This window comes from Sphingomonas sp. GW821-FHT10F09 (assembly GCF_058809195.1).
Map to the genome: position 1 here is coordinate 56,690 of NZ_JBXASI010000001.1, position 57,671 is coordinate 114,360.

Consider the following 57,671-nt stretch of genomic DNA (forward strand, 5'->3'; position numbering starts at 1 on the left):
ACACACATGAAAGAGGCTGCGGCATGGGCAAGAAGACCAAGACGAAGAAGGCGAAGCTCCCCAAGGAGGTGATGGGCGTGAAGTTGCCCAAGGAGGTGCGCGAGATCGGTGGCGCGCTGCTGGAAAAGGCGCAGAGCCCGCAGGGGCGCGAGATGCTGGCAGCAGGGCTGACGATGGCGGCCGCGGCGGCGACCGCCGCGGTGGCGAAGGGCCGGGCGAAGCGCGACGCGGCGGCTGCGCCGGAGGCACCGCGGGCGCCCGAACCGCCGCGCGCGCCGGAGGCGCCGACGCTGCCCACGCCGCCGCAGGGCACGCAGACGCAACCCGACCCGCAGGCGATCGCGGAGGCGGTGGGCAAGGCGGCGGAAGCGATGCTCGGCCGATTGTTCGGGGGGAAGAAGGGCTGAGCCTGCCTCCATTCCGGATGTAAGCGGATGTGTCTTCAATAGCTTGCGGTCGCCGATCCGCGCCACCCTGTCGCCCTTGCGGGGTGGGGAGCGGGGCGGATGGACGAGGCGATCGAGCGGTTCGTCGAGCGGTGGCGACGTAACGAGGGCGGGGCGGAGCGGGCGAACTTTCCGCTGTTCCTGACCGAATTGTGTGCGCTGCTCGAGCTGCCGCCGCCCGACCCGGCCGACGCGACGCATGCGCGCAACGATTATGTGTTCGAGCGCGGGGTGACCTTTCCCGATGCGGAGGGGAGCGGGCGGCACGGGCGGATCGACCTGTATCGCCGCGGCAGCTTCGTGCTGGAGGCCAAGCAGAGCCGCGAGCGGGGCGGCGCCAAGGAGGTGGCGCTGGGCGATGCGCAGGCGACGCTGCCGGGGATCGAGGTGCCGCGCGGGCGGCGCAGCGCGCATCGCGGCTGGGACGTGCTGATGCGCAACGCGCGCGAACAGGCGGAGCAATATGCCCGCGCGCTGCCCGAGAGCCATGGCTGGCCGCCGTTCATCCTGGTGGTGGACGTGGGCCATGCGATCGAGGTGTTCGCCGACTTTTCCGGGCAGGGAAAGAATTACCGGCAGTTCCCGGACCGGAGCGGATTTCGCATCTATCTGGACGACCTGCGCGATCCGGCGGTGCGCGACCGGCTGCGCGCGATCTGGCTGGAGCCGCAGTCGCTCGATCCGTCGAAACATGCCGCCAAGGTCACCAAGGATATCGCCGGGCGGCTCGCCAACGTCAGCAAGCGGCTGGAGGATCGCGGCCATGCCGCCGAGCCGGTCGCGCATTTCCTGATGCGCTGCCTGTTCACGATGTTCGCCGAGGATACCGGCCTGCTGGAGCGCGGCAGCTTCAGCCAGGTGCTGACCGACGCGCTGGAGCATCCCGACGCGTTCGCGCCGATGCTGGAGGACCTGTGGCGGACGATGGACACCGGCGGCTTTTCAGCGCTGCTGCGCCGCGACGTGCGCCAGTTCAACGGCGGGCTGTTCGCCGACTGCCACGCGATCCCGCTGGCGCGCGAGGAGATCGGCGAATTGTGCGCGGCGGCGCGGCACGACTGGCGCGACGTGGAGCCGGCGATCTTCGGCACGATGCTGGAACAGGCGCTCGACCGGGTCGAGCGGCGGCGGCTGGGCGCGCATTACACGCCGCGCGCCTATGTCGAGCGGCTGGTGATCGCGACGATCATCGCGCCGTTGCAGCGCGAATGGGAGGAGACGGTGCTCGGCACGGTCGAGCGCGAGCGGACGCAGGACGTGCGCGCCGCGATCCGCGCGGTGCACGAGTTCCACGAGCGGCTGGCGGCGACGCGGGTGCTCGACCCGGCGTGCGGGACGGGCAATTTCCTGTACGTCGCGCTAGAACTGATGAAGCGGCTGGAGGGCGACGTGCTTGAGGTGCTCGCCGATCTGGGCGGGCAGGAGGCGCTGGCGCTGGAAACGGCGACGGTCCACCCGCAGCAGTTTCTGGGGCTGGAGCTCAATCCGCGCGCGGCGGCGATCGCGGAGCTGGTGCTGTGGCTGGGCTATCTGCAATGGCAATTGCGCAACAGGGGCGCGGTGGCCGATCCGGTGCTGGAGCGGCTGGAGAATATCGTCGTGCAGGATGCGGTGCTCGCCGGGCCGGTGGAGCATCCGCGGCGGCCGGACTGGCCGGAGGCGGATTATATCGTCGGCAACCCGCCCTTCATCGGCGGCAAGGATTTGCGCGGGCGGTTGGGGGATGCCTATGCGACGGCGCTGTGGACGGCGCATCCGAAGATCAACCGCTCCGCCGATTTCGTGATGTACTGGTGGGACCGGGCGGCGGAGCGGCTGACCGAGCGCGGCACGCGGCTGAAGCGGTTCGGGTTCGTCACGACCAATTCGATCACGCAGGAGTTCAGCCGGCGGGTGATGGCCCGGCGGATGGCGGCGGCGAAACCGGTCAGTCTGGTGATGGCGGTGCCCGATCATCCCTGGACGAAGGCGAGCCGCGATGCCGCGGCGGTGCGGATCGCGATGACGGTGGTGGAGGCGGGGACGTCCGACGGGACGTTGCTGACGGTGGCGGGCGAGCGGGGGTTGCGTACCGATGCGCCGGTGGTGGAATTACGCGCCGAGTCCGGACGGATCAACGCTGACCTGAGCATCGGAGCCTCGGCCAGCGCCGCCCGTCCGTTGACGGCCAACAGCTTCCTGAGCGTGCGTGGCGTCGAATTCCACGGCGAGGGCTATGTCGTCGCGTCGGCTTCGCGCCGGACCTTGTTTCCCGCCCGAACGGTGCCGGGCTATTGCAAACGTTTCATGACCGCGAGTGACCTTAAAAGCGGGCGGGTGCGGCCCGTGCATGTGCTGGACCTGCACGACCTCGACCAGCAGACGCTGCGGCGGGTGTACCCGGCGGTATACCAGCATCTGTTGACCACGGCGAAGCCGAGCCGCGCGAACAATCCGGTACGGCGGCGGCGCGAGGAATGGTGGAAGCTGGCGCTGCCCCATAGCGAGCTGCGCGACGGGATCGAGGGGCTTACGCGCTACATCGGCACGATCGTCACCGCGAAATACCGGTTGTTCGCGTTCATCGATGGCGATGTGATGCCCGATCAGGGGATCATGGCGATCGCCTGCGACAATGCGGCGCTGCTGGCGGTGCTCAATTCGCGGGTGCACGTCGCCTGGGCACTGGCGTCCGGCGGGACGCTGGAGGACCGACCTCGCTACAACAACACGCTCGCGTTCGATCCCTTCCCCTTCCCCGAACTGGACGAGGCGCAGGCGGTGGCGATCGGCGAGCTGGCCGAGGAGCTGGATGCGATGCGCAAGGCGGTGCTGGCGGAGCATGACGACCTGACGCTGACCGGGCTGTACAATATCCGCGACATGATCCGGTCGGGCGTGGCGCTGAAGAAGACCGACGAGGACCGGCGGCGGCGTGGGCGGGTGGATATCCTGATCGAACTGCATGACCGGATCGATGCGGCGGTGATGCATGCTTATGGCTGGGCGGCAGAGCTGTCCGATGCGGCGATCGTCGCACGGCTGGTCGCGCTGAATTCGCAGCGCCGGACCGAGGAGCGGGCGGGGCGGGTACGCTGGCTGCGGCCGGACTATCAGATCGCCCGTGCGGGCCTGACCGCGCTGCCGACGGGGAAGCGCGGGCCCGAGCAGATCGAAGCGCTGTTGCCCGCCGCTGCAGCGAAGAAGCCGAGCTTTCCGCGCGAGGCGATCGGTCAGACGGCGGCGGTGCTCGCGGCGCTGCGGGGCGGTGTGCCGGCGACCGCCGAGGCGATCGCACGCCGTTTCGCGCAGGGGCGCAAGGTGGAGCGGCGGGTGCTGGCGACGCTGGAGGCGCTGGAGCGGCTGGGGCATGTCGCGCATACGGGGGGAGGATTCGTGCTGCGCCGCGCGGCGTGAGGCGGGCGGGAATGCTTGCCAGACGTTTCGTCGTGCGTGCAGATGGATACCGAACGGACGAAGGATGATCGGCGTGGCGAACAGGGCGGGATTGTGGCTGGCGGGCGGACTGGCGCTTATGGCGGGCCATGCGCAGGCGCGGACGCCGGCGGCGGGTGTCGTCCCGACCGCCGCGCAGGCGGTGGCGGCGCAGCAGGCGCTCGATCCGGGCGATGCGGCGGCGGTGGCGTACGACGTGTCCTTTCCCAATGCGGTGCATCATGAGGCGCAGGTGACGGCGACGTTCCGGGCGGTGCCGGCGGGGCCGCTGCGGGTGCAGATGGCGCGCTCCTCGCCGGGGCGCTATGCGATCCATGAATTCGCCAAGAACGTCTATCGCGTCTCGGCGAAGGACGGCGCCGGGCGTGCGCTCGTGGTGACGCGCAGCGATCCCTATGGCTGGAGCGTCGCCGGGCACGACGGCACGGTGGTCGTCACCTACACGCTGTACGGCGACTGGGGCGACGGCACCTATGCGCAGATCGACGCGACGCATGCGCATCTCAACATGCCGGCGACCTTCCTGTGGGCGCCGGGCTATGAGGCAAAGCCGATCCGGGTGCGGTTCCGGCCGTTCGATCCCACATGGAAGGTCGCGACGCAATTGCCGGCGGCGAAGGGGCCGGACACCTTCTGGGCGCCGAACTTCCAGTATTTCATGGACAGCCCGACCGAGCTCAGCGACTTCGCCTTGCGCGAATGGCCGATGACCGATGCGAAGGGGCGGACGCAGCTGGTGCGGCTGGCGGTGCACCATGCCGGGACCGAGGCCGACCTCGACGCCTATGCCGCCCGGGTGAAGCGGGTGATCGCGCAGCATTATGCGCTATTCGGACAGGCGCCGCGCTACGATTACGGCACCTATACCTTCATCGCCGATTACCTGCCGCAGATCGCCGGCGACGGCATGGAGCATCGCAACTCGACGATCATCACCGACCAGCGGTCGCTGCGCGAGGCGAAGTTCGCGCAGATCAACACGCTGAGCCACGAATTCGTCCATAGCTGGAACGTCGAGCGGTTGCGTCCGGCGGAGCTGGAGCCCTTCGACTTCACCCGTGCCAATCCGACGCCGAGCCTGTGGTTCGCGGAAGGGTTCACGCAATATTACGGGCCGCTGATGATCCGCCGCGCGGGCGAGATGAGCGTCGACGATTTCCTCGCGCAGCTGGGCGGGACGCTGGCCGCGGTCGTCGCCCGGCCGGCGCGGCTGTACGGCGGGCCGGAGGAGATGAGCCTGCGCGCGCCGTTCGTCGATGCGGCCAAGGCGATCGATCAGGTCAATCCCAACATCTACGTGTCCTATTATCCCTATGGCGCGATGATCGCGCTGGCGCTCGACCTGCAACTGCGCCAGCGCGGGCTGACGCTGGACGCCTATATGCGCCACCTGTGGACGACGCTGGGCGATCCCGAGCGCGCCTATACGCCCGCCGATCTGGAACGCGCGCTGGGCGAGGTGACGCGAGACCCGGCATTTGCCAAGGCGTTCTTCGACGGCAGCGTGCATGCGGGCGGCCTGCCGGACTATGCGCCGCTGCTCCGGCAGGCGGGGCTGGTGCTGCGGCCCGTGGACGCGACGCATGGCTGGGCGGGGCTGACCGTGGTGGCGGGCGAGGACGGCGGCGTGATCGTCGGCGAGGCGCCGTGGCCGACGGCGCCCGCTTACGCCGCGGGGCTGGAGCGGGGCGACACGATCCTGCGCCTCGACGGCATGGTGGCGAGCGATCCGGCGGCGGTGAAGGCGCTGCTCGCCACGCACCGGCCCGGCGACCGGATCGCGGTCCGCTATCGCCAGCGGGGGGTGGAGCGGGCGGCGACGATGCAGCTGGCGGCGAACCCGATGGTCGAGCTGGTCCGCGGCGAGGCGGCGGGCGTGGCGGTGACGCCCGCGCAGATGGCGTTCCGCACCGCCTGGCTGGGGCGCTGATCCCGACCGCGGGCAGGGGCGGGGACGGAAAAAGCAACCATCACGGGCTATTGTAACGGAACATTGCTGCGGCGCAGCAGTAGTGTCGGGAACGAACCCGGAGCTGCCGTATGAAGACTGCCCGCCATCCCGCCCGATGGCCCCATATCCTCGCCGTCGTGATCGGCGTAATCGGTCTGCTCAATCTGGCCGGGGGCGTGTGGCTGGCGACGTTGGGCGGCAGCCTGTTCTATGCGGTGGCAGGGCTGGCGATGCTCGCGACCGCGGCGCTGTTGTGGCGACGGCGGGTGGCGGCGCTGCACGTGTTCGCGGCGCTGGTGCTGGGGACGGTGGTCTGGGCGTGGTTCGAGATCGGCGCGGACTGGTGGCCGCTGGTGCCGCGCGGCGACCTGATCTTCATCTTCGGCGCCCTGCTGGCGCTGCCGTGGACGGTGCGGCGGCTGGTGCCGGGGACGACGTGGCGGCGGGCGGCGGGGCCGCTGGCGGGCGCGCTGGCCTTGGCGGCGGTGTTCGGCGTGGTGTCTCTGACGCGCGACGTCCACAATCTGGACGGGACGCTGCCGGGGCCGCGCGAGGCGTTGGTGGCGAACGCCGGCGGGGTGCCGGACGACGACTGGTCGGCCTATGCGCGGAGCTGGCGGGGCGACAAATTCTCGCCGCTGACGCAGCTGACGCCGGCCAATGTCGGGCAGCTGAAGGTCGCGTGGCAATTGCAGACCGGCGACGTCAAGCGCGCGGGCGATCCGGGCGAGACGACCTATGAGATGACGCCGATCAAGGTCGGCGACACGGTGTATCTGTGCACCCCGCACAATTGGGTGATCGCGGTCGATGCGGAGACGGGCAGGGAGCGCTGGCGCTTCGACCCGAAGATTGCGACCTCGGCGAAGAATATGCAGCATCTGACCTGCCGCGGCGTATCCTATTGGGATGGCGCGAAGGCGGGGGCGAATGTCGGCGATTGCCCGCAGCGGATCTTTCTCGCGACCAACGACAGCCGGCTGATCGCGCTCGACCCGCGGACCGGTGCCCTGTGCCGCAGCTTCGGGCAGGGCGGCACGGTCAGCCTGTTGCCGGGGCAGCCGCATTATAACCAGGGCTGGTATCAGGTGACGTCGGCGCCGCTGGTCGCGCGGGGGCTGGTCGTCACCGGCGGGGCGGTGTTCGACAATATCTCGACGCGCGTGCCGTCGGGGGTGATCCGCGGCTATGACGCCGCCACCGGTCGGCTGGTGTGGAATTTCGATCCGGGCAACCCCGACGACACCGCGCCGCTGGGTGCGGGCAAGCGCTATACGCCGTCGTCGCCGAACAGCTGGAGCACGCCCGCCGCCGACGAGGCGCTGGGGCTGGTCTATTTGCCGATGGGGATGGGCGCGGTCGATCAATGGGGCGGCAACCGGCCCGCGACGACCGAGCGCTTCGCGACGTCGGTGCTGGCGCTGGAGATCGCGACCGGGCGGCCGCGCTGGGTGTATCAGACGGTGCATCACGATCTGTGGGACATGGACGTGCCGGCGCAGCCCGCGCTGGTCGACCTCAACCTGCCGGGGCGCGGACGCGTGCCGGCGCTGGTCCAGTCGACCAAGACGGGTAATCTGTTCGTGCTCGACCGGCGGACCGGGTGGCCGGTGTTCCCGGCGCCCGAGAAGCCGGTACCGGCCGGTGCCGCGCCGGGCGACCGGACGTCGCCGACGCAGCCGTTCAGCGCGATCTCGCTGATGCCGGCGCCGGCGCGCGAGACAGACATGTGGGGCGCGACGATGCTCGACCAATTGTGGTGCCGCATCCGTTTCCGGTCGCTCGACTATAAGGGCGCGTTCACGCCGCCGTCGCTGAAGGGATCATTGGTGTTCCCGGGCAATTTCGGGGTGATGGACTGGGGCGGCATCTCGATCGATCCGGTGCGGCAGGTCTTGTTCGCCCATCCCAACTATGTCGCGTTCGTCGACCGGCTGGTGCCGCGGGCGAACGACGCGGGCGGGGCGGGCGAGCGCGGGCCGGCGGGCGGTTCGGATCGCAAGGGATCGCAGGAGGCCGGGTATAATCCCAACACCGGCGCGCCGTTCGCGGTCGACATGAACCCGTTCCTGTCGTTCGCCGGGCTGCCGTGCCAGTCGCCGCCCTGGGGCTATGTCGCCGGCATCGACCTGACGACCGGCACAAAGGTGTGGGAGCACAAGAACGGCACGATCCGGGACGAGACGATCCTGCCGATGCCGTTCAAGCTGGGCGTGCCCTCGCTGGGCGGGCCGATCACGACCGCGGGCGGGGTCGCGTTCATGGCGGCGGCGATCGACAATTACGTGCGCGCCTATGACACGCGCACCGGCAAGGTGCTGTGGCGCGCGCGCCTGCCCGCCGGGGGGCAGGCAACGCCGATGTCCTATCGCTCCGCCGCGAGCGGGCGGCAGTTCGTAGTCGTGGTCGCCGGCGGGCATGGCTCGCTGGGAACGAAGCTGGGCGATTCGGTGATCGCCTATGCCCTGCCCAGGTGACCTGACCGGGTTACCTAATGCGCCGACGCGCCCTCCGCGCCGATGCCGGTTTCGGCGCGGATGCGCTGCGCGGCGTAACCGGCGTGGTCGACCGCGGCGCGCGGTGAGCGGTCGAGGATCGAGACGAGCCAGATCGTCAGGAACGCCAGGGGCATCGAGACGATCGCCGGCGACGAATAGGGGAAAATCGCGGCCGGGTGGCCGAGGATCGTCACCCACACCGCCGGCGACAGGATGGTAAGGACGACCGCCAGCACGAGGCCCAGCGTTCCGCCGGCCACCACCCCGCGCGTCGTGCACCCCTTCCACAGCAGCGACAGGATCAGCACCGGGAAATTCCCCGACGCGGCGATCGCGAAGGCGAGGCTGACCATGAAGGCGACATTCTGTTTCTCAAACACGATGCCGAGCAGGATCGCCGCCGCGGCGAGCACCAGTACGGTGCGCCGCGACACGCGCAGTTCGGCGGCGCTGTCCGCCTGCCCCCTGCGGAAGACGGTGGCGTAGAGATCGTGGCTGACCGCCGAGGCGCCCGACAGCGTCAGCCCGGCAACGACGGCGAGGATGGTGGCGAAGGCGACCGCGGAGATGAAGCCGAGGAACAGGTTGCCGCCGACCGCATGGGCGAGATGGATCGCCGCCATGTTGCCGCCGCCGATCAGGCCGCCGGCGCCGTCGGCATAGCCGGGATCGGTCGCGACCAGCACGATCGCGCCGAAGCCGATGATGAAGGTGAGCAGGTAGAAATAGCCGATCCACCCGGTCGCCCAGAGGACCGAGGTGCGCGCCGCCTTCGCATCGGGCACGGTGAAGAAGCGCATCAGGATGTGCGGCAGGCCGGCGGTGCCGAACATCAGCGCCATGCCGAAGGAGATCGCCGAGACGGGATCCTTGATGAAATTGCCCGGCCCCATGATCGACGCGCCGCGGACCGCAGCGTCGGACGGCGACAGGCCGGTGGCGGCGGCGAGGCCGGTCTTCACCTGCACCGCGCGAGCGAACAGCGCCTCGGGCGAGAAGCCGAATTGCGCGAGCACCATCAGTGCCATGAAGGTGGCGCTGCCGAGCAGCAGCACCGCCTTGATGATCTGGACCCAGGTCGTAGCGGTCATCCCGCCGAACAGGACGTAGAGCGTCATCAGCACGCCGACGATGCCGACGGCATATTCGTAGCGCAGGCCGAACAGCAGTTTGATGAGCTGCCCTGCGCCGACCATCTGCGCGATCAGGTAGAAGAGGACGACGACGAGCGTGCTGGTCGCGGCGAAGCTGCGCACCGGCGTCTGCGCGAAGCGGAACGAGGCGACGTCGGCGAAGGTGAACTTGCCGAGGTTGCGCAGCCGCTCGGCCATCAGGAAGAGGATGATCGGCCAGCCGACGAGGAAGCCGATCGAATAGATCAGCCCGTCATAGCCGTCGTTGAAGATCTGCGCGGAGATGCCGAGGAAGCTGGCGGCGGACATATAGTCGCCGGCGATGGCGAGGCCGTTCTGGAAACCGGTGATGCCGCCACCCGCGGTGTAGAAGTCCGACACGGTGCGGGTGCGCCGCGCCGCCCAGCGGGTGATGCCGAGCGTCAGCAATGCGAAGGCCGCGAACATCGCGATCGCGGTCCAGTTGGTCGGCTGCTGCTGCATCTGGCCTGCCACCGCATCGGCGCAGGCGGGGGTGGCGAGCAGCGCGAACGGCAAAGCGAGCGTCAGGGCGAGGAGCCGGCGCCTCATGGCGTGTGATCCGCGACGAGGGCGGCGAGCGCGGCGTCGTAATCGCGGTTGGCGCGCGCGACGTAGAGGCCGGTGAGCAGGATCGCGAGCAGGATCAGCGCGAAGCCGATGAGGATGCCGAGCGACGTGACGCCGCCCGCCGCGATCGGCTGCGCGAGGAAGGGTTTGTCGAAGGCGACGAGCAGGACGAAGCCGAAATAGGCGGCGAGCATGATGCCCGACAGCAGCCAGCCGAACCGGCCGCGCGCGCGGATGAGCTGGCGGTATCTCGGATCGTCGGCGATCCGCGTGAGCTGCGCGTCGGTCATTCACCCTCCCCGGTGCGACCCTGCGATCGGGGTCGATAGCGGTATCATGCCGCAAGCGGCGCGCGGCGCAACCGCGAATGCCCCGCGCAGAGCCAGGCGTGCGCGGCGGGTGAAGAAAAGTTCATGTCGCCGCCATGCCCGGGACAGCGGCGCGGGCGCATGGCGGCGGGATGGGCCTGAATGCACCCGGGATATGGCGCCGCCGGCGCGCGTGGATCGGCGCGATCGTTTCGATCGGGCTGGCCGCACTGGTCGGCGTGGCGACGATCGCGGGGTTTTTCGATCGCGATCCCGTGCGGCTGTTCGCCGCGCAGGGCGCGAAGCGGCCGGTCGGCGTGCTGTATGTGTCGGGTGACATGGGGCTGCGCTTCGGCCCCGCCCCCTCTACGACGCAGGCGCTGGCGGCGCACGGCATCACCGTGATCGGGATCAACGCGCCGACCGCGTTTCGCACCCGCCGGACGCGAGCGGAGATCGATGCGATCGTCGCGGACGGGGTGCGGCGTGCGCTGGCGGCGTCGCAGGCGGACCGGCTGGTGCTGATCGGGCAGAGCTATGGCGCCGATATCGTGCAGACCGGGCTGGCGGCATTGCCCGCCGATCTGCGTGCGCACGTCGCCGGGGTGGTGCTGGTGGTGCCGGGGACGTCGGTATTCTTCCGCGCCGACCCGACCGGCCTCGCCTATCGCGGGACGCCGGACAGCCGCGGCGCCGCGACGCTGGCGCGGCTGACCTGGACGCCGGTGACGTGCATCTACGGCGTCGCGGAGCGGGACAGCGTGTGTCCGCACGTGCGCCTGCGCAATCTGTACGCGATCGCCATGCCGGGCGGCCATTTCCTAAACGAGGATCATGCGGGCCTGTTCGGCCATATCCTGGCGGCGATGCGGCGGGCCGAACCGGCGGCGTTCGCGGCGCGATAGGACATGGGTCGGACATTGGGGAGAGGGTGATGCTAAGGACGATGGTCGCGATCGGCGCGGCGACGGTGATGGCGCTGGCGTTGGCGGCGGGCACGCCCGCGGGGGCGGCGCAGCGGCCGGATGCGGTGATCGGCCGGTGGAGCAATCCCAAGGGGACGCTGGCGGTGCAGACCGGCCCGTGCGCCGACGGATCACTGTGCGGGCAGATCGTCTGGGCGAGCGCGCAGGCGCAGGCGGATGCGCGCGACGCCGGGGTTGCCGCGCTGGTGGGCACGCAATTGCTGCAGGGCTATCGTCCCGAGGGGCGCGGCAGCTGGGCGGGGCGCGTCTATGTCCCCGACCTGGGGCGCAGCTTTTCCTCGCGCATCCGCCAGACATCGGCGGGGACGCTGAGCATCTCGGGCTGTCTGGTCGGCGGCTTCCTGTGCAAATCGCAGGTCTGGCACCGGGTGGCGTGACGACGATGCGCCTGGATGCGGTGATCGCGCTGGCGACCCGGCACCGCCGCAGCCTGACGGTCGCGGCGGTGCTGGTCGTCGCGGCAATCGGGTTCGAAGCGTTGCGGCTGGTGCTGCGCGCGGTGCATCTGAGCGACGTGCGCACCGCGCTGCATGCGGTGGCGGATGTGCGGATCGCCGCGGCGCTGGCGCTGACCGCGGTCAGTTACCTGTTGCTGACCGGGCTCGACTGGGTCGCGCTGCGCAGCGTCGGGCGGCCGTTGCCGTGGCGGATCGCGGCGGCGGGATCGTTCATCAGTTACACGTTGAGCCACAATCTGGGCCTGTCGCTGATTACCGGCGGGTCGGCACGGTTGCGGCTGTACGGCGCGGCGGGACTCGCGTTCGGCGAGATCGCGCAGGTCGCGGCGATCTGCGCGCTGGCATTCTGGGCGGGCGTGGCGGGTGCGGGCGGGATCGGCCTGATCGTGAGCGACGGCATCGTGCTGGGGCCGGTGACGTTGGGCGCGACCGGCGCGCGGGCGCTGGGGGCGGTGCTGGTCGCGGCGCTGGCGGTGCTGCCGATCGTGCGGGCGAGCGGGCGCGACACGCTGGGGTGGGGGCGGTTGCGCATCGCCCTGCCGCGCCTCGGGCAGATGGCGGCGCTGGGCGGGCTGTCGCTCGCCGACCTGACCGTGGCGTCGGCGGCGCTGTTCGTGCTGACCCCGCACGCGGCGGTCGCGGCGTTTCCGGCGTTCGTCGTCGCTTATGCGGTGGCGGTGGTGGTCGCGCTGCTGCTGCACGTGCCGGGCGGCCTCGGCGTGTTCGAGACGATGGTGCTGGCGACGGTGCCGGGCGACCGGCCCGCGCTGTTCGCGGGACTGCTGCTGTACCGGCTGATCTATTATCTGCTGCCGCTGCTGGTCGCGGCGATCGGGATCGCGGCGGCGGAGGGATGGCGGCTGCGCCATCCGATCCGGCGCGGCCTGTCCTATGTCGACCGCGCCGGGCAGTTGCTGGCGCCGAGCGCGGTCACCGTGCTGGTGTTCGTCGCCGGCTTCGTACTGCTGGTGTCCGGCGCGTTGCCGGGGGTGAAGGGGCGGCTCGCCGACCTGCAGGACCTCGTGCCGCTGCCGTTCATCGAGGGATCGCACATGGCGGGCAGCCTGATCGGCACCGCGATGCTGCTGGTCGCGCCGGCGCTGACCGCGCGGCTGCGATCGGGCTGGGCGGCGGCGCGGATCCTGCTGATCGGCGGGGCGATCTTCTCGCTGACCAAGGGGCTGGATTACGAAGAGGCGGCGTTGCAGCTGATCGTCGCGGGCGTGCTGCAATATTGCCGGGCGAGCTTCTATCGCGAGGGCGGCATCCTGACCGACCGGCCGCATTGGCCATGGCTGGTCGCGTCGGCGGCGGCGCTGGGACTGAGCATCTGGGCGGGATTCTTCGCCTATAAGCGCACGCCCTATAGCGACGAATTGTGGTGGCGGTTCGCGTTCGACGCCAATGCGCCGCGATTCCTGCGCGCGAGCTTCGCTGCCGGGGTGCTGCTGACCGCGGCGTCGGCGTGGCAGTTGCTGACCGCGAGCGCGACGCGGTCACTGCCCGATGCGCTGCCGCCCGAGGCGGTGATCGCGGCGGCGCGGGCGCATGCCCCGCGCAGCGACGCCGCACTGGCGTGGACCGGGGACAAGAGCTTCGTCGTGTCGGCGGCGGGCGATGCGTTCCTGATGTACCGGGTGCAGGGGCGCAGCTGGGTGGTAATGGGCGATCCGGTCGGCCCGGCCGCGGCGTGGAGCGAACTGGTGTGGAGCATCCGCCGCGCCTGCGATGCGCGTTCGGGGCGGTTGTGCTTCTATCAGGCAAGCGAGCGGATGCTGCCGCTGTTCGTCGAGATGGGGTTGCACGCGATCAAATATGGTGAGGAGGCGCATGTCGCGACCGCGACCTTCTCGATGGCGGGGCCGCGCGGCAAGTCGCTGCGCCATGCGGTGCGGCGGACCGAGGCGGCGGGAGCGGTCTTCTCGGTCGAGCCGGCGGGCGTGGTGCCGGGGCTGATCCCCGAACTGGCCGCGGTGTCGGCGGCGTGGCTGGCGGACAAGGCGGGGCGCGAGAAACGGTTCAGCCTGGGGGCGTTCGATCCGGACTATCTGGCGCGCTCGCCGATCGCGCTGGTGCGGGTGGAGGGGCGGATCGTCGCCTTCGCCAACATCTGGGTGTCGGGCGATGGCGAGGAGGCGTCGGTCGACCTGATGCGCCACCGCCCCGATGCACCCTATGGCACGATGGAGATGATGATGGTGCGGCTGATCGAATGGGCGCGCGAGGGCGGCTACGACCGGTTCAACCTGGGGATGGCGCCGCTGTCGGGGATGCCGAGCGGGCGGCTGGCGCCGCTGTGGGCGCGGCTGGGCCATGCGATGTACGCCAATGGCGAACGATTGTACGGCTTTGCCGGGCTGCGCGCGTTCAAGGCGAAATACGGGCCGGACTGGGTGTCGCGCTATATCGCGACGTCGCCGGGCGCGGCGATGCCGCGGACGCTGATCGATCTCGCCCGGCTGGTGAGCGCCTGATAGGACGGGCGCATGACCCAGCAGATCCTCCGCCGCCGCAGCGTGCTGTTCATGCCCGCCTCCAACCCGCGCGCGATGGCCAAGGCGCGGGACCTGCCGTGCGATGCGGTGATCCTCGACCTCGAGGATGCGGTCGCGCCCGAGGCGAAGGACGCCGCGCGGGCGGCGGCGCTGGCGGCGGCGGCCGAGGGATTCGGGGCGCGGGCCTGTGCGGTGCGGATCAACGCGCTCGATACGTCATGGGGCGCGGCGGATGCGGCGGCGGTGGCGGGCGCGCCCGGCGTCGCGGCGGTGGTGGTGCCCAAGGTGGCGTCCGCGGCGGATCTGATCGCGGTGCGAGCCCTGCTGGGCGCGGACGGGCCGCCGCTGTGGGCGATGATCGAGACGTGCGGGGCGATCCTGCGGCTGGCGGAGATCGTCGCGGCGGGGGCGGGGCTGGAGCTGCTGATCGCGGGGACCAACGACCTCGCCAAGGAGATGCGCTGCCGGCCCGGCGCGGACCGCGCGCCGCTGGTGCCGGCGCTGGCGCAGATGGTGATCGCGGCGCGGTCGGCGGGGCTGGTGGTGCTGGATGGGGTGTGCAACGCGATCGGCGACTACACCCGGCTGGCGGCGGAATGCGCGCAGGGGGCGATGCTGGGCTTCGACGGCAAGACGCTGATCCATCCGGGGCAGATCGCGGCCGCCAATGCGGCGTTCGGGCCGTCGGATGAGGAACTGGCGTGGGCGCGGGGCGTGGTGGCGGCTTTCGCCGCGCCCGAGGCGGCGGGCAGGGGCGCGATCCGGCTGGACGGCGCGATGGTCGAGCGGCTCCACCTCGCCGAGGCGGAGCGATTGCTGGCCTATTGAGATCCTCTCCGCCGAGAGGATCCTAACCTTCCAGAATGGCGCGGACGCGATCGGCGATGACGTCCATGGCGAAGGGTTTGGTGACCAGCGCCATGTTGGGGGCGAGCGGGCCGTTGCCGATCACGGCGTTTTCCGCATAGCCGGTGATGAACAGCACCTTGAGTTGCGGCAGCAATGCCATGGCGGCGTCGGCGACCTGCCGGCCGTTCATCTGGCCGGGCAGGCCGACGTCGGTGATGAGCAGGTCGACCTGCGCGCCGGTGGCGAGCACCCGCATCGCCGCGGCGCCATCGCCAGCCTCCAGCACGGTATGGCCCATCTCCTCGAGAATCTCGACCACCAGCATGCGGATCGTCGGTTCGTCGTCGACGACCATCACCGAATGACGGCCTTCCGCCGCGACGGGCAGGACGGCACCGACGGGGGCGCCATCCTCCTCCGCATCGCCATAATGGCGGGGCAGGTAGATGCACATCGTCGTGCCCTGGCCGAGTTCCGAATAGATGCGCACCTGCCCGCCCGACTGGCGCGCGAAGCCGTAGATCATCGACAGGCCAAGCCCCGTGCCCTCGCCCATCGGCTTGGTGGTGTAGAAGGGGTCGAAGGCGCGCGCCTGCACCTCCGGCGTCATGCCGGTGCCGGTGTCGGTGACGCAGAGCGACAGATACTGGCCGGGTTCGAGATCGCGGTCGCGCGCGGCGCGCTGGTCGAGCCAGCGGTTGGCAGTCTCGATCGTGATGCGGCCGCCGTCGGGCATCGCGTCGCGCGCGTTGATGCACAGGTTGAGCAGCGCATTCTCGAGCTGGTTGGGATCGACCATCGCCGGCCACAGCCCGCCGGCGCCGACCACCTCGATCTCGACGCCGGGGCCGACGGTACGCTGGATCAGGTCGCGCAGCCCGTCGATCAGGCGGTTGATGTCGGTTGCCTTGGGATCGAGCGTCTGGCGGCGGGAGAAGGCGAGCAGCCGATGAGTGAGTGCCGCGGCGCGGCGGGCGGCACCGAGCGCGGCGGTGGAATAGCGTTCGAGCTCACCGATTCGGCCCTGGCGGATGCGCACCTGCATCATCTCGATCGCGCCCGAGATGCCGGTGAGCATATTGTTGAAATCATGCGCAAGGCCGCCGGTGAGCTGGCCGACCGCCTCCATCTTCTGCGCCTGCCGCAGATGCGCCTCGGCGACCATCAGTTCGTGCGTGCGCGCCTCGACCTGCTGTTCGAGGCTGGCGGTGAGCGCGGCGAGTTCCTGTTCGACGCGGCGGCGCTCGACGGCGTCGCGGACGCGTTCGGCGATGTCGCGGACGAAGGCGATCTCTTCGGCCAGCCACGGCCGGGGGACGGCGTTGTTGAGGTAGAGCAAGGCGACGAAGCCGCCCTGTTCGGTGACCGGCATGTTGATGAACGACAGGGCGGCGAGACCCTTCAGCCCCTCCGCAGTGTCGCGGGTGCGGGGATCGTCATAGGCGTTGTCGATCGCAACCGTGTCGCCGCGCTTCAGATCCTCGATATAGGAGCCATAGTCGCGGAAGTGGAGGATCGCGGGCAGCGGATCGATCCCCGGCGCGCACCACGGACGTTCGGTGACGATCGTCTCCGCCTCGCGGTCGATCGTGCCATAGCCGCAGCGGCTGACGTCGAGCATCCGGCCGAGAATCTCGACCGCGGCATAGGCGAGGTCGGCGGGATCGCCGGCGCTACGCAGCGCATCGTTGAGCTGGACGAGCGCCTGCAGCCGCAGCTCCGCCGATTTTCGCGTGTCGATGTCGAAGCTGACGCCGGGAAAGCGGATCGCGCGGCCGTCGGCGTCGAGCGTCGCGCGGCCCCGCGCCGCGACCCAGCGGGCGCGACCATCGGGCTGGCGCAGGCGATAGTCGCTCTCATACGGTTCGCCGCTGGCCAGCGCCGCGGCGATCTCCGCCTGCACGCGCGTCGCGTCGTCGGGATGCATCGCCGCGAAGAAGCGGTCGATCGGTGCGCCGTCGCGCGCGTCGTCGGGGTCGACGCCATAGAGGCGCGCGAAGGCGTCATCGGCGGTGACGCGATCCGCCACCACGTCCCAGTCCCAGCGGCCGACGCTGATCGCGCCGGAGGTCTTCAGGTCTTCATCGGCCATCGGCGGCGTATCGTCTCTCGTCAGTCGTCACCGACTTCTCCTGTTCTGGGCCGCCAACGTTCTGCAAGGCGGAGCGATCCTGCGTTTCCGACGAACCGAGCGGTGCCTCAGCGACCGGTCGCGGCGATCGCCTCGCGGTTCCAGCCGCCGCCCATCGCCTGATAGAGCGCGACATAGGCGGTGGCGCGGTCGGCGCGCGCCTGCACCAGCGCGAGTTCGGCGGTGAGCAGGCCGCGCTGGGCATCGAGCTGTTCGATGTACGAGGTATAGCCGGCGCGATATCGGTTGCTGGCATTGCGCAGCGCGCCGGCGAGGGCGTCGACCTGCAGCCCCAGCGCGGTCGCCTGTTCGGCCGAACGCTGGACGCCGGCGAGGGCGTTGTCGACCTCCTGGAAGGCGACGAGCGCGGTGCGGCGATAGGCGAAGGCGGCCTGATCCCGGCGGGCGGTGGCGATGTCGCTCTGCGCGCGCAAACGGCCGCCGTCGAAGATCGGCGAGAGGATGCTGGCGCCGATCGAGAAGACGCCGATCGGGTTGGCGAGCGCGGTCGACAGGACGACGCCGGCGGATCCGGTGAGCGCGAGATTGGGCAGCATCGCCGCGCGCGCGCTGTCGAGCGTGCGGTCGGCGGCGACCAGTGTCTGTTCCGCTTGGAACAGATCTGGCCGGCGCCGGAGCAGGTCGGCGGGCAGGCCATCGGGAATCGCGGGCGCGACCAGCCGGTCGAGCGGGACGCCGCGCGGGATCGGGCCGGGGCTGGCGCCGAGCAGCAGGCCGAGCGCATTCTCCTGCCGGCTGATCGCGAGCTGCGCGGCAGGGACAAGTTGTTGGGTGGCGCGATATTCCGCTTCCGCCTGCCGCAGTTCGAGGTTCGAGGTGTAGCCGGCCTCCGCGCGGCGGCGGGCGATGCGCAGCGCCTCGGTCCGCGCGGCGAGCGTCTGTTGCGCGACGGCGAGCCGCTGGTCGAGCGCGCGCAGGGTGACGTAGCCGGTGGCGACGCCGCTGGCGATGGCGAGCCGGACGGTGTCGCGCGCGCCCTCGCTTGCGAGCAATTGCGCCTGCGCCGCGCGGGAGGCCTGCCGCAGCCGGCCGAACAGGTCGAGGTCGTAGCTGGCCGTGATCGCCGGCTGCGCGCCGATCGCGTCGCTGGGCGTGCCCAACGGGCTGACGGTCTGGCCGGTGGTGCCGGGCAGCGAGCCGCCGAGCGTCGCCGTGCGCTGCGCGGCGGCGAGGCGGGCGGTGGAGCGCGCCTCGTCGATCCGCGCGGCGGCGGCGGCGAGGTCGACGTTGTCGGCGAGCGCTCGCTCGATCAGGCGGGTGAGGACGGGATCGCCGAACGCATTCCACCAATCGGCGCGGATCGGCTGACCGTCGCCGAGCGCGGTGCGCCAGGCGGGCGGCGCGACGACGGCGCTGGCGGCGGGGGCGTGCGGGCGGGGGCCGATGCAGGCGGCGAGGGTGAGGCAAAGCAGGGTCGTGCACGCGAAGCCGCGAAGGCGCGACGCGGTTGCGCCGGATGCGGCCGTGGTCCGTCCATCGGCGACCCGGATGGAACGCGATGCCGTCGCCAACGGCCCGACATCTTCGCGTCTTCGCGTCTTCGCGTGCCGCGGGGACAGGGCGATATGGGTTCGCGCGGAGACGCGGACACGCGGAGGCGTCGCATTTGCGGCCGGTGGGGCACTGTCGTCACAAGCAGTCTCGCCCAGCGGCGGCTGCGCCGCCGGGCGCGGATCGTCCCGGTGTCTCTGCATCTCCGCGATCATCACTGCACCACCGGGCCGTTGGTGGTGTCGATGCGGGCCTGCACCGACATGCCGGGGCGGAGGCGGTTGCGGAGGGGCTGGCCGGGATCGATGCGGATGCGGACGGCGATGCGCTGGGGGACCTTGGTGAAATTGCCCGTCGCATTGTCGGCCTTGAGCACCGCGAATTCCGATCCGGCGGCGGGCGAGATGCGTTCGATATGGCCGGAGAGGCGGGCGTTGGCGAGGCCGTCGACAGTGAAGCTGGCGGGCTGGCCGACGGTCATGCGCGCGGTCTGCGCTTCCTTGAAATTGGCGATCACCCAGGTTTCGGGGGGCACGAGGAACATCAGTTGCGAGCCCGCGGTGACATATTGGCCGACGCGGACGCCGACCTCGCTCAGCCGGCCGCTTTCGGGCGCGCGGATGACGGTGTTTGCGAGATCGATCTGCGCGAGGCGGCGGGTCGCCTCGGCGCCGGAGACGCCGGCGCGCTGGCCGCCGCGGCCGACCTGGACGGTGCGGATGTCCTGCTGCGCGATCTGGCGGGCGGCATTGGCCTGCTGGACCGCGGCCTGCGCCTGTCGCAGCGCCGCGAGCGTCTGGTCGCGCTCGCGCAAGCTGACCGAGCCGTCGGTGACGAGGTCGTTGACGCGGTTCATGTCCGCCTGCGCGCGCATCAACTGCGCCTGCGCATTGGCGACGGCGGCAGTCTGCGCGGCGAGACTGGCGGTGCGGCTGCGTTCGGATTGCAGGGCGTTGGCGAGCGTGGCCTCCTGCGCGTTGACCTGTGCGCTCGCCTGATCGACGCGCTGGCGGTAGATGCGGTCGTCGATCTGGACGAGCGGCTGCCCCGCCTTCACGTCCATAAAGTCGCGGACATAGACCTGCGTGACATAGCCCGACACCTGCGGCGCGATCACCGTGGTGCGGCCGCGGACATAGGCGTTGTCGGTCGACTGATAGGCGTTGGCGAAGGGCGGCAGGCGCCACGCCGCGAGCACCGCGAGCACGCCGCCGACCGCGAGCGCGACGATGACGAACAGGGCGGTGCGGCTGGGCGGCTGCGGGCGCCAGCCGGAGCCGGCCGGGGCGCTCGGCGGGGTGGCCGCGGCCTGCGCTTCCTCGGTGGCGGGGACGGGATCGACGGGGCTGCGGGTATCGGTCATGCTTGGGTCCCGGCGAGGGCGGCGCGTCGTTCCCGGCGCGCGCGGCGGATCATGAGGAAGAGGAGGTAACAGAAGGTCAGCGCGGCGAGCACCGCGATCAGGCGGAAGACGTCGTCATAGGCGAGCACGTTCGCCTCCCGCGTCGCGGTCTGCAACAGGATGGCGCCGCCCTCCGCGCTGCGCAATGCGGGGTCGCCGACGACGCGCGACACCGAAGCGCCGCCCGCCGCCAGCCGCTGCGCGACGATCGGGTCGGTCGGGTCGATGCCCTGCACCAGAGCGGCGCTGTTCGCCTTCTCCCGGATCACCTGATAGCTGCCGAGCAACGCGGTGCCGGCGAGGCCGCCGATCGAGTTTATCATGCCGAACAGGGCAATGAAGCTGATGATATGGCCCGAGCCCTTCTGCAGCGCACGAGTCATGCCGAACAGGAGCGCGGGGCCGAGGAAATAGGTGGCGGCGAAGGCGATCAGCGCCTGCGTCACGTACATCTGCGGCGCGCGCGTGAGGCTGGTGGCGTGGCTGTCGATGAAGGCGGCGATGGCGACGAGGCCGATGGCGAGCATGATCGGATGCGCCAGCCGGGTGACGTCGAGCGTCACCGCGCTGAGGATGACGCCGGCGACCGAGGCGAGGAAGATGATCGTGAAGAACAGCACGAGCTGGTCGTTGTTCTGGCCCAGGATGGTGAGCAGGCCGACCGCGGCGTAGGTTTGTTCGGACAGGACGATGCGCGCCATGATCGTGACGATCGTGAAGCGGACGATATCGGCGCTGCCCAGCCAGCGGGTGTTGAGCAGCGGATTGACGCGGTGATGTTCGATATAGAGCGCCGCGCCGAGCATCGGGATCGCGGCGATCAGCGCCCAGCCGATCCACGGCGCGTTGGTCCACCACACGATACGACCCAGCCCGAGCACTGCGGCGAACAGCGCCATCGCGCCGGCGAACAGGACGAAGGTGAGGAAATCGAGCCGCTCGAACGCCTTCGACCGCGTCGTCGGCGGCAGGCGGAGGAAGGCGACGGCGGCGAGGCTGAGCAACGCGAGGCCGAGTTCGAACAGGTAGAGCGTGCGCCATTGGGACATGGCGAGCAGGTCGGGCGAGAACAGCCGGGCGAGCGGCGTCGCGCATTGCGGGATGCCGATGCCGACCACCACCGCCTTCAGCCGCCATTTGAGCGGCAGCGCCTGCATCATGTAATAGAGGCACAGGCTGGTGACGGCGGCGCCGGCCATGCCGCTGGCGGCGCGGACGAGGATGGCGGTGTCGAAGCCGCGGACGAACAGATGGCCGAAGGTCAGCACCGCATAGATACTGAGGAAGATCATCGCGAAGGGCCGGAGGCCATATTGCGCGCGGAACTTGATGAGCAGCAGGTTGATGCTGACGTTGGTCATCACATAGACCGTCGGCAGCCACGCGATCTCCGCCGGGTCGAGGCCCAGCGCGCCCTGCAGCGTATAGGTGTTGGCGGAGATGAGTGCGTTGCCGAAGCCGCCGGTCAGCCCGAGCAGCACCGCGATCACGCCATAGGCGATGCGATGGCGCGTCCGGTGCTCCACCGACCCCGGCGAACCGGGGATCGCCGGGACCTCGTGGGGCAGGAAGTCCCAATGTTCTTCGGACAGGAAACGGCGCAGCCGGGCGAGCATCGCCGTCCTATAAGCGCAAATATCGCGCGGGGTCAGCCGCCTAAGATCGATTCGTAGAGCGCGATATAGCGATCGGCCATGCGTTCGACGCTGAAGCGGGCGGCGACGGCGGCGCGGCAGGCGGCGCGGTCGATCTCCGGCAGGCGCGCGACCGCTGCGATCGCCTCCTCGACGCTGTCGACCAGGAACCCGGTGACGCCGTCTTCGACCAGTTCGGGCATCGACCCGCGGTTGATCGCGATCACGGGCGTGCCGCAGGCCATCGCCTCGATCACCGACAGGCCGAAGGGTTCGTCGAAGTTGATGAGGTGGAGCAGTGCGGCGGCCTTGCCGAGCGCGGCGGTACGCTCATCGCCGCCGACCGCACCGGGATGGCGGATATGGTCGCTCAGATGGGGGACGACGCTGCGCTCGTAATAGCCCTGATCCTGCACGATGCCGTACATGGCGAGGTCCCGACCGGTGGCCTGTGCGACGGTGATGGCTTCGGCGGCGCCCTTGTCGGGGTGCATGCGGCCGAAGAACAGCAGGTCGTCGCTGCCTGCCGCATCGAAGGGAAATTCGTCGAGGACGATGCCGTGGTGGATCGTCGCGGCATAGGTCAGTTTCGGCGAGCGATCGGCGTCGCTGATCGCGACGTAATGCACGCGGTCCTGATAGGGCTGGTACATCGGCAGGATACGGTCGGACGAGAAACCGTGGATGGTGGTGACCATCGGCGTGTCGACGAGGTGCGCGAAGGCATGGGCGGGGAAGTCGGCCTGGTTGTGGATCAGGTCGAATTCCTGCGCGCGTTCGAACAGATGCGCGAGGTGGCGGAATTCCCAGACCTTGGCGTCGACGCTGGGGTCTTCGGAATAAGGCGCAGGGACGACCGCCGAAAGGGTGCCCGCGGTCAGGCTGTCCTGCGTGGCGAAGAGCGTGACGTCGACGCCCCGCCGCACCAGCGCTTCGGTGAGCAGGCTGGTGACGAGCTCCCACGGGCCATAGTGGCGCGGCGGGGTGCGCCACGAAATGGGGGCGAGCATCGCGATTTTCATCGAACGGGCTTAGCGGGTTACGCGGAGGATGACAGCCTCGTTCGGGGCGAGCATGTACGGCGCGGGATCGGCCCCGGTGGGCCGCAGCCCCTCTGCCTTGAGGGGAGAGCTAGGGAGGGTGGTCAGCAGCGTTTCGCCGCGGGGGAGGGGGACGGTCTGCGCTACGCCGCCCAGATTGAGCGCGACGACGAGGCATTCGTCGTCGTGGCGGCGCTCGTAGGCGAGGACGTCGCCCTCGGCCTCGATCAGGCGGAAGTCGCCGATCGCGAGCGCGGCATGCTTGCGCCGCAGGGCGAGCAGGTCGTGGTGCAGCGTCAGCATGTCGTTGTGCGCGGCGACGTTGCGGGTGGCCCAATCGGCGTTGAGCGGCAGCCACGGTTCGGCGGTGGAGAAGCCGGCGTGGTCGCTGGCGTTCCACGGCATCGGCGTGCGGACGGGATCGCGGCCGAGGCCGAGGCCGGGTTCGCGCAATTCGCGCGGGTCCTCCACCCGGTCCGCCGGAATGGCGACGTCGGTCAGGCCGATCTCGTCGCCGTAATAGAGCGTCGGCGTGCCGCGGAGGGTGAGGAGCAGGACCGCGGCGACGCGCGCCTGCGCTGTCCCGACGCGGGTGGCGATGCGTGGGCGGTCGTGGTTGCCGAGCACCCAGTTGGGCCAGCCGCCGGGGGGCAATGCGGCCTCATAGTCCGCGATCAGGCGGGCGAGCTGGCGCGCGTGCCACGGCGCGTCGATCAGCTGGAAATTGAAGGGCAAATGCACTTCGGGGGCGGCGAGGCCGTAATATTGCATCAGCCGCTCGATCGGCAGGTAGATCTCGCCGATCAGCACGCGGTCGCCGGGATAGGAATCGGCGATGGCGCGCATCTCCGCGGCGATGTCGTGGACCTCGGGCTGGTCGGTGGAGTGCAGCTGGAGCACGGCGTGCATCCCGCCCATGTGCGGCTGATAGGCGGGGTTGGTCGGATTGTCGGGGAAGCCGGGGTGTTTGACCATGTGCCAGAGCACGTCGATGCGGAAGCCGTCGACGCCGCGGTCGAACCAGAAGCGCAGCACGTCCATCATCGCGGCGCGCAGGTCCGGGTTGCGCCAGTTGAGGTCGGCCTGTTCCTTCAGGAAGGCGTGATAGTAATATTGGCCGGTGGTCGCGTCATATTCCCATGCCGACCCGCCGAAGTCGCTGATCCAGTTGTTGGGCGGGCCGCCATCGGGCCCGGGATCGCGCCAGATATACCAGTCGCGCCTGGGGTTGTCGCGCGACGCGCGGCTTTCCTGAAACCACGGGTGATCGGTCGAACTGTGGTTGGGGACGAAATCGAGCAGCAGCTTGAGGCCGCGGGTGTGGGCGGCGGCGAGCAGGGCGTCGAAATCGGCAAGCGTGCCGAAGCGCGGATCGATGTCGCAATAATCCGCGACGTCATAGCCGAAGTCACGCATCGGCGAGGGAAAGATCGGGGAGATCCACACCGCATCGACACCAAGCGCGACGAGATGGTCGAGCCGCGCCTCGATCCCCCTGAGGTCGCCGATACCGTCGCCGTCGCTGTCCTGGAACGAGCGCGGATAGACCTGATAGATCGTGCCGCTCTGCCACCATGCGGTCATGCGAACAGCCCCTTCGACAGGCGGGTCATGCGGCAGGCGAGATCCGCCTCGCCGCTGGCGACGAGATAGTCGTCGCCGGTGTCGACGAGGCCGGTGGAGAAGACGACTGGGGTCGGCAGATACATCTGATGGGCGATGGGGGCGGTGAGCGCGGGGCTGGCCTCGAGCAGTGGCATGTCGTCCTCGATGCGCAGGATGTGCGCGGGATCGTCGCGGTCGAGCAAGGCCCAGAAGCTGCGGTAGATGCCGACGCTCTCCTGCGCCTCGACGCCGTGATAGATCATCAGCCAGCCGTCGGGGGTGAGGATCGGCTGGGTGCCGCCGCCGATCTTCATCGCAGAGCGCGACGCCTTGCGTGCGCGCAGGCCGGGCGCGTCGAGCGGTTTCCAGTGGAGCGCGTCGGGGCTGGCCGCGAAGTTGATCGAGGGGCCGCCGACATAGGGGCTGTCGGGCGGATAGGCGAAATAGACCTCGCCCAGCGGGCGGGTGAGCGCCATGAACCTGTCGCCGACCATCCCTTCGAACAGGATCATGTCCTTGTTCTGGTGGTCGAGGACGATCCCCTCCAGCCGGTAATGCAGGCCGTCGCGCGAGGTGTGGAGCGTGGTGCAATGGCGTTCGGCACCGACCGAGCATGTGGTCATGTACCAGAGGTCGCCGATGCGGGTGATTCGCGCGTCCTCGACGCCATAGCATTGGTAGCCGGCGGCGGGCTCGATCGCGGCGTCGTAATGGACCGCGACGATCGCTTCGCCGGCGGGATCGAGCTCGACCGGAAGCAGCCACGACAGCGAGGTGAGCGCGAGGATGCGGTGGCGGCTGCCCTTCAGCTCGAACTGGCGGGGATCGGTCATGTCGACGCGGTCAAGCGACCACGCGTCGAGGACGTAGCCCGCGGGGGTCCAGCGGATCGCATGCGCATGATCGTCGCGGACCGGTTCCGACAGCGCCTCGGCGATGCGGACCATCAGCAGGAGGTTGCCATTGGGCAGCCGGGTGAAACCGGGATTGAACGCGCCGAGGACATAGGTCGGTTCGGGGATGCCGCGGCGGAGCGGCGAGCGGGCGAGGTCGACGTGGTCGGGCGTGAAGATCAGCGCGTCTTGCATAGGGGGCCTAGCGCTGCGGGCGCGTCGTGGTTCCGTTGCGCCATGGCCGGCGTCGGCAGGACGAAGGGACTTCCACGCCGGAGCGCGGTCGTGGAAGCCCGTCCGTCGCCTCCCCGTGTCGGGGAGGCGGTTCGCGTCAGAACGCCGCGGTCAGCGAGAAGACGGCGGTGGCGCCGGCGATCGAGCCGACCCCGTCCTGGCCCTTGCTAAAGCTCGGCTGCAGATAGGCCGATTCGCGCTTGCTGATGTCGGTGTCGGTATAGGCGACGCCGACCGTCAGCGGCGTGCCGGCGATCGCATAATCGGCACCGAGCAGCCAGTCGGCATATTCGCCGGTCGGCGCGACGCTGGTCGCGAACGGGCCGAGCCCGTCATTGCCCTTCGAATAGCCGAAATGCGCCTTCAGCGTCAGGCCGGTGTTCGGCACCGCGCTGCTGATGTCGCCCCAGACGTAGAGGTTGTCGTTCTTGTCGCCGGGGTTGGTGTAGACGCCGTTCGCCGCGGCGGTGCCGTTGGCGTACCATGCGCCGAGCGCTTCCTGCTTGGGCGCATAGGCGACGCCGGCGGTCAGGCCGACCGGGCCGAGCGTGCCGGACAGCTTGGCATAGGGTTCGATGAAGTCGGTGTTGTCGAAGCCGCCCGGATACATGTACCAGGTCGCGCCGACGTCGAGCGTGCCGCCGCCGACCGGGACCTTGTAGCCCGCGATCAGGTCGAGCTCCATGTTGGCGCCGCCGAAGGTGCCCCAGCCGGCGAGGTTCGAACCCCAGGTACCGATGTAGAGGCCGCTTTCGTGCGCGATGGTCAGGCCGCCCTGGACGGCGAGCTGCTTGTCGCTCTGCGACACGCCACGGAAGCGATAGTCGGAGACGATGCCGACGCTGCCGGTGACGGTGACCGGCTTGGGTGGTGCGGTTTCCTGCGCGGCGGCGGGAACGGCGATCAAGGCTGCGAGCGATGCTGCGGCCAGGCTGAGATACTTCATGGGACCCCTTTCAACGGTTGGAGGGTCCCTCCTGCGTCCGGGCCGCCGGCGCGCTCGCTTCACGGTTGTGAAGGGGCGCCAGTCATTCCCGAACGCCTATTCGCTATCGCAGCATTGTGGCCAAACCTTTGCCTTTGTGTAACGAAACATTGCTGATCGACGATCAGTGAGCGAGTGCGGCAGTCTTGCCACGCGCCCCGAACAGCTCGACCGGATCGCCGGCGGCGCGACGCCGCTGGAACCAGTCCTTGATGAGCTCGGCGCAGGTATGGTCGACTGTCGACAGGTTGGTGACGTCGAGGCGCACCGCCTGGCCCGCCGGCGCCCGCTCCAGCGTGTCGGACAGCTTGGGCAGCGACACGAAGGTCGCCGAGCCTGACAGGTTGATCGCATGCGCGCCGGCATATTCGCCCTCGGACACGTTGAGGCCGAGGCGGCGGAGGTGCGGGACCAGTTCGAGCATCGACAGGCCGATGCCGACCAGCACGCCGGTCAACAGGTCCTCGGCCACCACGGTGACCAGCGTCGCCAGCCAGATGAGGGCGGGGAGCGGTCCGTAATGCGAGAGCAGGTGGCGGGCATGGCTGAGGCTGACGAGGCGCCAGCCGGTGACGACGAGGATCGCGCCGAGCGCCGCCATCGGGATCTCGCGCAGCAGCCAGGGCAGCAGTGCGACGAAGCCGAGGATCCAGATGCCGTGGAAGACGGTCGACATCCGGGTGGTCGCGCCCGCCTGCACGTTGGCGGATGAGCGGACGATGACGCCGGTCATCGGCAGCGCGCCGGCGAGGCCGCACAGCAGGTTGCCGATGCCCTGCGCGCGCAGTTCCTTGTTGTAGTTGGTGCGCACGCCGTCGTGCATGCGGTCGACCGCGGCGGCGGAAAGCAACGTCTCGGCGCTGGCGATGAAGGCGATGGCGAGCGCGGCGGTGATGATCGCCGGGTCCATCCACTTGGCGAACAGCTCGGTGCCGGGCAGCGAGATCGCCGCGGTGATCGACTGCGGCACGTTGACGCGGGCGACGTCGAGGCCGAACGCCAGCGCGGCGAAGGTGCCGGTGAGCACGCCGACCAGCGCGCCGGGGACGAGCTTCATCGACGCCGGGCGCAGCTTTTCCCAGCCGAGCATGGCGATGATCGTCAGCATGCCGATGCCGAAGGCAAGCTCCGCGGCCTGGATCGAATCGACCGACAGGCCGAGCAGGCGGCCGGGGGCGGCGGCGAGGTTCTGGAGACCGCTGGGGAGCGGCTTGGCGTCGAACAGGACGTGGAACTGGCCGACGACGATCAGGACGCCGATGCCGGCGAGCATGCCGTGGACGACCGCAGGGCTGATCGCGCGAAACCAGCCGCCGAGGCGGGCGATGCCGGCGATGACCTGGATCACCCCGGCGAGGATCAGGATCGGGCCGAGCGCGGACAGGCCCTGGTCGCGGACGAGTTCGAAGACGACGACGGCGAGCCCGGCGGCGGGGCCGCTGACCTGCAACGGCGAACCCGCAAGCAGGCCGACGACGATGCCGCCGATGATACCGGTGATGAGACCCTTTTCCGGCGGAACGCCCGAAGCGACCGCGATGCCCATGCACAGCGGCATCGCAACGAGGAAGACGACGATCGATGCGGTGAGGTCGCGCGTGACGACGGGCATCGACGGCAGTTTGAGGGCGCTGAGGATCTGGTTCATATCGCTGCCTTCGCGAGCGGCGACAGCCGCATCGGGCTGCGATCCTACCGGACGTACGATGCGGCGGCGCGACGGGATTGTTTTATTGTGTTGCCGATGTTTGTGCGGCGGAACCGGCGGCAGGGCTGGGCAAAGAGCGGGCCCGGCAACTAGCGCGGCAGGAAGATCGTGGCGCGCAGGCCGCCCTGGACGCGATTGGACAGGGTGAGGACACCGCCCTCCGATTCGACGATGCGGGCGACGATCGGCAGGCCGAGGCCGAAGCCGATCGTGTCGCGCGGCCGGGCGGTGTCGAGCCGGACGAAGGGTTCGAGTACGCGGCGCAGCTGGTCTTCGGGAATGCCGGCGCCGTCGTCCTCGACGCCGATCGTGACGCCCGCGGGCGCGCTGTCGAGCCGGATCGTGACGTTGCCGGCGTAATGGAGCGCATTCTCGACCAGATTGGCGAGCGCGCGCTTCAGCGCGACGGGGCGGACGGTGACCTCGCAATGCGCGGGCCCGTCGTAGACGCCGGGCAGGTCGCGATCCTCGACGTCGTCGATCAGCGTGGCGCAAAGCACGGCGATGTCGGTCAGCACCGGCGTTTCGGGATCGCTGTCGCCGCCGAGGAACGCGAGCAGCGAGGTGACCATCGCCTCCATCTCGCCAATGTCGCGCTGGATCGCGGCGCGGGTGGGGGCGTCGTCGACGCCGTCGGCGCGCAGCCGCAGCCGGGCGAGGGGGGTGCGCAGGTCGTGGCCGACCGCGGCGAGCGCCTGCGTTCGGTCAGCGATCAGCCGCTGGATGCGCGCCGCCATGCGATTGAAGGCGGCGACGACGTGGCGCACCTCGCGCGGGCCGGCCTCGGAAATGGGATCGTGCTCGGTATCGCCGAAGCTGTCGGCGGCGGCGGCGAGCTGGCGCATCGGCCGCAGCGCGCGGCGGATCAGCAGCCCGCCGAGGATCATCAGCGCGAGCGCAGGGATCAGCGCGAGCAGGATGCGTTCGGCGGCGAGGTTGAGGTTGTGGAGCGGTTCGAGCGTGCGGAAATAGAGCCAGCTGCCGTCGGGCAGCTGCAACCCGCCGGTGACGACCGAACTGCGCCCGGGCGAGGTGAGCTTCAGCCGCAGGTCGGTGGCGGCGAGCGACGGTTCCCATTCCACGACCTGATGCCGCATGCTGTCGAGCGCGGGCGCGATCGGGGGCGGTGCGGGCAGGTCCTGCTGCCAGTGCAGCGCATAGCGTTCGGTGGTGAGGTCCTCCGCCATGTCGTCGCGGCGCGACACCGGCTGTTCGGCGATCAGGCGGCGGGCGATGACGAGATGTTCGGCGAGGCGGCGCGCCTCGTCGTCGCGCACCGCAAACTGGCTGGCCCGCTCGTAGAGCAAGGTGCTGACGCCGAATTCGATGACCATCGTCAGCAGGAGGATGGCGACGATCTGGCCGATGATGCCGATCGAGGGGCGCAGGAAGCGTTTCATGCCGGGTCCGCTGGAACGCGACCGGCGATCAACGGCGCGTCACCTCGGTGTTGAGCATATAGCCGACGCCGCGGACGGTGATGATCGGCGCGTCCTTGCCCGCGCTCGACAGCTTGCGGCGTAGGCGGCTGATGAGCACGTCGATGCTGCGGTCCGAGCTGTCGCCGAGGCGGGTGCGCGACAGTTCGATCAGCCGTTCGCGGGCGATGACGCGGCCGGCATGTTCGGCAAGGCTGACAAGCAGGTCGAATTCAGCGCCGGTGAGGTCGACGACCGCGCCGGTGGGGGAGGTGAGCTCGCGGCGGGGCAGCGTGACCTGCCAGCCGTCGAAGGTCAGCACGCCCTCCTCGCGCTCGCCGGGGCTTCGCTCCAGCGAGCCACGGCGCAGGACGGCGCGGATGCGGGCGATCAGTTCGCGGGTGCCGAACGGCTTGGCGATATAATCGTCGGCGCCGAGTTCGAGGCCAACGACGCGGTCGGTTTCGCTGCCCTTGGCGCTGATGAAGATGATCGGAACTTCGCTCTTCTGGCGCAGGGTCCGGCACAGGTCGATGCCGCTGGTGCCCGGCAGCATGATGTCGAGCAGGATGAGGTCGACGGGGCCTGCCTCCAGCGCCAGCCACATCTCGGGCGCGGCCGAGGCGGGGCGGACGAGATAGCCGTTTTCCTGCAACGCGCGCGTGGTCAGGGTCCGAAGGGCGGGATCGTCCTCTACCAGGAGGATGGTGGGGGCGGTCATGGGCCGAGAGGTAGGCAAGGACGCTGGCGGGGTCAACCGACGCGCCGCGCCGGCAGGGCCGCTGCGGGAACATCCCGCCCCGGTCGGGCGTCGTATCGGGCAAGGCAGGGGTCGTCTTCGCTCCTTTGACCGAGGGAGGCGGCCCCTGCCGAACTCCGCCCTAAGAACCCCGCCCGAAGAACCTTGCCCACATCAGTCCGCCGCGACCGGACCGTGGCCACCCTTGGGCCGCCGCGTGAACCAGACGATCACGATCAGCGCCGCGCATACCCATGCCGAGATGCGGAACAGGTCGGTGGAGGCGAGCAGATAGGCCTGGCCGACCATCTGGCGGGTGATCGCCGCCGCGGCCTGCGTCGAGGTCGCGCCCATGCCCTGCAACGCCTCGCTCGCCATTCGCAGCGGCATGCCTTGGCCGACCGCCTCCGACAGGTGGCTCTGGTGCAGCGCCTCGCGCCGGTCCCAGGCGGTGGTGATGATCGAGGCGGCGAACGAACCCGCGACGATGCGCGCGAAATTGGAGATGCCGGTGGCGGAGGGCAGCCGCTGCGGCGGAATGCCGTCGAGCGAGATGGTCAGCATCGACAGGAAGAAGACGCTCATCGCCACACCCTGCACCAGCAGCGGCAGCATGAAGTCCCACGAACTCGCGCTCGTCGTATAGCCCGAGCGCATGTAATAGGAGGTCGCGAAGGCGAGGAAGGCGATCGTCGCGAGGATGCGCGCGTCGATCTTGCCCGACAGCCGTGCCGCGAGCGGCGACAGGAACACCGCGACGATGCCGCTCGGCGCGGCGATCAGGCCCGCCCAGGTCGCGGTATAGCCGACCTGCGTCTGCAGCCAGAGCGGCAGGATCAGGATGTTGGCGAAGAACACCGCATAGCCGAGGCAAAAGGCGATGTTGCCGATCGCGAAGTTGCGGCTCTTGAACAGGCTGAGGTCGACCGCCGGATTGGCGTCGGTCAGTTCCCAGATCACCCAGGCGACGAAGCCGATCGCGGCGACCACCGCCATGACGCAGATCGTGGTGTCGTTGAACCAGTCGGCGTTCTTGCCGAGATCGAGCATGATCTGGAGCGCGCCGACCCAGACGACGAGCAGTCCCAGCCCGACGGTGTCGATCGGCAGCTTGCGCGTCGGCGTCTCGCGCGTCTTCAGCCCGCGCCAGCAGACGAGCGCGGTGAAGATGCCGAAGGGCACGTTGATCAGGAAGATCCAGCTCCAATGGTAATTGTCGCTGATATAGCCGCCGAGGATCGGGCCCATCACCGGGCCGACCAGCGTGGTCATCGACCAGACGCCCAGGGCGGTGCTGCGCTTGTCGGCGGGAAAGACGGAGATCAGCAGCGCCTGACTGCCCGGCATCATCGGGCCGGACACCGCGCCCTGGATGATGCGGAAGACGATCAGCGATTGCAGGCTCCACGCGATCCCGCACAGGAACGAGGCGAGCGTGAACAGCGCGACCGCGGTGCAGAAGGTGCGCACGACGCCGAACCGGCCCATCAGCCAGCCGGTCAGCGGCACCGCGACGCCGTTCGCGACGGCGAAGGCGGTGATGATCCACGTCGAATTGTCGCTCGACACGCCGAGGTTGCCCGCGATCGTCGTCAGCGACACGTTGGCGATGGTGGTGTCGAGCACCATCATGAACGTGCCGAGCGCGAGCGCGAAGGCGATCAGCGCGAGCTTGCCGCCGGTGAGGGGGGCGGGTTGGGCGGGCATCAGCGTTTGTCCCAACGGAGCGTGCTGCCCTCACCCTTCCGGCGCTGCGCGCCTTCCTCCCTCTCCCGCCGGGAGAGGGAGAAGACGGCGTAGCCGGCGAAGGGTGAGGACAGAAGCGACGTCATCAGCGGTTGGCGGCGATGATCTGGCGGATGCGGGCCTCGACCGCGGGGTCGCCGCCGTCGGTTGGCTTGCTGCCATAGGCCTGGGTCGCGGCGCGGCCGAGGCGCTGGCCGGCGAGGTCGGCGGTGTCGACCGTCGCATTGACCGACAGGCCGACGCGCAGCGGGTTGCGAACAAGCTCGCGCGGGTCGAGGCCGATGCGCACCGGCACGCGCTGGACGATCTTGATCCAGTTGCCGGAGGCGTTCTGCGGCGGCAGCAACGCGAAGGCGTTGCCCGAGCCGGCGCCGACGCCGATCACCCGGCCATGGAACACCACGTCGTCGCCATACATGTCGGCGGTGATCGTCGCCGGCTGGCCGATGCGCAGGTCCTTGAGCTGGGTTTCGCGGAAGTTGGCGTCGACCCACACCTTGCTGAGCGGGACGACCGCCATCAGCGGCGTGCCGGGTGGGACCTGCTGGCCGAGTTGGACGGTGCGCTGCGCGACGACGCCGTCGATCGGCGCGACGATGTGCATGTGGCTGCGCGTGATCGCGGCGCGGCGATAGGCGGCGGCGGCGGCGAGCACGGCGGGGTTGGTGCTGGTGTCCGTCCCCTGCACCGCGGAGCGCGACTGCGTCTGCTGGCTCAGGGCGAGGTTGAGATTGGCGCGCGCGACCTTCACCGCATCGGCGGCATGGGCGAGTTCCTCGCCGGAGATCGCGCCCTGTGCCGCGGCACCCTGGCGGCGGGCATAGTCGGCGGTCGCGGCGGAGAGTTGCGCGCGGGCCTGGACGACCGCGGCGCCGCTTTCCGACACCTTGCCGATGTCGGCGCGGGTGGCGCGGACGGCGCGGGCGAGTTCCGCCTCGGCCGAGGCGAGCGCGACGTCCGCGGTCGCGGGATCGAGGTCGAGCAGCGGGGCGCCGGCCTTTACCGTCTGCGTGTTGTCGGCGTGGATCGCGGTGATCTGGCCGGGGTCGCGCGCGGTGATCGCGACGACGTCGCCGGCGACATAGGCGTCGTCCGTTTCCTGTTCGGGCTTGGCGAGCAGGAAGTGGAAGACCGCCCAGACGATCAGCCCGATCGCGACGACGAGGCCGAGGATCAGGAAGCCGCGGCGGCGGGCGCGCGGCTTGCCGCCTTCCGCTTCCGGTTGCGGTGCGGGGGCTTGCGTATCGGTCATCGGCGGGGTTCCTGCGGGGTGAAGCCGCCGCCGAGCGCCAGCACCAGCGCGACGCGCTGGCGGGCCGCTTCGGCGGCAAGATTGGCCTGGGCGAGCTCGGCATCGAGCAGGCGGACGTCGTTGTCGACGAGGTCGAGCTTGCTATCGAGGCCGCTCGCCACGCGGATCGCGTTGAGCCGGTTGGTCTCGCCGAAGCCGCGGACGACCTCTGCGGTGCGCGCGCGCTGCTGCGCGAGGTTGCCGACCAGTGCGATCGCGTCCGCCGCCTCGCGCACCGCGCCGACGACGCGGTCGTTGTAGTCGGCGGTGGCGAGGTCGAGCGCGGCGGTGGCGCCGGCAAGATCCGCCTTTAGCCGGCCGTTGTCGAACAGCGGCAGGTGGATCGCGGGGCCGGCGCCGGCGGTGCCCGCGTCGAGGCTGAACAGATTGCCGAGCCCGACCGCCTGGAAGCCCGCCAGCGCGGCGAGATTGACGTTGGGATAGAAAGCGCGGCGCGCGACCTGCCGCCCGGCGGCGGCGGCATCGATGCGGGCGAGGCCGGCGGCGATGTCGGGCCGGCGCGCGAGCAGGTCGGCGGGCACCTGCGCGGGGAGCGGCAGCGCGGCGTCGACGTTCAGCGTGGCGGGGCGGATCGCCGCGGCATAATCGGGACCGCGCCCGGCGAGCGCGGCGAGCGCGTTGGTCGCCAGCGCGCGGGTGCCCTCGGCCCGGACCAGCGCGGTCTGCGCCTGCGCCAGCAATGTCTGCGCGGCGGTGGCCTGCAGGTTGCTGGCGAGGCGGTTGCGGATCCGGATATTGACCAGCCGCAGTGAATCCTGTCGCGTCGTGATGGTGCGGCGGGCGATCCCGGCCTCCGCCTCGGCGCGGGCGAGGTCGATATAGGTCTGGACGACCGATCCGGCGATGGCGAGGCGCGCCGCCGCGAGGTCGAGCGCCGCCGCCTGCGTCGAGGCACGGGCGCTGTCGATCGCGGCCTTCTGGCGGCCGAACAGGTCGAGGTTCCAGTTGAGGTTGGCCTGCGCCTGCCCGACGAAGCGGACCGAGCCGGCGAAGGGCGGCGGGATCGTGTAGCGGCCCGACAGGCGCGCGACCTGCGCCGATCCGTCGAGCGTCAGGTCGGGGCCGTTGGCGGCGTCGCGGCCGGCGAGCACCGCCTGCGCCTGCGCCACGCGGGCGAGCGCGGCGGCGAGCGTTGGGTTGCCCGCGGTGGCGTCGGCGACGAGGCGGTCGAGCTGCGCATCGCCGAAGCCGGTCCACCATCGGTCGGCGATGGCGGGCGCAGCGGGGCCGGTTAGGCCGAGCGTCGCGGGCACGACCGGCGCCACCGCCGGCGGGCTGTGCGGCACGGCGCAGGCGCTGAGCAGCAGCACCGCCAATGGGGAAAGTTTCGCTATCGTCACGCGGGTCCGCCTTCGTCCGGGGTCTGTTGCAGGGTGTTGCGCAATCGGTCGAGCAGGCGGATCAGGTCGGTGACGTCCTCCGCCGGCCAGTCGCGCAGCCAGTCGTTCCAGATGGCGATGACCGCGTCGCGGACCCTGGCCGCGATCGCGTCGCCCGACGGCGTCAAGGCGACGCGGACCATCCGGCGGTCGCCGTCCTCGCGCGTGCGGGTCACCCAGCCGCGCTCCTCCAGCGTATCGACCACCCGCGTCGTCGCCCCCTTGTCATGGCCGAGGTCGCGGGCGATCTCCGCACAGGTCGAGGCGCGATCGAAATGCAGTGCGACGAGCGCGCTCCACTGCGTCTTGGTGATGTCGTACGCGGCGAACACCGGTTCGAGCGCGACCGTGCCGAGCTGCTCCGACCGGCGGATCAGATAGCCGATCGAGTTTTCGGGGTGGAAGTTCGAGTCGGTGTAGAACGGCATGTGGTTGCCATGGCAATGGTTGCCGAGGCAGTCAATAGTGTTGCGCAATGTTGCCAGCCATCGCTAACGGCTTCTTAGGCGCCGGACGTTAGGCGGGTGGTCTGGACTTGCAGGACCCCCGACCCATGGAATTTCCGCTGATCGCGCCCAATCCGCCGCGGCTGAGTGCGCTGACCGAGGGCTTGCGCCGGATCGAGGCGTCGGGCGTGTTCAGTAACAACGGCCCCGAAGTGCGCGCGTTCGAGGCGGAGATTACCGGGCGAATGTTCGGCGGCACCGGTGCGAGCCTCGCGGTCGGCAATGCGACATTGGGACTGATGGTCGCGATCCGGCAGGCGGCGGGGATGCACCCGCGGCCCGGCACGCTGGTGTTAATGCCGGCGCTGACCTTCGCCGCGACCGCGCAGGCGGCGCTCTGGGCGGGGCTGACGCCGCTGATCTGCGATATCGAGCCCGGGACATGGGCGGCCGACCCCGTGCAGGAAGAGGCGCTGCTGGCGCGCCACGGCGAGCGGATCGGCGTGATCGTGCCCTATGCCACGTTCGGCACGGCCATCGATCTCGATCGCTATGCGTGGCTGGCGAAACATTATCAGGTCGGCGTGGTGATCGACGCGGCGGCGTCGCTCGGCACGCTGGATGACGCCGGGCGCGGCTTCGGCACCGGCGCACCGTTCACGATCGTCTATTCGATGCACGCGACCAAGACCTTCTCGGTCGCGGAGGGCGGGCTAATCCATAGCGGCGACCGCGCCCTGATCGACCAGCTGCGCAGCATGATAAACTTCGGGTTCGAGGGCGGTCGCAGCGCGACCTTGCCCGGCATCAACGCCAAATTGCCCGAGGTGATCGCGCTGATGGCGCGCGCCAAGCTCGCCGAGATCGACGCGGTGTGCGACCATCGCGCCGCGATCGACACCGCCTATCGTGCGGCGCTGCCGGCGTTCACGATGCAGCGGCGACAGGGGCAGCGGCAGGCGACGCAGTTCATGCCGGTGCTGCTGCCCGCCGATCTTGCCGCCTATCGTCCGGCGATCGTCGCCGCGCTGGCGGCGGACGGGGTCGGCGTCGGCCAGTATTTCAGCCCGCATATCGGCGAACAGCCGCTGTTCCGCGACGTCGCTCTGGTCGAGCTGACGCCGGTCGCCGACGACATCGGCGCGCGGATGCTGAGCCTGCCGATCACCGATGCGATGACGCCGGCCGACGCGCCGGTGATCGCTGGACGATTGATGGCCGCGATTGAGCGGGTGGCTGACACCGCGATGGCGCGGATGGGAGAGACGATGCACGCCCGGGATCTGGCGACGGTGGTGATCGGCGGCGGCCCTGCCGGGACCGCGATGCTGACGTCGGCGAGCAAGCAGAACAAGCTGGTGCCGCTGGTCGAGGCGGGCTTCGCGATCGTCGAACGGCGGACGCGGATGGGCGCGGGCGAGCTCGGCAATTACGCAATCCGCTCGGATACCACCGCGGAGACCTTCTTGTCCGCGGTGAAGAACAACCCGCATCCCGAACTCGCGGCGCTGGAGCATCATCCGGCCGGGCAACTGATGCAGCGCTATGTCGCGGAACTGGGCGCGCCGCTGACCGATACCGCGCCGCTGCTGTCGGTCACCGCGGACCGGCTGAAGGGCATCGTCGCGGCGCATGGCGGCGAGGTGCTGACCGGGCATGACGCGACCGCCGTGCAGCGCACCCCCGATGGCCGCTGGCGAACGACCGTCAGGGACGCATCCGGGACCGACCGTACGCTCGTGTCGCGCAACGTCGTCGTGGCGACGGGTGGCTATCAGACCGACGAACAGGTCGCGGGCAAGCGTGTCGCCGGCGTGCCGCTGGGCAAGCTCGCCGGCCGGCGGCTGATGCGGTCCGATACCTTGCTGCGGCTCGGCGGGGTCGAGCAGGTGCACGAGCGGCTGCGTGGGCGGCCCGCGCCCCGGGTCGCGATCATCGGCGCCTCGACCAGCGCGATTGCGGCGGCGGTGCTGTTGCTCAAGAACCAGCCCGGCTTCGCCTTCGGCGCGGGAGCGGTGACGATCCTGCATCGCCAGCCGCTCAAGCCCTTCTATCCGACGATCGCGGCGGCGCATGCCGAGGGCTTCCACGATTTCGACGAGAACGACATCTGCCCGGTCAGCGGCTTCGTGCTGCGGCTGGCGGGGTTGCGGCTCGAATCGCGCGAGCTGGTGCTGCGGATGCTGGCGCTGGGCGGGCGAACCCCCGATCCACGCGTCACCACGCACCGGATCGCCGGCGACGCGGATGCCGAGGCGCGGCGGATCATCGCCGACGCCGATCTGGTGGTGGGCGCGCTCGGCTACCGGCCGCGCGCGGTGCCGCTGCTCGGGGTCGACGGCACGCCGCTGGCGCTGGCGCATCACGAGGGGCGGCCGATGGTCGATCGCCATTGCCGCATCCTCGACGCGCAGGACCGGCCCGTCCCGGGCGCCTATGGCATCGGCCTGTCCGCCGGCTTCGTGCCCTGGGGACGGCTGGGCGGCGAGGCGAGCTTCCGCGGGCAGGCGAACGGCCTGTGGCTGTGGCAGAACGACGTCGGCCAGATGATCGTTGATCAGCTGCTGGGGCTGGAGCGGCATGATATGGTGGCGGGCGACCGCGCCGCGGCATGAGCGATCCGGTCGTTTCGGTCGTCATCCCGGGCTATAACGGCGCGGCGTTCATCGGCGATACGCTGGTGTCGCTCGCCGCACAGACGCTGACCGACTGGGAGGCGATCGTCGTCGACGATTGCTCGGCGGACGACACGCGCGACCTCGTGCGCAGTTGGGCCGATCCGCGCGTGCGCCTGATCGAGAATGCGGAGAACGGCGGCCCGGTGCGCACCCGCAACCGCGGCGTCGCCGCGGCGCGCGGACGCTATATCGCCGGGCTGGACCAGGACGACCTCTGCCACCCCGCACGGCTGGCGACGCAGGTCGCCTATCTGGAGGCGCATCCCGACGTCGTGCTGGTCGGTACGCAGGCGGAGCAGCTGCGCGACGGCAAGGTGTCGGCGATGCATTACGCGCCCCACACCACGCCGGACCTGATCGCGTGGCTGGGCTGGATCGAGAATCCGATCGTCTGGTCGACGGTGATGGTCCGTGGCGATGTCGCGCGGCGGCTCGACCCGTTCACCCGGCCCGAGATCCTCTATGCCGAGGATTTCGACCTCTATGGCCGCATATCGGCGTTCGGCCGGATCGCGCGGATCGATGCGCCGCTGCTGGTCTACCGCCAGCACGCCGGCGGCGCGTCGAAGCGCTTCACCGACACGATGCGGGCATCGGCGATGCGTGTGCTGGCCGAACGGCATGCGGCGTTGCTGGGGGACGACGCGGCGGTGGTGCTTGCGCGCCTTCTGGTAATGCACAACATGGGCGGCGAACCGGTGCCGGACCGTGCGACTCTGATCCGGCTGGGCAACGGCATCGCGACCCTGCAGGCCGCCTTCATCGCGCAGCATCGGCCGGATGCGGAAAGCCGCAAGCTGATCCGCTGGGAAACCGCGCGGCGCTGGGCGCGGATCGGGCGGGCGGGGCTGCGCTCCGGCGCGGTCGGTATCGGCGACGTGCTCGCGGCGCGACCGCCGCACCTCGGCCTCGGCTATGCCGGGATCGAGACATTGCTCTGGTGCGGCGCGATCGGCGCGGTGCGACGGCTGCGCCGTGTCGCCTGAGCCCGCTCCGCCCGCCCCGATAATCTACGCATGACGCGGGCTCCAAGCCGCGCTAATGCCGCGGCACCTATGACCGACGCTCCCGACACCGCCCCGACAGACTGGCGCGACACCGTCTTCCTGCCGAAGACCGATTTCCCGATGAAGGCGGGCCTCGCCGCGAAGGAGCCGGCGATCCTGGAGCGATGGGCGCGGATCGGCGTCTACGACCGGTTGCGCGAACAGCGCGCCGGGCGGGAACGCTTCATCCTGCACGATGGTCCGCCCTACGCCAACGGCGACATCCACATGGGCCATGCGATGAACAAGGTGCTGAAGGACATCATCGTCCGCAGCCAGTCGCTGATGGGCAAGGATGCGCCCTACGTGCCGGGCTGGGACTGCCACGGCCTGCCGATCGAGTGGAAGGTCGAGGAAGCGTATCGGGCGAAGAAGCAGAACAAGGACGAGGTGCCGGTCGCGCAGTTCCGCGCCGAATGCCGCGCCTATGCCGACAAGTGGGTCGGCGTGCAGCGCGGCCAGTTCCAGCGGCTGGGCGTGATGGGCGACTGGGCCGATCCGTATCTGACGATGAACTACGACGCCGAGGCGACGATCGTCGGCGAATTGCTCAAGTTCGCCGAGAGCGGCCAGCTGTATCGTGGCGCCAAGCCCGTCATGTGGTCGCCGGTCGAGAAGACCGCGCTGGCCGAGGCGGAGGTCGAATATGAGGATATCGTCTCGACCCAGATCGACGTCGGCTTCGAGATCGCCTCCGCGCCCGAGGCGGAGATCCTGGTCGGCGCGACCGCGGTGATCTGGACGACGACGCCGTGGACGATCCCGGTCAATCAGGCGCTCGCCTACAATCCGGCGCTCGATTACGTGCTGTTCGCGTGCGGCGGCCGGCGTTTCCTCGTCGAGGAAAACCTGATGGAGGCGTTCGGCAAGCGCACCGGCATCGCGATGGAGGAATTCCTCGCGCTGGTGAAGGGCGCCGCGCTGGAAGGCGCGACCGCGCTGCATCCGATGCATGGCGTCGGCGGCTTCTTCGCCAAACCGCGGCCGTTCCTGCCGGGCGAATTCGTCACGCGCGAGGCCGGCACCGGCCTCGTCCACATGGCGCCCGACCATGGCGAGGACGATTTCCTGCTGTGCAAGGCGCATGGCATCGATCCGGTGTTCGCGGTCGATGGCGCGGGCATGTACCGTGCCGACTGGGGCTGGCTCGGCGGACAGGGCAGCGTCATCAACAAGAAGTTCGTCGCGAGCGACGGGCCGATCTGCACCGACCTGCGCGCGGCGAACGCCCTGCTGTCGGCGTCGGACGATTTCGCGCACAGCTATCCGCATTCGTGGCGGTCGAAGGCGAAGGTGATCTTTCGCGCGACGCCGCAATGGTTCATCCCGATGGACCGCGCGATCCTCAACGCCGGCGACGGTGCAAGCAGCGGGGCGAGCAACGGCGCGACGCTGCGCGAGACCGCGCTCGACGCGATCGAGCACACCGACTGGGTGCCGGCGCGCTCGCAGAACCGCATCCGCTCGATGGTCGAGGGCCGGCCCGACTGGGTCATCAGCCGCCAGCGCGCCTGGGGCGTGCCGATCGCGCTCTACGTCAACCGCGCGAGCGGCGAATATCTCAACGATCCGGCGGTCAACGCGCGGATCGTCGCCGCCTTCCGCGACGGCGGCGCGGATGCGTGGTTCACCGCGGACCATCAGACGCTGCTCGGCGCGGACCATGACCTCGCCGATTACGTGCCGCAGAACGACATCCTCGACGTCTGGTTCGACAGCGGCTCGACCCACGTCTTCACCGTCGAGGCACGCTACGGCGCAGACGTCCGCGCCAATCTGTACCTCGAGGGCAGCGACCAGCATCGCGGCTGGTTCCAGTCGTCGCTGCTCGAAAGCTGCGGCACCCGCGGACGGGCGCCGTACGATGCGGTGCTGACCCACGGCTTCGCGCTCGACGGGCAGGGACGCAAGATGTCGAAGAGCCTCGGCAACGTCGTCGATCCGCTCAAGGTGATCGGCGAGAGCGGCGCCGACATCCTGCGCATGTGGGTCGCCTCGACCGACTATTTCGACGACGTGCGGATCGGCAAGGAGGTGCTCGGCACCGCCTCCGACGGCTATCGCAAGCTGCGCAACACCTTCCGTTACCTGCTCGGTGCGCTCGACGGCTTCGACGAGAGCGAGCGGGTCGAGGTGGAGGCGATGCCGGAGCTGGAACGCTACGTGCTGACCCTGCTCGGCCAGCTCGACATGGACCTGCGCGAAGCGGCGGACGGCTATGAGCTCAACCGCTACCTGCGTCGCCTGACCGACTTCGCCAACGAGGATCTGTCCGCCTTCTTCTTCGATATCCGCAAGGATTCGCTCTATTGCGATGCGGCGACCGATCCGAAGCGGCGTGCCTACCGGACGGTGCTCGACACGCTGTTCCACGCGCTCGTCCGCTACGCCGCGCCGATCCTGTGCTTCACCGCCGAGGAAGTGTGGCAGGCGCGCTTCCCGAGCGAGGATGGCTCGGTGCACTTCCTCGAATGGCCCGAGCTGCCCGCACTGCCGGGGGACGAACCGCTCGCCACCGACTGGGCGGACGTCCGTCGCCTGCGTACCACGGTGACCGAGGCGATCGAGCCGCTGCGCCGCGAAAAGACCGTCCGCTCCAGCCTCGAGGCCGAAGTGACGGTGCCGGAGATGCCGCTGTCGGCGGCGGCGCTGGCGGAGACGTTCATCGTCGCGCGGGTGAGCAAGGGCGAGGATGTCGCGGTCAGCCGCACCGACTATCGGAAGTGCGGCCGCTGCTGGCGCCACCTGCCCGAGGTGAGCGTGGACGGTGCGCTGTGCGACCGCTGCGACAGCGTGGTCGCCCATGCGTAACGCCCCCGTCACCGGCCTCGTCACCGCGGCGATCCTGTTCGTCGCGGATCAGGCGTCGAAATTCGCGGTCACCGACGTGCTGCAGCTCAACGAGCTGACCGCCGAACGCGTCATCACGCCCTTCTTCAACCTGCGCTTCGTCGCCAACCACGGCATCTCGCTGGGGCTGCTCCATGCCGACAGCAACACGATGCGCTGGGCGCTGGTGGCGATGACCGGCGCGATCGCGGTGGCGGTCGCGGTGTGGATGACGCGCGAGCCCAACCGCGCCGACCGGATCGCGCTGGGTGCGATCCTGGGCGGGGCGCTCGGCAATATCGTCGATCGCGTGCGGTTCGGCTATGTCGTCGATTTCGCCGACCTGCATTTCGGCGACTGGCGGCCGTTCCTCGTCTTCAACGTCGCCGATGCGGCGATCACCCTCGGCGTGCTGGTGCTGCTTGTCCGCGCGCTCCTGATGCGCGACAAGCGCGATATTCCCTCGGAGAATCCCCATGCGTAAGTCAGTTCCGATTCTCGCCGGCCTCGCCTGCGTCGTCCTCCTCTCGGGCTGCGGCAAGCGCGGCTACGACCGGGCGCGCCCCGACGAGTTCGCGGTCGCGCGTCAGGCGCCGCTGGTGGTTCCGCCCGACTTCAACCTCGTCCCTCCGCAGCCCGGCACCGCCCGTCCGCAGGACAATGCGACGCAGGCACAGACGCTCGACGCGCTGTTCGGCGGCAACACGCAGCGGTCGGCGGCCGAAAACGGCGTCGTCAGCCAGGCCGGCGGCGATACCGCGGATGCCGGCATCCGCTCGTCGGTGGGCGATCCCTCGACCAATATCGTCGACAAGGGCGCGACGACCCGCGACATCGTCGCGGCGCCCGAGGGCGACGGCCAGGACGCCCGCGCCTCGGCAACGAAGTAACGGACGTTCGTCATCGCGAGCGTAGCGACTCCGGAGCCTCATTCGGACGCTCCGGAGTCGCTACGCTACGCCTGCACTGACGCGTTACCGGCTCACGCCAGCGCCCGGAACGCGGCCAGTCCCCGCTCCAGATCGGCGATGAGGTCGGCGGGGTCTTCCAGCCCGATCTGCAACCGGACCAGCGGCCCGGCATAGGTACGCGGCGCGGCGGTGCGGATGCGCGCCGGGTCCGCCGGGATGGCAAGACTCTCGAACCCGCCCCAGCTGTAGCCGATGCCGAACAGGTCGAGCGTGTCGATCAACGCGGCACGCGCCGCCTCGTCGCCGCCGTTCAGCACGAACGAGAAGAGCCCGCTCGATCCCTTGAAGTCGCGCGCCCAGATCGCGTGGCCGGGGCAGGAGGGCAGGGCAGGGTGGAGCACCTCCGCGACCTCCGGCCGGTCCTGCAACCAGCGCGCGATCTCCAGCGCACTGCGCTGATGCTGCGCGAGCCGCACCGCCATCGTGCGCAGGCCGCGGCTGGCGAGCCAGCTGTCGTCGGGGGAGGCGACCTGACCGAGCTGGAAGCTCGTGTCGCGCAGCCGCGCGAAATGGCCCGGCGCGGCGGTGACCGATCCGAGCATGACGTCGCTATGGCCGACGACGTACTTGGTCGCGGCGAGGATCGTCAGGTCGACGCCCTTTTCGATCGCGGGGAAGAACAGCGGCGTCGCCCAGGTGTTGTCGAGCAGCGTCACCAACCCGTGCGCCTTGGCGACGGCGACGATCGCCGGCACGTCCTGCACCTCGAAGGTCAGGCTGCCGGGGCTTTCCATGAAGATGGCTTTGGTCGCCGGGCCGATCAGCTCGGCGATGCCGGTGCCGATCAGGGGATCGTAGAAGCGCGTGGTGATGCCGAACCGCTTGAGCAACTGCATCGCCTGCCCGCGCGTCGGGTCGTACGCGCTGTCGACCAGCAGCAGTTCGTCGCCGGGCGACAGCACCGACAGCAGCGCCGCGGCGATCGCGGCGACGCCCGAGGGGTAGAGGAAGGTCGCCTCCGCCCCCGGTTCGAGGCTGGTCAGCGCGTCGGCGAGGCTCCACTGCGTCGGCGTGCCGCGGCGGCCGTAATAGAGGCGGTGGTGCGTATCCTTGCCGGCATTGGCGCGCAGGTCGGCGATGCTGTCGTACAGGATCGTCGAGGCGCGCCACACCGGCGGGTTGACGATCCCGCCGGTCCATTCCTTGCGGCGGCCGGCCTGGACGACGCGGGTGGCGTCGCCCAGGACGCGGTCATCGATGTTATCCGTCAACCTTTTCCCTGGCTCCCATGGCCTTGGGCGTCGAGCGATCCGCTCCCCATTCCGACCAGCTGCCGTCGTAGAGCGCGGAGTCCTTGCCCAGCAAGTGCAGACCGAAGGCGAGCGTCGATGCGGTGATCCCCGAACCGCAGGTCAGCGCGATCGGTTTGTCGAGATCGATGCCGGCGCCCTCGAACGCGGCCTTCAGCTCCGCACCCTGTTTCCACGTGCCGTCGGCGTTGAAGAGCCCCGTGTACGGCAGGTTCTTCGACCCCGGGATATGGCCGGCGTGCGTCGCCGGACGCGGATCGGGCTCCTCGCCGGTGAAGCGGGCCGCCGAACGCGCATCGAGCACCTGTTCGGCACCGCTGTCAAGGTTCGCCTTCATCTGCGCGAGGTCGCGCACGTTCTTCCGGTCCGCCCAGACGGTGAAGTGGCGGTGGCGCAGCGTTTCCTTGCCGCTCGCCGTCTCGCGCCCCTCGGCCTGCCATTTGGCGAGGCCGCCGTCGAGGATCGCGACGTCGTGTGCGCCGAAGGTGCGCAGCATCCACCAGGCGCGCGCCGCGGTGTGCCACGGCGAGGCGTCGTAGAGCACGATGCGGCTGCCGTCGCCGAGGCCGAGGCTCTGCATGCGGCTGGCGAATTTCTCCGCGGTCGGCAACATCATCGGCAGGTCGGTGTCGGTATCGCGCAATTCGCCGAGGTTCATGAACACCGCGCCGGGGATATGCGCCTGCTCGTATTCCGCCGCGGGGTCGCGGCCGAGGGCGGCATCCACATAGGTGGCATCGACGATCCTGAGGTCGCTCGCACCGAGTTCACCGGCCAGCCATTCGGTCGTCACCAACGCGTCCATTACACTCTCCATACGTCTTCACGTGTTAGTCGGGCGAACGACTGGGGAGGAGTGCCCGGATCGCCTCAATAGCCGGCATCGCCGCCGCTGTCGAGGGCTTGCAAGAAAGTTTCAGCCTGCACTCGTGTTTCATTCCGAGATTGCGCGGATTGCTTCGCCCACGTACTATATGGCATGCGCAGGCGGGGATTGTCGCCGAGCCGTTCCTCGTGCCGCGCCAGGAAATCCCAGTAGAGCGCGTTGAACGGACAGGCATTGTCGCCGACCCGGCGCTTCACGTCAAAGCGGCAATGGCTGCAATAGTCGCTCATCCGGTCGATGTACGCGCCCGACGAGATATAGGGTTTCGAGCCGAGCAGGCCGCCGTCGCCGAACTGGCTCATGCCGAGCGTGTTGGGCAGCTCGACCCATTCATAGGCGTCGATATAGACTTCGAGATACCAGCGATGGACCTCCGCCGGGTCGGCGCCGATCAGCAGCGCGAAATTGCCGGTCACCATCAGCCGCTGGATGTGATGGGCATGCGCGGTGGCGAGCGTCTGGCCGATCGATTCCTTCAGGCAATGCATTTCGGTATCGCCGGTCCAGTACCAGCCGGGCAGCTTGCGGCTATGGCCCAGGAAATTGCGGGTGACGTAGTCCGGCCCCTCGCGCCAGTAGATGCCGCGCATATATTCGCGCCAGCCGATGATCTGGCGGATATAGCCCTCGACCGAATTGAGCGGCGCGCGGCCGGCGCGATATTCCGCCTCCGCCCGGCGGCACAGGTCGATCGGGTCGAGCAGGCCGGAATTGATGTAGGGCGACAGGATCGAATGCCACAGATGGCGTTCGCCGGTCAGCATCGCATCCTCGTAATCGCCGAACTGCGGCAGGGCGTGTTCGAGGAAATAGGCCGCCTGTCGCTCCGCATCCGCCGCGGTGACGGCATAGTCGAACCCGTCGAGGCTGCCGGGGTGATCCGCGAACCGCTCCGCGACCAACGCCAGGACGTCCTGCGTCACCGCATCGGGGGCGAAGGCATGCGGACGGGGCATGAACAGGTCGTTCTTCGCCGGCTTGCGATTCTCCTTGTCGAAGTTCCAGCGGTCACCGGCCGGCGTCTTGCCGTCCATCAGCAGCCCGGTCTTGCGTCGCATGGTGCGGTAGAAGAATTCCATGACCAGCTGCTTGCGCTCGCTCGCCCAGGCGTCGAATTCGGCATGGCTGCACAGGAAACGGTCGTCGGCGCGGATCTCGACGGACACCCCGAACAGCGTCTCCCAACTCTCCAGCATCGCCATCACGCGCCATTCGCCCGCCTCGGTGACGACGATGCGGTCGGGCGCGTGGCGTTCGACCGCGCGGGCGATCTCGCCGGTGAAGCTGCCGCTATTGTCGGGGGCGTCGAGGCGGACGTAATCGACCTGCCAGCCCGCCTGCCGCAGTGCGTCGGCATGATGCCGCATCGCAGCGAGGATGTAGGCGATCTTCTGCTTGTGATGGCGGACATAGGTGGTTTCGTCGGCCACCTCCATCATCAGCAGGACGGCGTCGGCGGGGTCCACGTCGCGCAACGACGACAAGGACAGGCTGAGCTGGTCGCCGAGCAGGGGAACGAGCGTTTTCATCCGGGGCTGCGTCTCCTACATAAGCGGCATGACCCCCATGCACCTCGGCCAGGCCAGCCAATTGCCCGCATCCCCGGAAGAGGCGGTGCTCGATTATGTTCCCAATCCGCGTGTGGGATCGACCTATCTGGTGCGGTTCGCCGTACCGGAATTCACCTCGCTCTGCCCCGTCACCGGCCAGCCGGACTTCGCGCATCTGGTGATCGACTATGTCCCGGGCGCGACGATCGTCGAATCGAAGTCGCTCAAGCTGTTTCTCGGCGCGTTCCGCAACCATGCGGGGTTCCACGAGGATTGCACCGTCGGCATCGGCCAGCGGCTGTTCGACGAGATGCAGCCGATATGGCTGCGCATCGGCGGCTATTGGTATCCGCGCGGCGGCATCCCGATCGACGTCTTCTGGCAGTCGTCCGCACCGCCCGCCGACCTTTGGCTGCCCGATCAGGGCGTTGCACCGTATCGCGGGCGAGGCTGAGCGAAATCAAGACGATGCTCCGGTTGCAGTGCAACATCACTGCAACCTTTTATGCCCGAGAGTGTTCATCTTCCCGCAAGATTGTGGCTCCGCCACGGGCATTGCGCCAGTAGAGGAACAGGCATGGGTACGACTGCGGCAAGCGGCGACACGATCAAGCATCTGGCGATGATCGGGAATTTCCTGCCGCGTCAATGTGGTCTGGCGACGTTCACGACCGACGTCTATCAGGCGATGCGCGACCGGTTCCCCGACGTGCAGGTCGACGTCTATGCGATGGACGACCATCCCGGCCGCTACGATTATCCCGCGGCCGTCGTCGGCGCGATCCCCCAGCATGAGCTCAGTGCCTATCTGACGACCGCGCGCACGATCGAATCGAGCGGGGCGCAGGCGATCTGGGTCCAGCACGAATATGGCATCTACGGCGGCCCGGCGGGCGAACATCTGCTCGCGTTGCTCGACCGCACGACGCTGCCGGTGATCGTGACGCTGCACACCGTCCTCGAAAAGCCCAATGCCGACGAACGCCGGGTGCTCGAAGGGCTGCTGCGCCGCGCCGCCAAGGTGGTGGTGATGGCCGAGCGCGGCCGCGATATCCTCCGCCGCGTCTATGGCGCCAATCCGCGCCAGATCGCGATGATCCCGCATGGCGTGCCCGACCGGTCGTTCGTCGACCCCGAGACGCTGAAGCCACAATTCGGCTGGCAGGGGCGCGACGTCGTTCTTACCTTTGGTCTCCTCGCCCCCAACAAGGGGATCGAGACGATGATCGAGGCGCTGCCTGCGGTCGCGGAACGGCATCCCAACCTTCTGTATGTCGTGCTTGGCGCGACCCACCCCAATCTCGTCGCGCATGAAGGCGAACTCTATCGCGACCGGCTGAAGGCGCTGGCGGCGGAGCTGGGCGTCGGCGACAATGTCGCGTTCATCGATGGCTTCGTCGAACATAACGAGTTGATCGATTATCTGCAGGCGGCGGATATCTATGCGACGCCCTATCTCAACCCCGCGCAGATCACCTCGGGCACGCTCTCCTATGCGATCGGCGTCGGCAAGGCGGTGATTTCGACCCCGTACGTCCATGCGACCGAGATCCTCGGCGACGGCCATGGCGTGCTGGTCGATTTCAAGGATGTCGCCGCCTTCGCGCGCGAGATCGACCGGTTGCTGTCGAGCCAGCGCGACCGGACGCGGCTGGCGCAGCGCGCCTATGACCGCGGCCGGACGATGATCTGGCCGCGCCTTGCCGAAGCGACGCTGCACGAAACCGAGGTGGCCGTCGCCGCGCGCCCCCGGCGGCTCGCGCAGGCCCCCGCGGCGATGAAGCCGCTGAAACCCGATTTCGCCGCGGTCGAGCGGATGAGCGACGCGACCGGCATGCTCCAGCATTCGATCTATTCGGTGCCGGACCGCCGCCATGGCTATTGCATCGACGACAATGCCCGCGCGCTGATGCTGATGAGCGCGATGGACGATCTCGATCCGGTCGTGCGCGACAAGTGGACGACGATCTACGCCTCGTTCGTCCAGTATGCCTGGAACCCGGACGAGCGCCGTTTCCGCAATTTCATGAACTTCGACCGGACATGGTGCGAGGACGTGGGGTCGGAGGATTCCAACGGTCGCGCGATCTGGGCGCTGGGCGTCACCGCGCGCGACGGCAAGGATCCCAAGCACCGCGACTGGGCACGGGCGATGTTCGACGCAACCGCCAGCCTTGCGCTCGATCTCGGCTCCCTGCGCGCGCAATCCTTCGCGATGCTGGGCGCGGCGGCGATGCTCGATGCGTCGCCGGGGCATGAACTGGCGAAGTCGATCCTCGAACGCTTTCCCGACGACCAGATCGCGCTGCTCGACGCCGCGCGCCGTCCGGAATGGCAGTGGTTCGAGATCGTTCTCGCCTATGACAACGCCCGCCTGCCGCAGGCGCTGATCGTCGCCGGTCATGCGCTCGGCCGCAAGGATCTGGTGACGTGCGGGCTGGAAACGCTCGACTGGATCGTCGGCAAGCAGACGTCGCCAGAAGGCCGGTTCCGCGCGGTCGGGACCGAAAGCTTCCATCGCCCCTATGCCGATCCGTTGCAGTTCGACCAGCAGCCGCTGGAGGCGCAGGCGACCGTCGATGCCTGTATCGCCGCCTATCAGGTCACCGGCGACCTGCGCTGGGTGACCGAGGCGGAGCGCGCCTATGGCTGGTATCTGGGGCAGAACGACCTCGACCTGCCGCTCGCCAGTCCGCTCGACGGCGGCTGTTTCGACGGCCTGATGCCGACCGGGCTCAACCGCAATCAGGGTGCCGAGTCCATTTTGGCCCTTCAACTGGCCAGTTGCGCGATTTCGGGGGTTTCAAAGTCGGTCCAAGGCGTGGCAGGGACGACCCGCGTCGTTGCTTGATCGATCGAGCGACGGCGGCGTCTGAGACACCGACCGGCGAGGCATCGAACCGCGATGGACCTGTTTACCCACGGCTTGCGGCTTCATGCCGATCCGTCCCGCGTGGTCGTCCGGCCGTTCCACATCGCGTGGGGCGGCAAGGGCGGCGCGCCCAACCGTACCGAGCGCCTTGTCGGCGAGGTGCTCGAAATGTCGGCCGAGGACGCGCGCGAACAGCTCGAGACGGTGCTCAAGGATTTCGAGGCGCGTCACTGGCAGACGCGGCGCGTGTTCATGACCCGCTACGACGAGATCGAGGATCTGCTCGGGCTCGACGGGCGCGACATCGGCGATGAGAAGCGGCAGCTGATCGGCGCCTACTTCTGCCACGAATACAGCTATGCCGCCGCGGCGCTGATGAACCCCAGCGCGGTGCCGCATTTCGACCAGACCGGCATGCCGGAGGGATCGATGCGCATCCTGATGAGCCTGCGGTCGGTGGGCGAGGGGCATATCTCGTCGGTGGCGTTCCGCGAGGGGATCATCACCGAGGGCAACGAGCTGAAGCTCGCGCCCGAACCGCCGTTCGCGACCGCGACCGATGTGGTCGGCGAGGGCGAGGAGATTCCGGAGGGGCCGGTGACGGTCTGGCGGCATCGCGATTCGACGCTGTCGGGCACGGTGATCTTCCCGATCACCCAGGCGCAGTCCAAGGGGCTGGAGGATCTGCGCATCGTGCATTTCCAGCACGAGGACGGCAGCTACGAATGGATCGGCACCTACACCGCCTATAACGGTTCGGTGATCCAGTCCGAACTGATGCGTACGCGCGATTTCCGGGCGTTCGACCTCGTGCCGATGTCCGGCGCCGCGGCGCGGAACAAGGGCATGGGCCTGTTCCCGCGCAAGGTCGGCGGGCAATATATGATGATCGGCCGACAGGACGGCGAGAACCTGTTCCTCATTAAATCGCATTCGATCGACCATTGGGACGAGGGCGAGAAGATCCTCGCGCCGTTCTATCCGTGGGAGCTGGTGCAGATCGGCAATTGCGGGCCGCCTATCGAGCTCGACGAGGGCTGGTTGCTGCTGACGCATGGCGTCGGCGCGATGCGCAAATATTCGATCGGCGCGGCGCTGCTCGACAAGGACGATCCGTCAAAGGTGCTGGGTCGCACACGCGAACCGATCCTCGCAGCGGCCGATCAGGACCGCGAGGGCTATGTCCCGAACGTCGTCTACAGCTGCGGCGCGATCAAGCACGGCGACACGCTGTTCCTGCCCTACGGTATCGCCGACAGCTCGGTCGGCTTCGCCTTCGTCAAGATCAAGGACCTGCTTGCCGCGATGGTGTGACGGGCTGGGACATCGGTTCCCGGCCGCTGGTCGCTTGGGGGACAACAACCAATATTCGTCATTCCCGCGGAGGCGGCATCCATAAACGCTGGCGTTGCGGCCTTGTCCGTGACGTCGCCGTATATGGGCTCCCGCCAGCGCGGGAATGGCAACATGGGGTTGCGTCGTCATCTACACCGATCGACGCTCAGGACATGCCAAACGGCGCCCGGTCAGCGATCGCCGGACCGTTTCCGCGCCACCGGGATCTGCGACAATCGGGTCAGCAGCAGCGGAATATCGTCGGTGATATAGGTGTCGGTGGGCACCGGATGGAGCGATTCCAGCGTCCGACGCACGGTCGCCAGACGTTCGCGATGTTGCTCGGGCGACGGTGTCACGACGGGTCCCATGTTACGCATATGGCAAACCCGGCAATCGCCGGCCGGGGGGGGATGGCAGGGCGATCACCGGGTTCGGAAGGGATAACGACGAACCCGCCGCGGCGTTCCCGCCGCGATCAACGGTTCACCGCGTTTTTCAGCCGGTGACCGATCGCCGCGTGTACCGGTACAGCGCCGCGACCAGCGCGAGGAACGCGACCGTCCCGCCGATCAGCGCGACGGGCTCGAACCCCTCCGGCGCGATCGCGAGCGGCGCATCCGAATTGGTGGCGTAGACGATGATCGCGAAGGCGACGCCCCACAGGCTTTCGCCGACGATCATGCCGGTCGCGGTCAGCACCCCCATCCGCTTGGCGAATTCGACGTCCGGTTTGCGCTCTGCCCAGCGGTCGTAGAGCGCGCCGATCACCGCGCCGACCACCACCGGTAGCGTTACCGCCATCGGCAGATAGACGCCGAGGCCGATGCCGAGCGGGGGCAGGCGCAGCTTGCCGAGCCGCCCCAGCGTCTCGTCGAGCGCGATCACTGCGACGCCGATCAGCGCGCCATAGCCGATCATCGCCCAGTTGAGATCGCCGCCCAGCACGCCCTTCGCCAATGCCGAGATCAGCGCCGCCTGCGGCGCGGCGAGCGCGTTCGGCCCGGCGCCGGGCGCCCCCTGGAAGCCCAGCGTCGTCGCCAGCAGCTCGAGCACCGGTGGTACGACGAGGCTGCCGAAGATAACGCCGAAGATCAGTGCGACCTGCTGCTTCCAGGGCGTCGCGCCGACCAGCTGTCCGGTCTTGAGATCCTGAAGATTGTCGTTGGAGATGGTCGCGACGCCGAAGACGATGCCGGTGACGATCAGCGCATAGGCGACCAGAGCCTGCGTCGTCTCCGGTCCGCCGCCACGCCCGAACAGGCCGACCAGCATCAGGCTGGCGGCGAGCACCGACAGGATGCCGATGCCCGACACCGGGCTGTTCGACGCGCCGATCAGGCCCGCCATATAGCCGCAGACGGCGGCGATCACGAGGCCGAGGACCAGCACGAACACCAGCGCGCCGAGGATCAGCACCACCGCCGATCCCTCCAGCGGCCCGCCCGCGATCACCGACCACAGCAGCCCGGCGATCGGGATCAGCGTCGCGAGGCTAACCGCGACGACGATGCGGATCGACAGGTCGCGCTCGCCGAGTTCGAGCACCGCGCCGCCGCGCTTGGCGGCGCTGGCGGCGATCGACGATCGGATGCCGGCGAGCACCGGCCCGATGATCTTGAGCAGCGTCCAGATCGCGGCGACGCCGATCACGCCCGCGCCGAGGAAGCGGACGTCGGTACGGAACACGCCGCCCGCCCAGGCCTCGATTCCGACGCCCGCGGCGGCGGGGGACAGGCCGGTCAGGATCGGCAGCGCGATCCACCAGCCGATGACGACGCCCGCCAGCATCGCGAGGCCGACCGACAGGCCGACGAGGTGGCCGGCGCCGATCAGCGCGAACGACAGCCCGCCCGAAATACCGGTCGCGCCCGCGCCGACGCGAAAGAATTGCGCCGCTTCCGCGACGACCAGCTTCGTCTGGGTCAGCACCGCGAACCCGGCCGATACCAATGCGTTGACGACGATCAGCCGCAGCCCCTTGCCGCTCTCCGCCTCGCCCGCGCGGCTGCCGGCGCCGACCATCAGCACCTCGGCGGCGGCGCGGCCCTCGGGATAGGGCAGGTCGGTATCGACCACGAGGGCGCGGCGCAGCGGCACGGAGAACATCACGCCCAGGATGCCGCCGGTCATCGTGATCCCGGCGGTGAGCAGATAGGGAAAGCCCTGCCACCAGCCGATCATCACCAGCCCCGGCAGCACGAAGATGATCGCCGCCAGCGTCCCCGCCGCCGAGGCGACGGTCTGGACGATGTTGTTTTCGAGGATCGTCGCGCCGGGCAGATAGCGCAGGATCGCCATCGAGATGACCGCGGCGGGGATCGACGTGGCGAAGGTCAGCCCGACCTTCAGCCCCAGATAGACGTTGGCCGCGGTGAACAGCAGCGTGATGAGCCCGCCCAGCAGGACGCCCCTGACGGTGAGTTCGGCGATCGGCGTCGACGGGGCGGGGGCAGTGGCCATGAGGGGGAAAGGCTCGCGTCTGGAGAAACTCGGCGGCGGTTGTGCACGCCGTCGCGCGTCGCGGCAATGGTCGCGATCGTGGCGAAACAAAGCTGCGCCGGCTCGACAGGTCGCGCGCCATTACGCTAGGCGGCGGGCATGGACACGAACACACCATTGCGCGTCGCGCTCGCCGGGCTGGGTACGGTCGGCGGCGGCGTCATCCGCCTGCTCGACGCGAACCGCGATCTCATCACCCGCCGGGCCGGCCGGCCGATCGAGATCGTCGCCGTTTCCGCACGCGATCGATCGAAGGATCGCGGCGTCGACCTGTCGCGCTTCGCCTGGGTCGACGACGCGCGCGAACTTGCGGCGCATGACGGCGCCGACGTGGTGGTCGAGCTGATCGGCGGGTCGGACGGGCCGTCGCTGACGCTGGCGCGCGCGACGCTGGCGGCGGGCAAGGGCTTCGTCACCGCGAACAAGGCGATGCTGGCGCATCATGGGCTCGAACTGGCGCAGGCGGCCGAGGACGCGCGCGTGCCGCTGAAGTTCGAGGCGGCGGTGGCGGGCGGCATCCCGGTCGTCAAGGGGCTGCGCGAGGGCGCGGCGGCCAATGCGATCGGCCGTGTCTATGGCATCCTCAACGGCACCTGCAATTTCATCCTGTCGAAGATGGAGGCCGAAGGTCGCGACTTCGCCGACGTGCTCGCCGAGGCGCAGGCGCTGGGATATGCCGAATCCGATCCCAGCTTTGACATCGACGGCGTCGATGCCGCGCACAAACTGTCGATCCTCGCCAGCATCGCCTTCGGCACGCGGCCGGCGTTCGCCGACGTCTCGGCGACCGGCGTGCGCCACGTCATCGCCGCGGACATCGCCGAGGCGGCGGCGCTCGGCTACAAGGTACGGCTGGTCGGTGTCGCCGAAGAGGGCGCGGGCGGGCTGTTCCAGCGCGTCCACCCGCATCTGGTGCCGATCGACCATCCGCTGGCGCATGTCACCGGATCGCTCAACGCAGTGGTCGCGGAGGGCAATTTCGTCGGCCGGCTGTTCTTCCAGGGCGCCGGTGCCGGCGACGGCCCGACCGCGAGCGCGGTGGTCGCTGACCTGATCGACATCGCCCGCGGCGAGTTCGGCCCGCCCTATGCCATGCCGGCCGCGGCACTGGTCGCGGCACCCAAAGCGGACAGCGGCGAACGGCGCGGCCGCGCCTATCTGCGTTTCACCGTGCAGGACAAGGTCGGCGTCCTCGCGGAGATCGCCGCGGCGATGCGCGATGCGGGCGTGTCGATCGAGAGCCTGATCCAGCGCGGCGTCGCGACCGATGGCGGCGTGATCGTCGCGATCGTCACGCACGAGGGCCCGGAACGCGCGGTCGCGCAGGCGCTGGAGAAACTGCGCGGGTCGCAGAGCCTCTCCGGCCAGCCGCTGTGGATGCATATCCTCGAATAGGGCGCGCGGGCAGGGCCGGTGCGGTCGGGACCGGACGCCATCGCATGTCCTGAACGGCAACGGTGGTGCAGCCCGCGCACCGCCGGAACCCAGCCTATCGCGGCGCGGTCCCGCCGGCGGCAGTCCGTCCTTCCGCCGGCACGATCGTTCCGACCGGTGCCGGATCGTCGAGCGGGATCGGCACGCGGTTCGACTTGTCGACCTTGCCGGCGAACGCACCCTTCACGCCTCTGGCGGCGTCCCGCACCAGTGCCAGCGGGTTGGTGGCGTCGCTGCCCTCGCAGCAGTCGCTGTTCGGGTTGACCAGTTTCTGGACGACGCGCGCCAGCATCACCGGCGGGCCGAGGATGTTGACGCCGACCTGGCATCCGCCGACCCGCGCCGCGCATGGCGTGCTCTGCAATGCCAGCGCCTGTGCGCCGGACATCTCGCGATTGGCGCCGCGTCCGGGGGCGGGGCCCTCGAAGGCGCTCTGGTCCTTCTGTCCGCAGACGACGATCTCGCCGGCCTGCGCCCGCGTCGGGCAGGACATGATCGACCACGACTGGCTGCCGTCGGTGCGCGTCTCGACGGGGGCCGGCGCGTCCGGTGCGGCCGGCAACGGCACCGCGGCCGTCTGCAGCAGGAGCAGCAGGCCGATCACGGCGCGAGCTTGCGGCCGGTGGCGCCGCCGACGCCCGAGCGGCTGCTGACCGTCACGCCCGTCATGCCGCCGCCGACGAGGAACGGGCTCAGCTCCTTGACCGGGTTGGTGCGGTTGAGCAGGCGGTCGCGCTCGACGCCGACCGCCTCATGCCTGGGGTCGCCCGGGTCATGGACGACGAAGGGGACGCGGAACCGGTCCGCCCGTCGCCGGCCGCACACGGTGATGTCGGTCGTATTGGCGTCATAGATGCACCGCTCGCCGGCGATCACCGCGGCAGACCGCGTCACCAGCGTCGCGACGTCTTCGGGGGCCGCCAGCAGCAACAGCGCCAGCGCGATCATGCGGCGCCATCCTCCCGGCCGGCCGACCGGTACCAGCCCTCAACGGCCCCAGGCAACGACGCGATCATGACACCCACCCTCCTGCAGCGGATAGCGTGCGGAGTGTCCGCCGAACCGGGCCGGAGATCAAGCGGCGATCGGTGCGACGCCCAATCGCGGAATCTCGATCGCAGGGCAGCGGTCCATCACCACCTTCAGCCCCGCCGCCTCGGCCCGCGCGGCGGCGGCATCTTCGATCACGCCCAATTGCATCCACACCGCCTTGGCGCCAATCGCGATCGCCTGATCGACCACCGCGCCGGCCGCGTCGGAACGGCGAAAAATATCGACGATGTCGATCGGATCGCCCAGCTGGTCGAGGTCGCGGAAGACGAACTCGCCATGGATATGTTCGCCGGTGATCTGCGGGTTGACCGGAATCACGCGATAGCCGTGGCGCTGTAGCGTCGCCATCACGCCATAGGAGGGGCGGTCGGGCCGGTCGGACGCGCCGACCAGAGCGATCGTCCGCGCGCCGTCCAGCAGCGCCTTGATGTCGGCATCCTCGGTCAGCGGCACGGGCGTCTCCTCAATGGTCTGTCAGCCAGGCATCGACCTGGCCCGCGATCGAATGGAACGCGGCGGCATCGGCGCCGTTCCCCGCCGCCGGCGGCTCGCCCGCATCCGATGCGGTGCGGATGCCGATCGCCAGCGGCACGCGGCCGAGGAAGGGCAGGCCGAGCCGCGTCGCCGTCGCCTCCGCGCCGCCGGTGCCGAACGGGTCGGACACCTCGCCGCAATGCGGGCAGACATAGCCGGCCATATTCTCGACCAGCCCGATCACCGGGATGCCCGCCTTGTCGAACAGGTCGATCGCACGCGTCGCGTCGATCAGCGCGAGGTCCTGCGGCGTCGAGACGATGATCGCGCCGGCCGGCTTGTGCTTCTGGATCATCGTCAGCTGTACGTCGCCGGTGCCGGGCGGCAGGTCGAGCACCAGCGTGTCGGTCGCGCCCCAGTCCGCCTCGACCAGCTGGGTCAGCGCGCCCGCCACCATCGGCCCGCGCCATGCCAGCGCCCGGCCCGGTGCGACCAGCTGGCCCATCGACAGCATCGGCACGCCATAAGGCGTCGGCACCGGATCGAGCACCTTGTCCTTCGCGGTCGGGCGCCGGTCCTCCGCCGCCATCAGCCGCGGTTGCGACGGGCCATAGATATCCGCATCGACCAGTCCGACGCGCCGTCCCCGCGCCTTGAGCGCGATGGCGAGGTTGGCGGCGAGCGTCGACTTGCCGACGCCGCCCTTGCCGCTGGCGACCGCGATCAGCCGGCGGGCGACGCGTTCGGCGGTGACGACGACGCGGACCTCGCCCGACCAGCCCTGCGTCGCGGCGGCGCGTACCGCCTCTTCCAGTGCATCGCGTTCGCGTCCCGACATACCGGTCGCATCGAGCACGATGCCCGCGCGCGTCCCCTCGAAGCGGAGCGTGGCGCGGTCGCCGGCGACGGCGCGCACCGCCGCGATCGTTACGTCTTGTGTCATGCGGGCCAGATAGGCCCGGAGCCGCCGCTTGCCACTGTTTTTCCGCGAGCGCCTTCTTATAAGAGGGGGATGACGATCCTGCCGGGCCGCAAAGGGCGCCCTCCCATTCTCGCCGCCGAAACGCCGAAGGGCCCCTGGGGCCAGGGTGACGAACCCGATGCCGGCGGTCCGCGCAACCCCTGGTCGCTGCCGCCCGGCGGCCGCAAACCCGGCGTCAAGGCGACCGCGCTCGACGATTTCCTGAAGAAGGCGCGCGGCGGCGGCGGCGGCGGGGGAGGCGGCGGCTTCAACGGCCTGCCCGGCGCCCCCAATGCGCGCGCATTGTGGCTGATCGGGGCGGGGATCATCCTGCTGGTCTGGGTGCTCTACACCTCGATCCACCCGATCGCGCCGCAGGAACGCGGCGTCGTCACCTATCTCGGCCGCTATTCGGGCACGCTCGATCCCGGCATCGCGATGACGATGCCCGCGCCGATCGCCAATGTCGTCAAGGTCGACGTCCAGAATATCCGCATCG

The 57,671-nt window shown here is 69.5% G+C and carries 44 protein-coding genes (1 of these 44 cut by a window edge); 18 read left to right on the forward strand and 26 right to left on the reverse strand.

Annotated features, from left to right (window positions below):
- Positions 1-23: 23 nt before the first annotated feature.
- The 4 genes from AC1RTO_RS00245 to AC1RTO_RS00260 all read left to right on the forward strand — a co-directional run bounded on the left by AC1RTO_RS00245 (position 24) and on the right by AC1RTO_RS00260 (position 8,309).
- A complete protein-coding gene (locus AC1RTO_RS00245; protein ID WP_493158977.1) occupies positions 24-407 on the forward strand; it encodes a hypothetical protein in 384 nt (127 codons plus the stop codon).
- 99 nt (positions 408-506) lie between these two features.
- Positions 507-3,842, forward strand: coding sequence for a class I SAM-dependent DNA methyltransferase (locus AC1RTO_RS00250; RefSeq protein ID WP_493158978.1), 3,336 nt, complete (start codon positions 507-509; stop codon positions 3,840-3,842).
- Between the two features lie 73 nt (positions 3,843-3,915).
- Positions 3,916-5,811, forward strand: coding sequence for a M61 family metallopeptidase (locus AC1RTO_RS00255; RefSeq protein ID WP_493158979.1), 1,896 nt, complete (start codon positions 3,916-3,918; stop codon positions 5,809-5,811).
- A gap of 110 nt (positions 5,812-5,921) precedes the next feature.
- Positions 5,922-8,309: a membrane-bound PQQ-dependent dehydrogenase, glucose/quinate/shikimate family gene (locus tag AC1RTO_RS00260; RefSeq protein ID WP_493158980.1), complete on the forward strand. Its 2,388-nt coding sequence runs from the start codon at positions 5,922-5,924 to the stop codon at positions 8,307-8,309.
- A 14-nt stretch (positions 8,310-8,323) separates the two neighbouring features.
- On the opposite strand, the gene AC1RTO_RS00265 is transcribed toward AC1RTO_RS00260, so the two are convergent.
- Together AC1RTO_RS00265 and AC1RTO_RS00270 are read right to left on the reverse strand one after the other, a co-directional pair.
- Positions 8,324-10,033: a cation acetate symporter gene (locus AC1RTO_RS00265; protein ID WP_493158981.1), complete on the reverse strand. Its 1,710-nt coding sequence runs from the start codon at positions 10,031-10,033 to the stop codon at positions 8,324-8,326.
- Positions 10,030-10,341 carry a DUF485 domain-containing protein gene (locus AC1RTO_RS00270; RefSeq protein ID WP_493158982.1) on the reverse strand — a complete coding sequence of 104 codons (312 nt, stop codon included), beginning with the start codon at positions 10,339-10,341 and terminating at the stop codon, positions 10,030-10,032. The genes AC1RTO_RS00265 and AC1RTO_RS00270 overlap by 4 nt, the downstream gene beginning before the upstream one ends.
- A 134-nt stretch (positions 10,342-10,475) precedes the next feature.
- Between AC1RTO_RS00270 and AC1RTO_RS00275 the strand changes: the two genes are divergently transcribed.
- From AC1RTO_RS00275 to AC1RTO_RS00290, 4 genes are read left to right on the forward strand one after another with little or no spacing between them, the layout of a single operon-like run.
- Complete coding sequence (locus AC1RTO_RS00275; RefSeq protein WP_493158983.1) at positions 10,476-11,264, forward strand: AcvB/VirJ family lysyl-phosphatidylglycerol hydrolase; 789 nt, start codon at positions 10,476-10,478, stop codon at positions 11,262-11,264.
- A gap of 29 nt (positions 11,265-11,293) precedes the next feature.
- The gene (locus AC1RTO_RS00280; protein ID WP_493158984.1) at positions 11,294-11,722 is read left to right on the forward strand and encodes a DUF2147 domain-containing protein; all 429 of its coding nucleotides are present in this window, start codon (positions 11,294-11,296) and stop codon (positions 11,720-11,722) included.
- Positions 11,723-11,727: 5 nt separating this feature from the next.
- Positions 11,728-14,277, forward strand: a complete 2,550-nt coding sequence (mprF, locus tag AC1RTO_RS00285; RefSeq protein ID WP_493160293.1) for a bifunctional lysylphosphatidylglycerol flippase/synthetase MprF — start codon at positions 11,728-11,730, stop codon at positions 14,275-14,277.
- A 12-nt stretch (positions 14,278-14,289) separates the two neighbouring features.
- Positions 14,290-15,126, forward strand: coding sequence for an HpcH/HpaI aldolase/citrate lyase family protein (locus AC1RTO_RS00290; protein ID WP_493158985.1), 837 nt, complete (start codon positions 14,290-14,292; stop codon positions 15,124-15,126).
- 22 nt (positions 15,127-15,148) lie between these two features.
- Here the strand turns inward: AC1RTO_RS00290 and AC1RTO_RS00295 are convergent, their stop codons facing one another.
- From AC1RTO_RS00295 to AC1RTO_RS00365, 15 genes are all read right to left on the reverse strand, one after another.
- Positions 15,149-17,239 carry an ATP-binding protein gene (locus AC1RTO_RS00295; protein ID WP_493158986.1) on the reverse strand — a complete coding sequence of 697 codons (2,091 nt, stop codon included), beginning with the start codon at positions 17,237-17,239 and terminating at the stop codon, positions 15,149-15,151.
- 107 nt (positions 17,240-17,346) lie between these two features.
- Positions 17,347-19,005: an efflux transporter outer membrane subunit gene (locus tag AC1RTO_RS00300; protein ID WP_493158987.1), complete on the reverse strand. Its 1,659-nt coding sequence runs from the start codon at positions 19,003-19,005 to the stop codon at positions 17,347-17,349.
- Positions 19,005-20,153: an HlyD family secretion protein gene (locus tag AC1RTO_RS00305; RefSeq protein ID WP_493158988.1), complete on the reverse strand. Its 1,149-nt coding sequence runs from the start codon at positions 20,151-20,153 to the stop codon at positions 19,005-19,007. The genes AC1RTO_RS00300 and AC1RTO_RS00305 overlap by 1 nt, the downstream gene beginning before the upstream one ends.
- Complete coding sequence (locus AC1RTO_RS00310) at positions 20,150-21,808, reverse strand: MFS transporter (protein ID WP_493158989.1); 1,659 nt, start codon at positions 21,806-21,808, stop codon at positions 20,150-20,152. Before AC1RTO_RS00310 ends, AC1RTO_RS00305 begins: the two co-directional genes overlap by 4 nt.
- A 32-nt stretch (positions 21,809-21,840) precedes the next feature.
- Positions 21,841-22,848 (reverse strand): glycosyltransferase family 4 protein, encoded by a 1,008-nt coding sequence (locus tag AC1RTO_RS00315; protein WP_493158990.1) that lies wholly within the window; start codon positions 22,846-22,848, stop codon positions 21,841-21,843.
- Between the two features lie 9 nt (positions 22,849-22,857).
- Entirely contained in the window at positions 22,858-24,450 is a 1,593-nt protein-coding gene (locus AC1RTO_RS00320) for an alpha-amylase family glycosyl hydrolase (protein WP_493158991.1), read from the reverse strand.
- Entirely contained in the window at positions 24,447-25,559 is a 1,113-nt protein-coding gene (locus AC1RTO_RS00325; RefSeq protein WP_493158992.1) for a glycoside hydrolase family 130 protein, read from the reverse strand. Before AC1RTO_RS00325 ends, AC1RTO_RS00320 begins: the two co-directional genes overlap by 4 nt.
- 136 nt (positions 25,560-25,695) lie before the next feature.
- Positions 25,696-26,544 (reverse strand): TorF family putative porin, encoded by an 849-nt coding sequence (locus AC1RTO_RS00330; RefSeq protein WP_493158993.1) that lies wholly within the window; start codon positions 26,542-26,544, stop codon positions 25,696-25,698.
- A gap of 163 nt (positions 26,545-26,707) precedes the next feature.
- Positions 26,708-28,231, reverse strand: coding sequence for a SulP family inorganic anion transporter (locus AC1RTO_RS00335; protein WP_493158994.1), 1,524 nt, complete (start codon positions 28,229-28,231; stop codon positions 26,708-26,710).
- A gap of 149 nt (positions 28,232-28,380) precedes the next feature.
- On the reverse strand, positions 28,381-29,691 hold the full coding sequence (locus AC1RTO_RS00340; protein ID WP_493158995.1) for an ATP-binding protein: 1,311 nt from the start codon (positions 29,689-29,691) through the stop codon (positions 28,381-28,383).
- Positions 29,692-29,719: 28 nt separating this feature from the next.
- Entirely contained in the window at positions 29,720-30,430 is a 711-nt protein-coding gene (locus tag AC1RTO_RS00345) for a response regulator (protein ID WP_493158996.1), read from the reverse strand.
- A 192-nt stretch (positions 30,431-30,622) separates the two neighbouring features.
- On the reverse strand, positions 30,623-32,155 hold the full coding sequence (locus AC1RTO_RS00350; RefSeq protein ID WP_493158997.1) for a DHA2 family efflux MFS transporter permease subunit: 1,533 nt from the start codon (positions 32,153-32,155) through the stop codon (positions 30,623-30,625).
- Positions 32,156-32,279: 124 nt separating this feature from the next.
- Positions 32,280-33,446, reverse strand: coding sequence for an HlyD family secretion protein (locus AC1RTO_RS00355; RefSeq protein WP_493158998.1), 1,167 nt, complete (start codon positions 33,444-33,446; stop codon positions 32,280-32,282).
- Entirely contained in the window at positions 33,443-34,846 is a 1,404-nt protein-coding gene (locus AC1RTO_RS00360) for an efflux transporter outer membrane subunit (RefSeq protein WP_493158999.1), read from the reverse strand. Before AC1RTO_RS00360 ends, AC1RTO_RS00355 begins: the two co-directional genes overlap by 4 nt.
- Positions 34,843-35,313 (reverse strand): MarR family winged helix-turn-helix transcriptional regulator, encoded by a 471-nt coding sequence (locus AC1RTO_RS00365; protein WP_493159000.1) that lies wholly within the window; start codon positions 35,311-35,313, stop codon positions 34,843-34,845. The genes AC1RTO_RS00360 and AC1RTO_RS00365 overlap by 4 nt, the downstream gene beginning before the upstream one ends.
- A 125-nt stretch (positions 35,314-35,438) precedes the next feature.
- On the opposite strand from AC1RTO_RS00365, the gene AC1RTO_RS00370 reads away from it, so the two are divergent.
- From AC1RTO_RS00370 to AC1RTO_RS00390, 5 genes are all read left to right on the forward strand, one after another.
- Entirely contained in the window at positions 35,439-37,946 is a 2,508-nt protein-coding gene (locus AC1RTO_RS00370; protein WP_493159001.1) for a DegT/DnrJ/EryC1/StrS family aminotransferase, read from the forward strand.
- A complete protein-coding gene (locus AC1RTO_RS00375) occupies positions 37,943-38,995 on the forward strand; it encodes a glycosyltransferase family 2 protein (RefSeq protein WP_493159002.1) in 1,053 nt (350 codons plus the stop codon). The genes AC1RTO_RS00370 and AC1RTO_RS00375 overlap by 4 nt, the downstream gene beginning before the upstream one ends.
- A 69-nt stretch (positions 38,996-39,064) precedes the next feature.
- Positions 39,065-41,866, forward strand: coding sequence for an isoleucine--tRNA ligase (gene ileS, locus AC1RTO_RS00380; protein WP_493159003.1), 2,802 nt, complete (start codon positions 39,065-39,067; stop codon positions 41,864-41,866).
- On the forward strand, positions 41,859-42,368 hold the full coding sequence (lspA, locus tag AC1RTO_RS00385; protein ID WP_493159004.1) for a signal peptidase II: 510 nt from the start codon (positions 41,859-41,861) through the stop codon (positions 42,366-42,368). Before ileS ends, lspA begins: the two co-directional genes overlap by 8 nt.
- Positions 42,361-42,774, forward strand: coding sequence for a DUF3035 domain-containing protein (locus AC1RTO_RS00390; RefSeq protein ID WP_493159005.1), 414 nt, complete (start codon positions 42,361-42,363; stop codon positions 42,772-42,774). Before lspA ends, AC1RTO_RS00390 begins: the two co-directional genes overlap by 8 nt.
- 92 nt (positions 42,775-42,866) lie before the next feature.
- Here the strand turns inward: AC1RTO_RS00390 and metC are convergent, their stop codons facing one another.
- The 3 genes from metC to AC1RTO_RS00405 all read right to left on the reverse strand — a co-directional run bounded on the left by metC (position 42,867) and on the right by AC1RTO_RS00405 (position 46,520).
- Complete coding sequence (gene metC / locus AC1RTO_RS00395; protein WP_493159006.1) at positions 42,867-44,066, reverse strand: cystathionine beta-lyase; 1,200 nt, start codon at positions 44,064-44,066, stop codon at positions 42,867-42,869.
- A complete protein-coding gene (gene sseA / locus AC1RTO_RS00400; RefSeq protein WP_493159007.1) occupies positions 44,056-44,910 on the reverse strand; it encodes a 3-mercaptopyruvate sulfurtransferase in 855 nt (284 codons plus the stop codon). Before sseA ends, metC begins: the two co-directional genes overlap by 11 nt.
- A 65-nt stretch (positions 44,911-44,975) precedes the next feature.
- A complete protein-coding gene (locus AC1RTO_RS00405; RefSeq protein WP_493159008.1) occupies positions 44,976-46,520 on the reverse strand; it encodes a cryptochrome/photolyase family protein in 1,545 nt (514 codons plus the stop codon).
- 28 nt (positions 46,521-46,548) lie between these two features.
- Here AC1RTO_RS00405 and queF point away from each other — a divergent pair, with 28 nt between their 5' ends.
- The 3 genes from queF to AC1RTO_RS00420 all read left to right on the forward strand — a co-directional run bounded on the left by queF (position 46,549) and on the right by AC1RTO_RS00420 (position 50,727).
- A complete protein-coding gene (gene queF / locus AC1RTO_RS00410) occupies positions 46,549-46,995 on the forward strand; it encodes a preQ(1) synthase (protein ID WP_493159009.1) in 447 nt (148 codons plus the stop codon).
- Positions 46,996-47,118: 123 nt separating this feature from the next.
- Positions 47,119-49,392: a glycosyltransferase family 4 protein gene (locus AC1RTO_RS00415; protein ID WP_493159010.1), complete on the forward strand. Its 2,274-nt coding sequence runs from the start codon at positions 47,119-47,121 to the stop codon at positions 49,390-49,392.
- 54 nt (positions 49,393-49,446) lie between these two features.
- Positions 49,447-50,727: a glycoside hydrolase family 130 protein gene (locus tag AC1RTO_RS00420; RefSeq protein WP_493159011.1), complete on the forward strand. Its 1,281-nt coding sequence runs from the start codon at positions 49,447-49,449 to the stop codon at positions 50,725-50,727.
- A 212-nt stretch (positions 50,728-50,939) separates the two neighbouring features.
- Here AC1RTO_RS00420 and AC1RTO_RS00425 read toward each other — a convergent pair whose 3' ends face one another.
- Complete coding sequence (locus AC1RTO_RS00425) at positions 50,940-51,119, reverse strand: hypothetical protein (RefSeq protein WP_493159012.1); 180 nt, start codon at positions 51,117-51,119, stop codon at positions 50,940-50,942.
- A gap of 127 nt (positions 51,120-51,246) precedes the next feature.
- Positions 51,247-53,211: an OPT family oligopeptide transporter gene (locus AC1RTO_RS00430; protein WP_493159013.1), complete on the reverse strand. Its 1,965-nt coding sequence runs from the start codon at positions 53,209-53,211 to the stop codon at positions 51,247-51,249.
- Between the two features lie 138 nt (positions 53,212-53,349).
- Between AC1RTO_RS00430 and AC1RTO_RS00435 the strand changes: the two genes are divergently transcribed.
- Positions 53,350-54,645, forward strand: coding sequence for a homoserine dehydrogenase (locus tag AC1RTO_RS00435; RefSeq protein WP_493159014.1), 1,296 nt, complete (start codon positions 53,350-53,352; stop codon positions 54,643-54,645).
- 94 nt (positions 54,646-54,739) lie between these two features.
- On the opposite strand, the gene AC1RTO_RS00440 is transcribed toward AC1RTO_RS00435, so the two are convergent.
- The 4 genes from AC1RTO_RS00440 to AC1RTO_RS00455 form a co-directional block, all read right to left on the reverse strand.
- Positions 54,740-55,288 carry a hypothetical protein gene (locus AC1RTO_RS00440; protein WP_493159015.1) on the reverse strand — a complete coding sequence of 183 codons (549 nt, stop codon included), beginning with the start codon at positions 55,286-55,288 and terminating at the stop codon, positions 54,740-54,742.
- The gene (locus tag AC1RTO_RS00445; protein ID WP_493159016.1) at positions 55,285-55,632 is read right to left on the reverse strand and encodes a hypothetical protein; all 348 of its coding nucleotides are present in this window, start codon (positions 55,630-55,632) and stop codon (positions 55,285-55,287) included. The genes AC1RTO_RS00440 and AC1RTO_RS00445 overlap by 4 nt, the downstream gene beginning before the upstream one ends.
- A 126-nt stretch (positions 55,633-55,758) precedes the next feature.
- On the reverse strand, positions 55,759-56,190 hold the full coding sequence (locus AC1RTO_RS00450) for a CoA-binding protein (protein ID WP_493159017.1): 432 nt from the start codon (positions 56,188-56,190) through the stop codon (positions 55,759-55,761).
- Positions 56,191-56,200: 10 nt separating this feature from the next.
- Positions 56,201-57,154 carry an Mrp/NBP35 family ATP-binding protein gene (locus AC1RTO_RS00455; RefSeq protein ID WP_493159018.1) on the reverse strand — a complete coding sequence of 318 codons (954 nt, stop codon included), beginning with the start codon at positions 57,152-57,154 and terminating at the stop codon, positions 56,201-56,203.
- 69 nt (positions 57,155-57,223) lie between these two features.
- Between AC1RTO_RS00455 and hflK the strand changes: the two genes are divergently transcribed.
- A protein-coding gene (gene hflK / locus AC1RTO_RS00460; protein WP_493159019.1) for an FtsH protease activity modulator HflK crosses the window boundary here: on the forward strand, positions 57,224-57,671 show its beginning. The gene runs 680 nt beyond the window's last position; the window shows 448 of its 1,128 coding nt (coding positions 1-448); it begins with the start codon at positions 57,224-57,226; the stop codon falls past the right edge of the window.

Coding starts and splice junctions, on each gene's coding strand:
- AC1RTO_RS00250 (WP_493158978.1), top strand. CDS start 507: ATGGACGAGGCGATCGAGCGGTTCGTCGAGCGGTGGCGACGTAACGAG.
- AC1RTO_RS00325 (WP_493158992.1), bottom strand. CDS start 25,559: ATGCAAGACGCGCTGATCTTCACGCCCGACCACGTCGACCTCGCCCGC.
- AC1RTO_RS00290 (WP_493158985.1), top strand. CDS start 14,290: ATGACCCAGCAGATCCTCCGCCGCCGCAGCGTGCTGTTCATGCCCGCC.
- AC1RTO_RS00355 (WP_493158998.1), bottom strand. CDS start 33,446: ATGACCGATACGCAAGCCCCCGCACCGCAACCGGAAGCGGAAGGCGGC.
- AC1RTO_RS00265 (WP_493158981.1), bottom strand. CDS start 10,033: ATGAGGCGCCGGCTCCTCGCCCTGACGCTCGCTTTGCCGTTCGCGCTG.
- AC1RTO_RS00280 (WP_493158984.1), top strand. CDS start 11,294: ATGCTAAGGACGATGGTCGCGATCGGCGCGGCGACGGTGATGGCGCTG.
- AC1RTO_RS00365 (WP_493159000.1), bottom strand. CDS start 35,313: ATGCCGTTCTACACCGACTCGAACTTCCACCCCGAAAACTCGATCGGC.
- AC1RTO_RS00455 (WP_493159018.1), bottom strand. CDS start 57,154: ATGACACAAGACGTAACGATCGCGGCGGTGCGCGCCGTCGCCGGCGAC.
- AC1RTO_RS00245 (WP_493158977.1), top strand. CDS start 24: ATGGGCAAGAAGACCAAGACGAAGAAGGCGAAGCTCCCCAAGGAGGTG.
- mprF (WP_493160293.1), top strand. CDS start 11,728: ATGCGCCTGGATGCGGTGATCGCGCTGGCGACCCGGCACCGCCGCAGC.
- AC1RTO_RS00405 (WP_493159008.1), bottom strand. CDS start 46,520: ATGAAAACGCTCGTTCCCCTGCTCGGCGACCAGCTCAGCCTGTCCTTG.
- queF (WP_493159009.1), top strand. CDS start 46,549: ATGACCCCCATGCACCTCGGCCAGGCCAGCCAATTGCCCGCATCCCCG.
- AC1RTO_RS00305 (WP_493158988.1), bottom strand. CDS start 20,153: ATGACCGATACCCGCAGCCCCGTCGATCCCGTCCCCGCCACCGAGGAA.
- AC1RTO_RS00425 (WP_493159012.1), bottom strand. CDS start 51,119: ATGGGACCCGTCGTGACACCGTCGCCCGAGCAACATCGCGAACGTCTG.
- AC1RTO_RS00300 (WP_493158987.1), bottom strand. CDS start 19,005: ATGATCGCGGAGATGCAGAGACACCGGGACGATCCGCGCCCGGCGGCG.
- AC1RTO_RS00310 (WP_493158989.1), bottom strand. CDS start 21,808: ATGCTCGCCCGGCTGCGCCGTTTCCTGTCCGAAGAACATTGGGACTTC.
- AC1RTO_RS00345 (WP_493158996.1), bottom strand. CDS start 30,430: ATGACCGCCCCCACCATCCTCCTGGTAGAGGACGATCCCGCCCTTCGG.
- AC1RTO_RS00435 (WP_493159014.1), top strand. CDS start 53,350: ATGGACACGAACACACCATTGCGCGTCGCGCTCGCCGGGCTGGGTACG.
- AC1RTO_RS00335 (WP_493158994.1), bottom strand. CDS start 28,231: ATGAACCAGATCCTCAGCGCCCTCAAACTGCCGTCGATGCCCGTCGTC.
- AC1RTO_RS00415 (WP_493159010.1), top strand. CDS start 47,119: ATGGGTACGACTGCGGCAAGCGGCGACACGATCAAGCATCTGGCGATG.
- sseA (WP_493159007.1), bottom strand. CDS start 44,910: ATGGACGCGTTGGTGACGACCGAATGGCTGGCCGGTGAACTCGGTGCG.
- AC1RTO_RS00270 (WP_493158982.1), bottom strand. CDS start 10,341: ATGACCGACGCGCAGCTCACGCGGATCGCCGACGATCCGAGATACCGC.
- AC1RTO_RS00330 (WP_493158993.1), bottom strand. CDS start 26,544: ATGAAGTATCTCAGCCTGGCCGCAGCATCGCTCGCAGCCTTGATCGCC.
- AC1RTO_RS00350 (WP_493158997.1), bottom strand. CDS start 32,155: ATGCCCGCCCAACCCGCCCCCCTCACCGGCGGCAAGCTCGCGCTGATC.
- AC1RTO_RS00370 (WP_493159001.1), top strand. CDS start 35,439: ATGGAATTTCCGCTGATCGCGCCCAATCCGCCGCGGCTGAGTGCGCTG.
- AC1RTO_RS00320 (WP_493158991.1), bottom strand. CDS start 24,450: ATGACCGCATGGTGGCAGAGCGGCACGATCTATCAGGTCTATCCGCGC.
- AC1RTO_RS00275 (WP_493158983.1), top strand. CDS start 10,476: ATGCCCGGGACAGCGGCGCGGGCGCATGGCGGCGGGATGGGCCTGAAT.
- AC1RTO_RS00295 (WP_493158986.1), bottom strand. CDS start 17,239: ATGGCCGATGAAGACCTGAAGACCTCCGGCGCGATCAGCGTCGGCCGC.
- AC1RTO_RS00430 (WP_493159013.1), bottom strand. CDS start 53,211: ATGGCCACTGCCCCCGCCCCGTCGACGCCGATCGCCGAACTCACCGTC.
- AC1RTO_RS00260 (WP_493158980.1), top strand. CDS start 5,922: ATGAAGACTGCCCGCCATCCCGCCCGATGGCCCCATATCCTCGCCGTC.
- AC1RTO_RS00340 (WP_493158995.1), bottom strand. CDS start 29,691: ATGAAACGCTTCCTGCGCCCCTCGATCGGCATCATCGGCCAGATCGTC.
- AC1RTO_RS00445 (WP_493159016.1), bottom strand. CDS start 55,632: ATGATCGCGCTGGCGCTGTTGCTGCTGGCGGCCCCCGAAGACGTCGCG.
- lspA (WP_493159004.1), top strand. CDS start 41,859: ATGCGTAACGCCCCCGTCACCGGCCTCGTCACCGCGGCGATCCTGTTC.
- AC1RTO_RS00315 (WP_493158990.1), bottom strand. CDS start 22,848: ATGAAAATCGCGATGCTCGCCCCCATTTCGTGGCGCACCCCGCCGCGC.
- AC1RTO_RS00375 (WP_493159002.1), top strand. CDS start 37,943: ATGAGCGATCCGGTCGTTTCGGTCGTCATCCCGGGCTATAACGGCGCG.
- AC1RTO_RS00420 (WP_493159011.1), top strand. CDS start 49,447: ATGGACCTGTTTACCCACGGCTTGCGGCTTCATGCCGATCCGTCCCGC.
- ileS (WP_493159003.1), top strand. CDS start 39,065: ATGACCGACGCTCCCGACACCGCCCCGACAGACTGGCGCGACACCGTC.
- AC1RTO_RS00390 (WP_493159005.1), top strand. CDS start 42,361: ATGCGTAAGTCAGTTCCGATTCTCGCCGGCCTCGCCTGCGTCGTCCTC.